Annotated in this window: 48 protein-coding genes and 2 tRNA genes; 26 read left to right on the forward strand and 24 right to left on the reverse strand. The window is 70.2% G+C overall.

Annotated features, from left to right (window positions below; genetic code table 11):
* The first annotated feature begins 184 nt into the window (after positions 1–184).
* Together ABD256_RS38650 and ABD256_RS38655 are read left to right on the forward strand one after the other, a co-directional pair.
* A complete protein-coding gene (locus ABD256_RS38650) occupies positions 185–1033 on the forward strand; it encodes an alpha/beta hydrolase (RefSeq protein WP_344430384.1) in 849 nt (282 codons plus the stop codon).
* A gap of 40 nt (positions 1034–1073) precedes the next feature.
* A complete protein-coding gene (locus tag ABD256_RS38655; protein ID WP_344430385.1) occupies positions 1074–2111 on the forward strand; it encodes a helix-turn-helix transcriptional regulator in 1038 nt (345 codons plus the stop codon).
* Positions 2112–2196: 85 nt separating this feature from the next.
* On the opposite strand, the gene ABD256_RS38660 is transcribed toward ABD256_RS38655, so the two are convergent.
* The 6 genes from ABD256_RS38660 to ABD256_RS38685 all read right to left on the reverse strand — a co-directional run bounded on the left by ABD256_RS38660 (position 2197) and on the right by ABD256_RS38685 (position 6777).
* Entirely contained in the window at positions 2197–3033 is an 837-nt protein-coding gene (locus tag ABD256_RS38660; RefSeq protein WP_344430387.1) for a carbohydrate ABC transporter permease, read from the reverse strand.
* Entirely contained in the window at positions 3033–3950 is a 918-nt protein-coding gene (locus ABD256_RS38665; RefSeq protein WP_344430389.1) for a carbohydrate ABC transporter permease, read from the reverse strand. The genes ABD256_RS38660 and ABD256_RS38665 overlap by 1 nt, the downstream gene beginning before the upstream one ends.
* Before the next feature lie 4 nt (positions 3951–3954).
* Positions 3955–5223 (reverse strand): extracellular solute-binding protein, encoded by a 1269-nt coding sequence (locus ABD256_RS38670; protein ID WP_344430390.1) that lies wholly within the window; start codon positions 5221–5223, stop codon positions 3955–3957.
* Positions 5224–5302: 79 nt separating this feature from the next.
* On the reverse strand, positions 5303–5923 hold the full coding sequence (locus ABD256_RS38675; protein ID WP_344430391.1) for a response regulator transcription factor: 621 nt from the start codon (positions 5921–5923) through the stop codon (positions 5303–5305).
* 228 nt (positions 5924–6151) lie between these two features.
* Complete coding sequence (locus ABD256_RS38680; RefSeq protein WP_344430393.1) at positions 6152–6451, reverse strand: WXG100 family type VII secretion target; 300 nt, start codon at positions 6449–6451, stop codon at positions 6152–6154.
* A 32-nt stretch (positions 6452–6483) separates the two neighbouring features.
* Positions 6484–6777: a WXG100 family type VII secretion target gene (locus ABD256_RS38685; RefSeq protein ID WP_344430395.1), complete on the reverse strand. Its 294-nt coding sequence runs from the start codon at positions 6775–6777 to the stop codon at positions 6484–6486.
* Between the two features lie 275 nt (positions 6778–7052).
* On the opposite strand from ABD256_RS38685, the gene ABD256_RS38690 reads away from it, so the two are divergent.
* The 8 genes from ABD256_RS38690 to ABD256_RS38725 all read left to right on the forward strand — a co-directional run bounded on the left by ABD256_RS38690 (position 7053) and on the right by ABD256_RS38725 (position 13935).
* The gene (locus ABD256_RS38690) at positions 7053–8225 is read left to right on the forward strand and encodes a coiled-coil domain-containing protein (protein ID WP_344430397.1); all 1173 of its coding nucleotides are present in this window, start codon (positions 7053–7055) and stop codon (positions 8223–8225) included.
* Positions 8226–8336: 111 nt separating this feature from the next.
* Complete coding sequence (locus ABD256_RS38695; RefSeq protein ID WP_344430399.1) at positions 8337–8786, forward strand: universal stress protein; 450 nt, start codon at positions 8337–8339, stop codon at positions 8784–8786.
* Between the two features lie 4 nt (positions 8787–8790).
* Positions 8791–9972: an adenylate/guanylate cyclase domain-containing protein gene (locus ABD256_RS38700; protein WP_344430465.1), complete on the forward strand. Its 1182-nt coding sequence runs from the start codon at positions 8791–8793 to the stop codon at positions 9970–9972.
* A gap of 196 nt (positions 9973–10168) precedes the next feature.
* Positions 10169–11173 carry a hypothetical protein gene (locus ABD256_RS38705; protein WP_344430401.1) on the forward strand — a complete coding sequence of 335 codons (1005 nt, stop codon included), beginning with the start codon at positions 10169–10171 and terminating at the stop codon, positions 11171–11173.
* Positions 11173–11814, forward strand: coding sequence for a hypothetical protein (locus tag ABD256_RS38710; protein ID WP_344430403.1), 642 nt, complete (start codon positions 11173–11175; stop codon positions 11812–11814). The genes ABD256_RS38705 and ABD256_RS38710 overlap by 1 nt, the downstream gene beginning before the upstream one ends.
* Before the next feature lie 70 nt (positions 11815–11884).
* Positions 11885–12601, forward strand: a complete 717-nt coding sequence (locus ABD256_RS38715; RefSeq protein WP_344430405.1) for an HD domain-containing protein — start codon at positions 11885–11887, stop codon at positions 12599–12601.
* A 165-nt stretch (positions 12602–12766) separates the two neighbouring features.
* Positions 12767–13393: a DUF4190 domain-containing protein gene (locus ABD256_RS38720; protein ID WP_344430407.1), complete on the forward strand. Its 627-nt coding sequence runs from the start codon at positions 12767–12769 to the stop codon at positions 13391–13393.
* 149 nt (positions 13394–13542) lie between these two features.
* Complete coding sequence (locus ABD256_RS38725; RefSeq protein WP_344430410.1) at positions 13543–13935, forward strand: DUF6221 family protein; 393 nt, start codon at positions 13543–13545, stop codon at positions 13933–13935.
* On the opposite strand, the gene ABD256_RS38730 is transcribed toward ABD256_RS38725, so the two are convergent.
* Positions 13916–14806: a LysR family transcriptional regulator gene (locus ABD256_RS38730; RefSeq protein ID WP_344430412.1), complete on the reverse strand. Its 891-nt coding sequence runs from the start codon at positions 14804–14806 to the stop codon at positions 13916–13918. The two genes, ABD256_RS38725 and ABD256_RS38730, sit on opposite strands and share 20 nt — an antisense overlap.
* Positions 14807–14906: 100 nt before the next feature.
* On the opposite strand from ABD256_RS38730, the gene ABD256_RS38735 reads away from it, so the two are divergent.
* From ABD256_RS38735 to ABD256_RS38755, 5 genes are all read left to right on the forward strand, one after another.
* Entirely contained in the window at positions 14907–16139 is a 1233-nt protein-coding gene (locus ABD256_RS38735; RefSeq protein ID WP_344430414.1) for an MFS transporter, read from the forward strand.
* Between the two features lie 107 nt (positions 16140–16246).
* Entirely contained in the window at positions 16247–16537 is a 291-nt protein-coding gene (locus tag ABD256_RS38740) for a hypothetical protein (protein ID WP_344430416.1), read from the forward strand.
* Positions 16538–16721: 184 nt separating this feature from the next.
* Positions 16722–17030, forward strand: a complete 309-nt coding sequence (locus tag ABD256_RS38745; protein ID WP_344430418.1) for a hypothetical protein — start codon at positions 16722–16724, stop codon at positions 17028–17030.
* Positions 17030–18715, forward strand: coding sequence for an alpha/beta hydrolase (locus tag ABD256_RS38750; protein WP_344430420.1), 1686 nt, complete (start codon positions 17030–17032; stop codon positions 18713–18715). The genes ABD256_RS38745 and ABD256_RS38750 overlap by 1 nt, the downstream gene beginning before the upstream one ends.
* A 114-nt stretch (positions 18716–18829) precedes the next feature.
* Positions 18830–19294 (forward strand): LppA family lipoprotein, encoded by a 465-nt coding sequence (locus ABD256_RS38755; protein WP_344430422.1) that lies wholly within the window; start codon positions 18830–18832, stop codon positions 19292–19294.
* A 109-nt stretch (positions 19295–19403) separates the two neighbouring features.
* On the opposite strand, the gene ABD256_RS38760 is transcribed toward ABD256_RS38755, so the two are convergent.
* The 3 genes from ABD256_RS38760 to ABD256_RS44565 are packed head-to-tail and all read right to left on the reverse strand — an operon-like array spanning position 19404 to position 21827.
* Positions 19404–20648, reverse strand: coding sequence for an aldehyde dehydrogenase family protein (locus ABD256_RS38760; protein WP_344430467.1), 1245 nt, complete (start codon positions 20646–20648; stop codon positions 19404–19406).
* A 56-nt stretch (positions 20649–20704) separates the two neighbouring features.
* Entirely contained in the window at positions 20705–21424 is a 720-nt protein-coding gene (locus ABD256_RS38765) for a M50 family metallopeptidase (RefSeq protein ID WP_425546594.1), read from the reverse strand.
* Positions 21425–21449: 25 nt separating this feature from the next.
* The gene (locus ABD256_RS44565; RefSeq protein WP_425546595.1) at positions 21450–21827 is read right to left on the reverse strand and encodes a hypothetical protein; all 378 of its coding nucleotides are present in this window, start codon (positions 21825–21827) and stop codon (positions 21450–21452) included.
* A 320-nt stretch (positions 21828–22147) separates the two neighbouring features.
* On the opposite strand from ABD256_RS44565, the gene ABD256_RS38775 reads away from it, so the two are divergent.
* From ABD256_RS38775 to ABD256_RS38785, 3 genes are all read left to right on the forward strand, one after another.
* Positions 22148–22963, forward strand: coding sequence for a ribosomal RNA small subunit methyltransferase A (locus ABD256_RS38775; protein ID WP_344430425.1), 816 nt, complete (start codon positions 22148–22150; stop codon positions 22961–22963).
* Positions 22964–22988: 25 nt separating this feature from the next.
* Positions 22989–24320 (forward strand): amidohydrolase, encoded by a 1332-nt coding sequence (locus ABD256_RS38780; protein WP_344430427.1) that lies wholly within the window; start codon positions 22989–22991, stop codon positions 24318–24320.
* A 67-nt stretch (positions 24321–24387) separates the two neighbouring features.
* Positions 24388–25296, forward strand: coding sequence for a S1C family serine protease (locus ABD256_RS38785; protein WP_344430428.1), 909 nt, complete (start codon positions 24388–24390; stop codon positions 25294–25296).
* Between the two features lie 9 nt (positions 25297–25305).
* Here ABD256_RS38785 and ABD256_RS38790 read toward each other — a convergent pair whose 3' ends face one another.
* Entirely contained in the window at positions 25306–26832 is a 1527-nt protein-coding gene (locus ABD256_RS38790; RefSeq protein ID WP_344430430.1) for a helicase HerA-like domain-containing protein, read from the reverse strand.
* 102 nt (positions 26833–26934) lie between these two features.
* Between ABD256_RS38790 and orn the strand changes: the two genes are divergently transcribed.
* Positions 26935–27543 carry an oligoribonuclease gene (gene orn / locus ABD256_RS38795; RefSeq protein ID WP_344430431.1) on the forward strand — a complete coding sequence of 203 codons (609 nt, stop codon included), beginning with the start codon at positions 26935–26937 and terminating at the stop codon, positions 27541–27543.
* Positions 27544–27613: 70 nt separating this feature from the next.
* Positions 27614–27689, forward strand: a tRNA-His gene (locus ABD256_RS38800).
* Positions 27690–27898: 209 nt separating this feature from the next.
* Here the strand turns inward: ABD256_RS38800 and ABD256_RS38805 are convergent.
* Positions 27899–29119 carry a L,D-transpeptidase gene (locus tag ABD256_RS38805; protein WP_344430432.1) on the reverse strand — a complete coding sequence of 407 codons (1221 nt, stop codon included), beginning with the start codon at positions 29117–29119 and terminating at the stop codon, positions 27899–27901.
* Positions 29120–29283: 164 nt separating this feature from the next.
* Between ABD256_RS38805 and ABD256_RS38810 the strand changes: the two genes are divergently transcribed.
* Positions 29284–29356 (forward strand) — tRNA-Lys (locus tag ABD256_RS38810).
* A 72-nt stretch (positions 29357–29428) separates the two neighbouring features.
* Here the strand turns inward: ABD256_RS38810 and ABD256_RS38815 are convergent.
* From ABD256_RS38815 to ABD256_RS38830, 4 genes are all read right to left on the reverse strand, one after another.
* Positions 29429–29602 carry a hypothetical protein gene (locus ABD256_RS38815; RefSeq protein WP_344430434.1) on the reverse strand — a complete coding sequence of 58 codons (174 nt, stop codon included), beginning with the start codon at positions 29600–29602 and terminating at the stop codon, positions 29429–29431.
* Positions 29603–29900: 298 nt separating this feature from the next.
* Positions 29901–31100, reverse strand: coding sequence for a cytochrome P450 (locus ABD256_RS38820; RefSeq protein ID WP_344430436.1), 1200 nt, complete (start codon positions 31098–31100; stop codon positions 29901–29903).
* Positions 31048–31770, reverse strand: coding sequence for a tRNA-dependent cyclodipeptide synthase (locus tag ABD256_RS38825; protein ID WP_344430438.1), 723 nt, complete (start codon positions 31768–31770; stop codon positions 31048–31050). The genes ABD256_RS38820 and ABD256_RS38825 overlap by 53 nt, the downstream gene beginning before the upstream one ends.
* 471 nt (positions 31771–32241) lie before the next feature.
* Positions 32242–33012: a class I SAM-dependent methyltransferase gene (locus tag ABD256_RS38830; protein ID WP_344430439.1), complete on the reverse strand. Its 771-nt coding sequence runs from the start codon at positions 33010–33012 to the stop codon at positions 32242–32244.
* A 122-nt stretch (positions 33013–33134) separates the two neighbouring features.
* On the opposite strand from ABD256_RS38830, the gene ABD256_RS38835 reads away from it, so the two are divergent.
* On the forward strand, positions 33135–33851 hold the full coding sequence (locus tag ABD256_RS38835; RefSeq protein WP_344430441.1) for a tRNA-dependent cyclodipeptide synthase: 717 nt from the start codon (positions 33135–33137) through the stop codon (positions 33849–33851).
* Positions 33848–35071, forward strand: coding sequence for a cytochrome P450 (locus tag ABD256_RS38840; RefSeq protein WP_344430443.1), 1224 nt, complete (start codon positions 33848–33850; stop codon positions 35069–35071). The genes ABD256_RS38835 and ABD256_RS38840 overlap by 4 nt, the downstream gene beginning before the upstream one ends.
* Before the next feature lie 233 nt (positions 35072–35304).
* Here the strand turns inward: ABD256_RS38840 and ABD256_RS38845 are convergent, their stop codons facing one another.
* From ABD256_RS38845 to ABD256_RS38870, 6 genes are read right to left on the reverse strand one after another with little or no spacing between them, the layout of a single operon-like run.
* On the reverse strand, positions 35305–36831 hold the full coding sequence (locus ABD256_RS38845; RefSeq protein WP_344430445.1) for an ArnT family glycosyltransferase: 1527 nt from the start codon (positions 36829–36831) through the stop codon (positions 35305–35307).
* An 8-nt stretch (positions 36832–36839) separates the two neighbouring features.
* Positions 36840–38633 (reverse strand): fatty acyl-AMP ligase, encoded by a 1794-nt coding sequence (locus ABD256_RS38850; protein ID WP_344430447.1) that lies wholly within the window; start codon positions 38631–38633, stop codon positions 36840–36842.
* Positions 38634–38663: 30 nt separating this feature from the next.
* Complete coding sequence (locus ABD256_RS38855; RefSeq protein ID WP_344430449.1) at positions 38664–39680, reverse strand: alpha/beta hydrolase; 1017 nt, start codon at positions 39678–39680, stop codon at positions 38664–38666.
* 7 nt (positions 39681–39687) lie between these two features.
* The gene (locus ABD256_RS38860) at positions 39688–46050 is read right to left on the reverse strand and encodes an SDR family NAD(P)-dependent oxidoreductase (protein WP_344430451.1); all 6363 of its coding nucleotides are present in this window, start codon (positions 46048–46050) and stop codon (positions 39688–39690) included.
* Complete coding sequence (locus tag ABD256_RS38865) at positions 46050–47174, reverse strand: fatty acid desaturase family protein (RefSeq protein ID WP_344430453.1); 1125 nt, start codon at positions 47172–47174, stop codon at positions 46050–46052. The genes ABD256_RS38860 and ABD256_RS38865 overlap by 1 nt, the downstream gene beginning before the upstream one ends.
* Before the next feature lie 30 nt (positions 47175–47204).
* The gene (locus ABD256_RS38870) at positions 47205–48317 is read right to left on the reverse strand and encodes a ferredoxin reductase (RefSeq protein ID WP_344430455.1); all 1113 of its coding nucleotides are present in this window, start codon (positions 48315–48317) and stop codon (positions 47205–47207) included.
* Between the two features lie 539 nt (positions 48318–48856).
* Between ABD256_RS38870 and ABD256_RS38875 the strand changes: the two genes are divergently transcribed.
* Complete coding sequence (locus tag ABD256_RS38875; protein WP_344430457.1) at positions 48857–50467, forward strand: acyl-CoA carboxylase subunit beta; 1611 nt, start codon at positions 48857–48859, stop codon at positions 50465–50467.
* A 50-nt stretch (positions 50468–50517) separates the two neighbouring features.
* Entirely contained in the window at positions 50518–51918 is a 1401-nt protein-coding gene (locus ABD256_RS38880; protein WP_344430458.1) for an MFS transporter, read from the forward strand.
* Positions 51919–51935: 17 nt separating this feature from the next.
* Here the strand turns inward: ABD256_RS38880 and ABD256_RS38885 are convergent, their stop codons facing one another.
* A complete protein-coding gene (locus ABD256_RS38885; protein ID WP_344430460.1) occupies positions 51936–52577 on the reverse strand; it encodes a TetR/AcrR family transcriptional regulator in 642 nt (213 codons plus the stop codon).
* 133 nt (positions 52578–52710) lie between these two features.
* Here ABD256_RS38885 and ABD256_RS38890 point away from each other — a divergent pair, with 133 nt between their 5' ends.
* Complete coding sequence (locus ABD256_RS38890) at positions 52711–54174, forward strand: alpha/beta fold hydrolase (protein ID WP_344430461.1); 1464 nt, start codon at positions 52711–52713, stop codon at positions 54172–54174.
* On the opposite strand, the gene ABD256_RS44570 is transcribed toward ABD256_RS38890, so the two are convergent.
* Positions 54123–54485: an HNH endonuclease signature motif containing protein gene (locus tag ABD256_RS44570; RefSeq protein ID WP_425546596.1), complete on the reverse strand. Its 363-nt coding sequence runs from the start codon at positions 54483–54485 to the stop codon at positions 54123–54125. The genes ABD256_RS38890 and ABD256_RS44570 overlap by 52 nt on opposite strands.
* Positions 54486–54505: the final 20 nt, after the last annotated feature.

Consider the following 54505-nt stretch of genomic DNA (forward strand, 5'->3'; position numbering starts at 1 on the left):
ACCAACGACGCGACCCGCACCGCGAGGCGACAGTTCCCCACGGCGCGCCGCAGGCGCGCTTGAAACCCGCACCGCGCCCACCAAACACGCGAGCGCCCACCAAACACGCGACCGCCACCAAACCCGCGCCCCCCCCCAAATTTAGGGATCTCCGAAAAACCCCAAACAACCGACCATAGACGACATGACTCCAACCTTCGTCTTCGTCCACGGCTCCAACGGCAACGCCAGAACCTGGACGTCGATCCAACGAGAACTAGCCCTACTGGGCCACCGCACCCTCGCCGTCGATCTCCCCGGCCACGGCTCCGGAGCCGGTTTCACCGGCGCATACCAAGCGCCACAAGACATCGCGGCCTTCGCCAGCGCACCGTCGACCATGGCGACGGTGACCCACGCGGACCTCGTCGCACACGTGATCGCCGTGGTCCGACGCGTTCGCGAACACGGCCCGGTGGTCCTCGTCGGCGCCAGCCGCGGGGGTCTGGTGCTGACCGCGGTCGGCAACGCGGTGCCCGAGCTGCTCGACCGGCTCGTCTACATCTCGGCGTGGTGCTGCGTGGACCGGACGGTGCCCGAATACCTGGCGATGCCCGAGTTCGCCGCGACCGAACTGGGCGGCTTCGGGTCGCTCATGGTCGGCGATCCCGCCGCGCTCGGCGTCACCAGGTGGAACTGGCGCAGCGCGGACGCCGATGTGCTCGCCGCGATGAAGAAGGCGCTCCTCGCCGACGGCACCGACCAGCAGTTCCTCGCGATGCTCAACGGGTTCGAGCCGGACGAGATCACCGACTTCGGCACCGACGTCATCGACGCGGGCACCTGGGGGCGGATCCCGCACACCTACCTGCGGCTGACCGAGGACCAGGCGATGCCGCCCGCGATGCAGGACCTGCTGATCAAGCAGGCCGACGCGCACACCCCGGACAACCCGTTCGAGGTGCACTCCCTGCCGTGCAGCCACGCCGGTTTCGGCTTCCCCCGCCACGCGTCCGAGGTCGCCGCCATCCTCGCGGGGTCCGTACGGGGGTGATCCATTGCCGCCGGAGCGGCTGCGGAGAAGACTCGGGCAGGTGACCCGATCCGGCGAACGGTCGCTGCGCGAGCTGCCCGCGGCGGCCAGGCAGGGCGCGGACGGCCTCGGCGAGCTGCTCTCCCGAGCGATCGCGCCCGTGGTGGCGCACGACGCGCTGCGCCTGGTGGGCACGAGCCCGGCGGCGCTGTTCGGCGCGGGGTCGTTCAGCTTCTGGCACGGCTACGACCCCGCGCTCGGGCTGGCCCTGCTGCACAGCGCCTACGCGGGCGACTACCCGCTGACGCTGCCCGAACTCACCAAGCGGCCGGTCCCCGCCGGAGTCCTCGGCACCGGTGACGGCCGTCGCGACCTCACCGCCCGGCGACTGCTGGCCGAGCACGGGGTCGGCAGCGCGCTGACGCTCGCCCTGCGGGACGCCAAGGGCGTGTGGGGCGCGCTCGAACTGGTGCGGGCGGAGGGCGGCAGCCCGTTCGACCACGACGACGTGTCCGGTGCGGCACGGCTGACGCGGCCGTTGCTGACCGTGCTGCGCGAGCACGTCACCTCGGGTCCGCTGATCCCGGCGGTGCCGAGGCTCGCGCCGGGGGTGCTCGTGGTCGGCGCCGATCACCGGGTGCGGGCCGCGACACCGCAGGTTTCGTGGTGGCGCAAGCAGTTGCGGGACCACCAGACCGCGCCGGACTTCACCGGCGCCGCCTACTGCGCCGGGCTGTCGCTGCAGACGCGCAGGCACGCCGCCGACCCGCGCACCGGCCCGCCGCTGATCTGCGGGCCGCCCGCGAGCCACGGCCGGTGGGTCGCCTGCCACGGCCAGCCGCTGGACGGCAGCGGGGACGTCGCGATCGTCGTGCAGGCCGCCACCGCGGAGCAGCTTCTCCCGTCGTTCTGCGCCTGGTACGGCATCACCGCGCGCGAACACCAGGTCATCGCGCAGCTCCACGAGGCAGGGGCGCCGAAGCAGATCGCGCGGTCGCTCGGGCTGTCCGTGCACACGGTCAACGACCACCTGAAGGCCGTGTTCCGCAAGACCGGCGCCGGTGGCCGCGACGAACTCGTCGCCGCCACCTCCGGCTGACCGCGACGTACCCAAGAGTGAGGATCCTCTTCGCCGCGCTCACGGCACACGGGCACACCTTCCCTTCGATCCCATCGGCCATCGGTCAGCGCAGCCCCAGCGGGCCGCCTCGCATGATGCCGCCGACCACCCGCCTGGCCAGTACCAGGAAGAGCGCGATCACCGGGACCACACCGATCGTGGCGCCGGTGAGCATCAGCGAGTAGTCCGTGTAGTAGCCACTGGCCAATTTGGACAGTGCGACCTGGACGGTCGGGCTCTCGTTCGGGTCCAGCACGATCAGCGGCCAGAAGAAGTCGTTCCACGCGGTCATGAACGACAGCATCGCCAGCACCACCGCCTGCGACCGGATGGCGGGCACCGCGACGTGCCAGAAGGTGCGCAGCATCGAGCAGCCGTCCACGCGCGCGGCGTCCACCAGTTCCAGCGGGACCGCTTCTTCGCAGGCCTGGCGCATCCAGAACACCGCGAACGCGTTGACCAGCGCGGGCACGATGACCGCTTCGAGCCTGCCGTACCAGCCGAAATCGCTGACCACGAGGTACAGCGGGATGACGCCGAGCTGCGATGGCACCATCGCGGTGCCGAGCACCACCAGGAACAGCGAGTTCCGGCCGGGGAACCGCAGCCGCGCGAACGCGAACCCGGCGAAGCTCGCGAGCACGACCGTCGACACCATCACGGTGGTGGAGACGATGAGCGAGTTGCCGAGCGCGAGCCAGAAGTCGGACTTGTCGAACACCGCCTTGACGTTCTCGAAGAGGTGCCCGCCGGGAACGAGCGGCGGCGTCTTCTCCCCGATCGCCGAACTGTCGCGTGAGGACACCACGAAAGACCAGTACAGCGGGAAAACCGAAGCCACCGTCACCGCGACGAGCAGCGCGTACACCACCGGCCCCGCCCCGCGGCGTGCGCGCGCCATCAGTCGCGCCCCGCGATCCGGCGGACGAGGGAGAAGTTCAGCAGCGCGCAGACCGCGCACACCACGAACAGCACCCACGAGATCGTCGCCGCGTACCCGGCGTCGAGCAACCCGATCCCCTTCTCGTACAAGTACATCGTGACGGTCTGGAACTGGCGCTCGTTGCCGCCGACCCCCTTCGTCCCCGAGCTGTCGAACAGCTGCGGTTCGGCGAACAGCTGCAGCCCGCCGATGGTGGCCACCACCACGGTGAAGATGATCGTGGGCCGGATCGAGGGCACGGTGACCGCCCAGAACGTGCGCCACCTCGACGCGCCGTCCAGCTCCGCGGCCTCGTACAGCTCCACCGGCACGGACCGCATCGCGGCGAGGTACAGCAGCGCGTTGTAGCCGGTCCAGCGCCACATCACGATCAGCGCGATCACGAGGTGCGAGGACCAGCGGTGCGACTCCCACGACACCGGGTCCGCGCCGAAGAGGCCGAGAACCCAGTTCACCACCCCGAAGTCGCGGCCGAAGAGCTGACCGAACACGAGCGCGACCGCCACCACCGACACCACGTTCGGCAGCATCATCACCGCGCGCCACGCGCTCGCCGCCCGCAGCGGCCGGTTGAGCAGCGCCGCGATCGCGAGCGCGGAGAACAGCTGCGGCACCGTGGACAGCAGGAAGATGCTGGCGGTGTTGAACAACGCGTTGTAGAAGTTGGGGTCGCCGAACAGCCTGGCGTAGTTCGCGAGCCCCACATACCCCTCGTCGCCGCCGATGAGCTGCCAGTGGTGCAGCGACATCCAGAGCAGGCGCACCAGCGGGTAGAGCCCGAACACCGCGAACAGCACGAAGAACGGCGCGATGAACAGGAACGGGGTTACCCGGGCGTCGAACCGCGCGCCGATCGCCCGCCAGCGCCCTGCCACGCGGTCAGTGCGCGGACACGGCGGCGCGGGCTTCGGTCACCGCCTGCTCCCATGCCTCGCCGATGCTCTGCTTGCCCTCCTCGACGCGCCCGAGCGCCTGCCCGAACGGCGGCCGCGCGTCGGCGTCGGCGAGACCGCGGTAGTTCGGCCGGACGTGGTCCGCCGCGGTCGCGAACAGCTTGCCGACGGGCGCGCCGCTGAAGTAGCCGTCCGTGTGCGCGAGCACCGAGGGGTCCGCGTACACCGCGGGCTCGCTCGGCAGGATGTTCTTGCGCTCGAACAGCTTCTTCTCCTGCTCGGGCGCGGTGAGCCAGCGCGCGAGGTCGTACGCCTCGCGCTGGTGCGCGCTCTGCGCCGGCACGGTGAGGTACGAGCCGCCCCAGTTGCCACCGCCGCCTGGCACGCTCGTCACGTCCCACTTCCCGGCCAGCCCGGTGCCGCCGGCCTCCTGGATCTGCGTCAGCATCCACGCGGGGCAGGTCATCGTCGCGAAGCTGCCCTGCTTGATCGCGACGTTCCACGGCTGCGTGAACGTGGTGACCTTCGCGGTGCGGCCCTGCGCGCCGATCCCGCCCGCGAGTTCGAACGCGTGCTTGACGGCCGGGTTGCGGTCGGCGATGAAGGAGTCGTCGGCCCTGGCGAAGTAGTTCTCGTCGGACTGGTTCAGCATCGCGGTGTAGATGGTGCCCGCGGAGTCCGCGAAGGCGACCTTGGGCGACTTCTCGCTGAACCTCGCCGAAACGCCGGCGAAGGCTTCCCAGGTCGGCCAGAGCTTCGCGACCTCTTCGCGGTCGGTCGGCAGCCCGGCGGCGGCGAAGAGGTCCTTGCGGTAGCACATCGCGAGGCTGCCCATGTCGGTGCCGAGCCCGAGCACCCGCTTCCCGGCGAGCCCCTGGTCCCACTTCCACGGCGCCCACTGGCCGCGCAGGTCGTTCGCGCCGAGCGTCGCCAGGTCGGTGAACTTGTCCGGGGTCTGGCGGAACCGGGGCATGTACTGCTCTTCGATCGCGACCACGTCGGCGGCGCCCCTGCTCGCGGCGAGCTGGGTGACCAGTCCTTTGTGGTGGGCGTCGAAATCGGTCACCCTCGGTTCGATCTTGATCCCGGGGTGCTGCGCCTCGTACTCGGCGTACAGCGACTCGTAGCCGAATTCGCCGAAGGTCGCGACGCTGAGCTTGATCTGGTCCTGTCCCGACGCCGAACACCCGCCGAGCACGAGCACCGCCACGGCGGAAGCGGCGAGAGCGGTCTGGCACGGTCGGGTGAATCGCATCGAGTTCCCCTACGTCGTCGGCTTTCCTCAGCCCCCGTGCCGATCTTGCCGCACCGCGCCTTCGCGGGCCACGGCCGGGTCAGATCATCCCGGCGCGCAGCGCGTAGGCCACCGCGTGCGGGCGGTTGCGCAGCTTGAGCCTGCTGGTCAGCGCGTAGATCACGTTCTTCACGGTGCGCTCGGAGTAGCAGAGCTTGTCGGCGATCTCGGCGGTGTCCCAGCCGTCGGCCATCAGCCGCAGCACGTCGACCTCGCGCGCGCTCAGGCCGGACGGGTCGATCCCGCGCGGGGCGAGCACCTCGCGCTGGAGCCGCTGGACGTGCTTGAGCAGCTCACCGAGCAGGTCGCTCGGCATCACGCCACCGCCCTCGGCGGCCGCGACGACGCTGGAGACGAGGCGGTCACCGGTGGCCGCCGCCCTCGGCAGCACCGCGACCACGCGGCACTCGACCGCGGTGAGCAGGTCCGACTCCTTGAGCTCGGAGGTCACCAGCACCTTCGGCACCACCGCGCCGGTGCCGCCGCGCAGCAGCGCGACCGTCTCCGAGGTGACCTTGTCGATCGCCACCACGAGCACGTCGGTGTCGCCCAGCTCGGACTGGGGCACCACGAGCATCTCCGGCCTCGACTTGAGGTAGCTGGTGATCCCGGCCAGCGTGATCGGGTCCGACGCCTGCACCGCGACTCGCACGCGTTCCATCTGGTACCTCCCGCACTCAATGTCACCAGCACCGTCTGGCGACAAGTGTGCGAGGGCTGACTTCACGATGTCTCTACGGGGCCTCCAGATCGCCACCGAAGCCGTGAAGTCGCCGGGTTTTCCCAGGTCGTGAATGAGGTTGGAGATTCACAGTTCACTCGAATGGAGTAGTGCGGTGCCGGCGGGCGGCCTCCCTGAACCGTCGCCCGCCGCCACCGCGCCACCCGCTCAGCCGCCGTCGCCTGCCCACATCGTGACGCCGGTGCTCTCCGCCTGCTGGCATCCCGCCGAGATCTCCGACAGCGCCTCCTGCGCCCGGCGGAGGCACTCCGGCATCCCGGCCGCCGCGGCGTCCCAGCTCGCCTTGCTCTCCTCGTACGCCGCGCGCGCCTCGCCGCTCCACTCCCCCATGCCCGCGCGCGCCTCGCGATCGAGGTCGGCGAGGATCGCGCGAATCTCGTCGGTGACGCTCGCGACCGAATCCCGCACCTGCTCGGCCATCGGGAAGCGGAGTCGATCGGCCGGCACCGCGATCTTCCTTTCGGGACGGGACGAAACGGTCAGCACGAGGACACGCCGCACGGGTCCGAGGTGACCACCGGGCCCGTCGAGCCCCTGCCGAGCACCGCCACCATGTGGTCGAGCTCGGCGACGACGATCTCGGCCTGCCGCTCCCATTCGTCCATCGCCTTGCCGAACTTCGGCGCGGCCCTCCCCCTCCAGGTGCTCCGCAGCGCAGCCAGCTCCGCGCCGACCGCGCCCAGCCTCGCGGCCGCCGTCGCCGAGGCCGCTTCGAACCGGTCGCACGCCGTCCGCGTCCCCGGCGTAGCCGACACGCCGTCGTCGAGCGCCATCGCGGGCCTCCTGCCGTGGTGCGTGTTTCGATCGAACCGACTCGCGAATTCTTGCCCGGTGGCGATACCGCGAAAAGCGCTCGGCGCCGTTCCTGCCCGAACCGCCCCCGAACGTTGCTCGATCTCCCCGCCAGCACGTCAAGACGTTTCGGTGACCACCCGTGACCGCACACTCACCCGGTCGTGGGAGCTAGCACGCGATGTTCCCGGCGAGGTCGACAGGATGGTCACGATGCAGACATGACCGTGCCGGACCGAACGGCTAGGCTTTCGGCATGAGCCTTGGCGACGAACGGGAGCTAGTACCGCTGGGCGCCGGCTTCGACCTGACGAAGCGCGGCTACAACCGGGGGCAGGTCGACGAGCATCTGGAGCGGTTGGACGCCGACCTGAAGCTCCTCACCGCCGACCGCGACGCCGCGATCGCGCAGGCGGGCGACCTGGCGAGGCAGCTCGAACTCTCCCGCACCGAAATCGACGACCTCCGCGGCCAGGTCGACCGGCTGGCCCAGCCGCCGACGAGCCTCGAAGGCCTTTCCGAGCGGCTGCAGCGCATGCTGCGGCTCGCGCAGGACGAAGCGGCCGACACGCGCGCCCGCGCCGAAGCCGAGGCCGGGCACATCCGCGCCAAGGCGGAGACCGACGCCAGCGCCATGCGCGCGCGGTACGAGCAGCTCCTGACCGAACTGGACGCGCGCCGCAAGGAGATGGAAGCCGAGCACCGCAAGGTGCTGGAGACCGCGCGCGCCGAGGCCGAGGCGATCACCACCGCGGCCAAGGAGGAGCGCGACCGGCTCGACCGCGAGTCCGAGCAGCGCCGCACGCAGGTCGAGGAAGACTTCGAGATCGCGATGGCGTCCCGGCGGACCGAGGCCATGCGCATCCTCGCCGAGCAGGAGGCCACCAGCAAGGCGGAAGCCGAGCGCCGGGTCCGCGAGGCCACCGAAGAGGCCGCGGCGATCCGGAAGAAGGTCGCCGAGGAGCAGGCCACCGCCACCGACGAGATCGAACGCAGGCGCCGCGAGTCCGTCGCCGACGCGAACCGGCGCAAGCAGGAGTCGACGACCGAGGCCAACGCGCGCATCGCGGAGGCGTCCGACGAGGCGCACCGGCGGGTTCGCGAAGCCACCGAGGAGTCGAACCGCCGGATCAACCAGGCCGCCGAACGCGTCGAAGCGCTGCGTTCGCTGCGCTCGGCGATCGCCGAGCAGATCGCCTCGGCACGCGGCGTGCTGGCCGAAGCGACGGCGGCGCTCGGCGACGCCGCGCCCGCCGTCGAACCGCTGCCGCAGGAGAAGACCGGTGTCACCGCGGTGCAGCCGCAGCAGGCACCGGCCAAGGCCAAGACGGCGCCGAAGACGGCCCAGAAGACCCCGTCGCCGTCGCCGGGTCAGCGCTCGGGGAACCGGTCCAACGGCACCTCGGCATCGAAACCGACTGGCGAGTAACCTCTAGCTCCAACCGGGTCGCAGGCGACCACGCGCGGGCGCGGACCACCGGTTCCCCGCCCGCGTGAACTCCTGCGACCACCAGGTCAGACACCTTGCTGGAGGATTTCGATGGCCGCCTACCAGACCGTCGTCGTAGGGACCGATGGGTCGGAGTCGTCGTTCGCCGCGGTGGACAGGGCCGCGAGTGTCGCGAGCGACTCCGGTGCCACGCTCGTGATCGTCTGCGCGTACTACCCGGCGAGCAAGCACGACGTCGAGAAGGCGCAGGACGTGCTCCGCGACGAGGCGTACCAGGTCGTCGGCTCGGCGCCGGCCGAAGACACCCTGCAGAGCGCGCGCGACCGCGCCGTGAAGGCGGGCGCGAGCAAGATCGAAACCGCGCCGGTGGTCGGCGCGCCGGTCGAGGCGCTGCGGGACACCGTCGTCGAGCGGTCGGCCGACCTGCTCGTCGTCGGCAACCGCGGGCTCAACACCCTCGCCGGGCGCATCCTCGGCTCGGTGCCGTCGGAGGTCGCCAGGAAGTCGGGCGTCGACGTGCTCATCGTGCACACCACCTGAGGTGCTGCCGGAAGACGCCGACACGAGCGCGCTCCAGCAGCGGCTCGAGCGGATCCTGCTCGGCGGGAAGCGCAAGTACACCCGGCTCGAAGTCGCGGCGAAGGCGGGCGTCCCCGAGGACCGCTCGCGGCGGCTGTGGCGCGCGCTGGGCTTCGCCACCGTCGGTGACGACGAAGTGGTCTTCACCGACGCCGACGTCGACGCCATGCGCATCGCCGACCAGCTCGTCCAGTCCGGGCTGGTGGAGCCCAGCGTCGAGGTGTCGGTGACGCGTGCGCTCGGGCAGCACCTGTCCCGGCTCGCCGAGTGGCAGGTGCACATGCTCTGGACGCTGATCACCGAGAACGCCGCCGACGGCGCGGACGAACGGCAGATCGCGCGGCTCGTCGACCGGGTGCTCCCCGAACTGGAGCAGGTGCAGAACTTCGTGTGGCGCCGCCACCTCGCCGCGTACGCGGGGCGTGCGCTGGCAGCGCCGGACGAAGACCTCGAAGCGCGCACGGAGGTGGTCGGGTTCGTCGACATGGTCGGGTACACGCGGCTGACCCGGCAGATCGACGACACCGAGCTGAGCGACGTGCTGGAGCGCTTCGAAGCGCTCGCGACCGAGGTGATCGCCGAGCACCGCGGCCGGGTGGTCAAGATGATCGGCGACGAGGTGCTCTTCGTCGCGGACTCGGCCGCCGACGGCGCCGAGATCGCGCTCGCGCTGACCGAGCGGACCGCCGAGGACGACGGGCTGCCCGCGGTGCGCGCCGGGCTGGCCTCCGGGCGCATCCTGAGCCGGTTCGGGGACGTCTACGGCTCCGTGGTGAACCTGGCGAGCAGGCTCACCTCCGTGGCGAGGCCCGGCACGATCCTGGTGGACAAGGAGCTCGCCGCCGAGCTCGACGGGGACGACCGGTTCGAGCTGCGGAGCAGGCGGCCGGTTTCGGTCCGCGGCTACCACCGGCTCCGGCCGTCGGCACTGCGCAGGGCGAGCGCGCGGCCGGCCGGGAAGTTCGCCAGTTCGCAACACCTCGCCGCGGAAATGCTCGGGCTCACCGATGACGCGGGGCCCGGAAATCCGGAAGACGTTCCCGGCGATGCCGCGGCGGCACCACAAGTTCCTGACGCAGAAGCGAAAACACCCAGCGGAGAAGAACGGTCACCCACGCCGTCCGGACGTCGGCGCCGACGCCGCTGAATGGGCCATCCCGGACGCGGCACCCAGCCGACGAATACTGTCCGGAGTCATTTTCGGGTAGGTACTTTCCCCCGAATTCCTTATTTTCACAGCAACCCCGAGGGCGTAAGGTAACTAGCCGCACTCAAACAGACACTCTGTGTATTGGATCATGTCGTGATGCCATGCCGAGGTGTCACGATCAGGAGGTGACCTGGTGACGGCGGATGCCAAGGGGCTCCGCAGTAACCCGCTCCAAGAGCTCTTCTGGACCAGAACGGGACTACTGCTCCTGATCCTGGTGGTGGTGTCGGGCGGCAGCCTCGCACTCGCCAGCGTCATGGACCCCGGTGGCGGCAAAACCCTCGTCACCTCACTCGGGACCGGCACGATGATCTCCGCGATAGTCGGCTTCGGCCAGACGCTGATCACCGCGACCGCGTCGCAGCGCGCCATGGTGTCCCCGGTGATCGAGGAGAGCAGGCGCGCACTGCGGGAGCTCAGCGACGAATACCGGTCCCTGAACAAGGAGTTCTTCCCCACCAACGTCTTCGAGGCGACCACCGACCCCGACCCCGCGTTCAACCACCTGCTGATGGAAGACCTCCACGCGACGAGGCAGGTCTTCTTCCGCGGGTTCTCCGGCCGGTACGCGGCGGCACGCCTGCTCGTTTCGCAGGCGGAATGGGAACTGCGCGCGGTGATCGCCGACCCCAAGGACGCGACCACGATCAGCGGCAGGGCGCGCTACCTGCTCCGCCGGGCCGGCGCGGAGGCCGACGCCGAAGCGATCTCCCGCCGGCTGCACGACGAGATCTGGATGGGGCTCGTCGGGCTCTACCTCGCGCGCAGCCGCTGCACCCGCGCCGACATCACGGTGGTCACCGACCCGCCGGTGGACCGGATGGAGATGTTCGACGAAAGCGTCTGGATCACGCTCTACAGCGACGTCGGCGGGGCTCCCCAGCTCTACCCGCGCACACTGCGATTTTCCGAAGGGTCGTTCATCTACAACATGGAACGCGCCGAATTCCTGCGCATCTGCCGCGCGCGGACCGCGCGCCACTTTCTCATCACACCGGACACCACGAGGGAGGAGTTCTCGGCGATCTTCCACAAGATCACCGGCGCAACCCTTTCGCCGAAGCAGTTCCAAGACCTGGAGGAGAGGTTCCACGGCTTTCGCCAGGAATTCTCTACCGCCGCCGAACTGGAGGGCTGATGCTCGTGCGCAGGCATACATCCGTTCTCGGCAGCCTCGCCGAGGACATCAGGCACACCGGCGCGCAACGGGAAAGGTGGCAACTCACCTACGCGCCCTTTCGGAACTGGGTCGACACCGCAGGCCTGAAGACACGGTTGCGCTCGCACCTCACCGATCTCTCCCCGAGCGAAGCGGCCGCGGTCGCCGGCAGGTCGCGCGAGACCACCACCCATTTCGCGTGGTGCCTCTACGTCGACCCGGACGCGGACTTCTCGTTCTGGCTGCACGAGTACAAACCGCAGAAGGACTGGCGTGCGGGATACGCCGATTCCGTGCACAACCACCGGTACCACTTCTGCACCGCACTGCTCAACGGCGGCTACCTGCACGAACGGTACGACGCCGAAATCGACCCCGGTGCCGGGCTCGTCACGTCGACCGTGCTGCAGCGCAGCGAACAGTGCGCGGCGGGCGAATCGGGCGTGCTGCTCGCGAGTGAATTCCACCGGATCCCGAAAGCGCTCGACGGGACCATGACGTTCTTGATCAAATCGCGGCCGGTATACGACTGGAGCCTTTCCTACGACCCGTCGACGGGGGTGAGTCATCGACACGTTCCGGTGGAGACCCGCTTGGGGGAGCTGACCCAGCGGATCTGACGGGCCGCCCCGGCCTGCGTTTACCATCTCTGCACCCGCCTGTGTCGCACGGCTGGGATCGGAGAGGTCGATGCATGCCCACCAGAATGTCCACGTAACCACGACTGAACACCAGGTCATCACCGCTTTTCCCACGGTGGGGAACGCGGCGTACTCCGCGGTAGAACGACGCGTACGGGATCTTTGCCTCCGGTACGCCGATCGGCTGCCCTTCCACGGTTGGCACCACGTCAATTTCGTCAGGTCGAAGGCGGCGGACTTCGCCGCGGTCAACGGCGCGGACGTGTCGGTGGTGAAGACCGCCGCACTGGTCCACGACGTGAACTACCTCATCCGGCGCAATTCGCCCGCATCGGCGGGACGCAGCCTCCGGATGGACGTGCTCGCCGAGGCCGGGGTGGACGCCGAAACCGCGAAGTGGATCGACGAAATCGTCGACGAAGCGGAAATGTGCACGCGCCACCGCGACATCTCGGTGGAGGCGCAGGCGCTCAGCGACGCCGACACGCTGTTCAAAGCGCTGCCCATCACGCCCGTCATGCTCGCGCACCGCTATCTCGAAGAGAACGGGCTGAGCCTGCGCGCGCTCGCCGACAAGATCGTCGGTGAGCAGACCGGGATCCACGACGACGGGTACTACTTCTACAACCCCGACGCCGCCGCAACCTATTCGCGGTGGGCGATGGCGAACCTGGAGCTGTGGCGGTGCATCCAGGAATCGGTGGCCGACCCGGTGGTCGAGGACCTGCTCGACGCCGTCGCCGCGGTGGACGCCGCGGCATCCTGACCGGTGGCCGCGAGCCGAAGGTAACGATTGGGTCGGCAGTACCCCAAGTGACGGTAACGGCGTCCGCACGCACAGCGAAAGGCTACGCGTGCGGTGCCGTCCCGCCCGGTATTCCCACCGGGCGGGAAATGGGGAGCGCCGCGCTTCACTCGCGAAAGGTCACCGATGAGCACGATTCCGCAGCATCCGCCACGCCAGGACGCGCCGGTCAGCCAGCCCAAGAACGGGCTCGGCACGGCCGGTTTCGTACTCGGCCTGGTGGGGTTGGTGTTCTCCTTCATCCCGATCGTCGGGGTCGTCGCCTGGCCGTTGGTGATCATCGGGTTGGTGCTCGCCTCGGTCGGTTTCTCCCGTACCCGCAAGGGAGCGGCGAGCAACCCGGGAATCGCGATCGCGGGTATCGTCCTTTCGCTGGCGGGTCTGGTCGTCTGCATCGTGTGGGCCGCCCTGTTCAAGAACGCGGTGGACGAGGTCGGTGCCAGCAGGCTGCAGTTCGGCAAGGATGTCCAAGGTGGACAGACCGTGGAATTCGTGGTGACCACGAACAAGCCGGTCACGGTCAAGGCCGGTGACATCCTCGACAGCAAGGACGAGGTCGTCCAGCCCGGCGCGGAATGGCGGCTGAAGGCCGGTTTCAAGGGCGGCTCCCACAGCTTCACCGTTTCCGGCACCCCCGTGCAGAGCGCCACCGACGCCACCACCACCTGCAAGATCGTCGTCGACGGCAAGACCCTGCGGGAAGCCAAGGGCGAGCTGGGGCTGCCCGCCCTGTGCTCGGTGTCGGTCGGCTGAGCCACCACGCACTGCCACGCGGTGGCCCCGCTTCCGCCCGGCCACCGCGTGGCGTAACGAAACACGCCACCGCCGCGTCTTCCCCTAAGGACGAGTCCGCCGTCACGGCTGCCGTGGAATCGGCCGTACCCGGCACGGGAGGACGTCGAATGGATGACCTGGTCGCGTTCCTGAACACGCGGATAACGGAACGCCAGACCCTCCTCATGCGCGCCGTCACCAAGCGGAAATCGGGCGAGGCGATCGTGCGCGAGGAAGGGAGCGTGCTCGTGGAAGCACGCATCCGCAGCCTCAACGGCGTCGAACTGGACGCGGTGCACCGCATGGTCGACGAGCTGGAGTCGGCGCGGCGGATCTGCCACGAGCACCGCACCACCGTCCACGAGCGGGTGCCCGGCTTCCCGGTGCACGGCGGCGACTACTGGTGCCAGACCTGCCACGTGCCCAGTGACGATCCAGGGGCGAACTGGTGCCTGACCCTGCGGCTGCTCGCCGCGCCGTACGCCGACCACCCGCAGTACGTCAGCTCCTGGCGGCCCTGAGCGAAGGCAGCAGGTCCAGCAGCGCGACCGCGGCCCGCGACGGCTCGCGATCGCGGGCGAGGACCACGAGCTGCTCCCTGCCGATCGCGGGCTCGGTCGGCACCCCGACCACCCGCTCCCCCGCCGTGCGCAGTGCCAGCGGCGGCAGCAGCGCCACGCCGAGCCCGTTGGCCACCAGCTCGACCTGATCGGTGATCACGTCGACCTCGCAGCAGATCCGGCGGCGCAGGCCCGCTTCGCGGCTCGCCGCGTCGATGCTCGCCCTCAGCGCCGAATCGGCCCGGTATTCGACGAAGTCGGCGTCACCGAGCTCGGCGATCCGCACCTTGCCGCGATGGGCCAGCGGATCGTTCGCGGCCACCGCCAGCACCAGCGACTCGGCGGCGAGCGGGTAGGCGCGCACCCGGTCGGCGTCCTGGCCGAGCGGCCGGTCGACGAAGGCGAGGTCGAGCTCGCCGGTGATCGTCGCGTGCACCAGCCCCCGCACGCTGCTGTGGCGTACCCGCAGCCCGACCGCGGGATGCCGCCGGTGGTAGCGGGTCAGCAACGCGGGCAGGTCCACCATGCCGAGCGTCTGGATCGCGCCGACGGTGAGCGTGCCGCGCAGCAGCCCGTGCACCCCGGCGACCGCGTCACGGCCCGCCTCGGCGGCCTCCACCGCGCGGCGGGCGTCGGGCAGCAGCGCGCGGCCAGCCTCTGTCAGCTCGACGCGGCGGGTGCTGCGGACGAACAGGTCCCCGCCCAGCTCGCGTTCCAGCGCCCTGATGGACGAGGACAGGCTCGACTGGGTCAGGTGCAGGTGCTGGGCGGCCTTCGTGAAGTGCCGCCGCTCGGCCACGGCGAGGAAATGGGTGAGCTGACGCAGCTCCATTCAGTGACTGTACCAATGAATGTCGGCGGAATTATGTGTTGGCATCACTGACCGGTGCTGATCCACACTGGCTGCGCAGCCGATCACGAAGGAGTCCTCCATGACAGTCACGGCGAATCCGGCCACGGCACGCGGGCTCCGGCCGTCCGCCGCGGTCGGAGCCGTGGGGTACGCGTTCGCCGCGACCATGACCGGCACCACCCTGCCCACCCCGCTTTACCCGCTCTACCAGCACGAACTCGGCTTCGACACGCTGCTCACCACGGTCGTCTACGCGGTGTACGCGGTCGGCGTCCTCGCCACGCTTCTCCTGCTCGGCAGGGCGTCCGACGTGGTGGGCCGCCGCCCGCTGCTGCTCGCCGCGATCGCCGTCTCGGCGGTCAGCGGGCTGGTGTTCCTGGCCGGGCCTTCGCTGCCCGTGCTGTTCGCGGGGCGGGTCCTGTCCGGGTTCTCCGCCGGGCTGGTCACCGCCGTGGCCACGGTGGCGATGGCCGAGCTCGCCGGGCCCGCGCACCGCGCGAAGGCCACCCTGGTCGCCACCGCGGTCAACATGCTCGGCCTCGGCTGCGGCCCGCTGCTGGCCGGTCTGCTCGCCGACCACGCGCCGTCGCCGCTGCACCTCCCGTTCGCGGTGCACCTCGTGCTGCTGGTGCCCGCAGCCGTGCTGGTGTGGCGGATCCCGGAAACCGTCACGCCGGGGCCGCTGCGCGCCGCGCTCCGCCCGCAGCGGCCCGCGGTGCCCGCCGTCGTCCGCGCCGCGTTCGTGCCGTCGGCGATCGCGGTGTTCGCCGCGTTCTCGGTGTTCGGGCTCCTGACCGCGGTCGCGCCCGCCTTCCTCACCACGGTCCTGCACCAGCCCGCGCACACCCTCGCCGGGCTGCTGGTGTTCGCGATGTTCGCCGGGTCGACGCTGAGCCAGCTCGCGTCGTACCGCTGGCGCGCCGGATCGGCGTTGCCGTCCGGCTGTCTGGTGCTGGTGCTCGGCCTCGCCGGGCTCGCCACCGCCGTCGGCACCGAATCCCTCCCCGTGCTCGCGGTGAGCGCGTTCGTGATCGGGGCCGGGCAGGGCCTGAGCTTCCGCGCGGGGATGGCCGCGATCACCGAGCACTGCCCAGCCGACCGGCGCGCCGAAACCGTCTCGGCGTTCACCGTGATCGCCTACATCGGCATCTCGGTGCCGGTGATCCTGGTCGGCGCCGCGTCCGCGCTGTTCGGGCTGCCCGCGGCGGCCATGACGTTCACCGGGGTGACCGCCGCGCTCGCACTGGGCGCGCTGTTCGCGATCCGCCGGCACGCGAAGCGACCGGGCTCCGCCGCCAGTCTGTCCACTTAGGACATACTGCCGCTACGGCATTCGGGCGTACCGCACCAGCTGCTTCCCGATTTTTCGCGATCACGATTAGTATTGAACGTTTCCCGGTCAACGGCCAGGAGGCGTTCGTGAGCACGACATGGCTGGTTTCGCTCCTGCTCCTCGCGTTCGTGCTCACCGGATGCTCGGCCGCGCTCGACCACGCCGCCAGGCACGAAGAGCAGGCGAGCCTGAGAATGGGCGGCTGCCGGCACTGCGGCGCGGCCTGGCACGGCAACCAGCGCTGCACGTCCTGCAAACGCGTGCTCGTCACCTGGAAGCGGCCGATGGCCAGCAAGCTCTTGCGGGGCGCGGGTTTCTGCGTCGGGATCGGCGCGGTCGCGGTGTACCTGCTGGACCTGCTGGCGTCGTTCCGCTGATCACGGGGACATGACAGGCGCCATGCGCGGCTGCCGTGAGTAGTCCTGCTCACGGCGGGTTGAGTAAGCCCCAGCGTGCGCGATTCGTAGTGCGGGTGTCACGATGGGGTGAACGGTCACGATGTGCCAGGTCATGGGCACGCACGATGACCAGACCCACTGTTACGAGCCGGGGAGGGCTTGAATGGGTTTCATCACCGCGCCGGAAGCGTTGAGAACGGCGGCGAAGGATGGCCACGCGGCGGTCGGCGCGCTACGCGGGGCAGACTGCGGCAAGCCGGTCGCCAAGATCGCAACTGCCTTACCGGGGGCGAAGTGCACGAGCAACGCCACCACGTTCTCCGACAGCTGGAGTCAGACCTACACCCAGTTCTGCGACGGGGCCGAACAACACGCGTCCGCGTTCGCGACCGCCGCGGACGCCTACGTCGCCGGTGATCACGCCGCGGCCGGGGCGATCCCGGGTGGCGACGCGCCGGGCGGTCCGGCCTGATGGTCACCATCGCCGACATCAAACAGTGGAAGCCCGAAGTGCTGCACGAGGTCGCCGACCTCATCCGGCAGCGCAGCCAGGTGCTGATCCATTCCGGTGACGACTACAACCGGCTCATGCCCATGGCCTCCTGGTCCGGCCCCGCCGCCGACGCCGCCCATGGCACGCACAAGCAACTCATGACCGTGCTGGAGTCACTGACCGTGGCTGTCACCGGTGTCGGCAAGGGGTTGGCGCAGGCATCCGATGCGATCCCGCCGCTGAAGGACGCGATCGAGTCAGCAGAAGAGCTGGGCCGCAAGTACGGCTTCACCGTCGGCGACGACGGCAACCTCACCGACACCTTCGCCGGTCAGGACCCCCCGCCGGAGATGCACCCCGAAGACCGTGCCCGAGCACATGATCAAGTTGTCGCCGACCTCCAGCAGGTCATCCGCACCGCCGAGGACATCGACAACGACCTGGACTCCCTGTTCTTCCGTGCCACCGCCGCCGAGGCCATCGACTTCCACCAAGGAACCGTCGCCTCGGCCGCCGCGCAAGGACTTCAGGAGATCGGCCTTACCCTGCCCGACCCGCCCGCGAACGGCACCCCCGCCCAGAACGCGGCATGGTGGGCCACCCTGTCGGGCGCGGGAAAGTCGTTCTACATCCAGGGAAATCCGGAGAGGGTCGGAGCCCTGGACGGCCTGCCAGGCGCCGATCGGGACACCGCGAACCGGGCCGTGCTGGGTCGCCAACAAGCGGATCTGCGGCGTCAGCGCGATGACCTTCAACACCGGCTGGACGGCATGAAGGAGTCCGATCCACGGCAAATGGACGAGTACCACGAGTTGGAGGACCAGCGCGACAAGATCGACGGCAAGCTGGCCGAGCTGGGCAAAGTCAAGGAGGTGATCGACAAACCCGGTGGCCGTCAGCTGCTCGTGCTCGACGGCAGCGGCGACCACGTCAAGGCCGCGGTCGCGTCCGGGAACGTCGACACCGCCCGCAACATCGCCACATTCACCGGCGGTTTCGGCTCGACCGTGCAAGGCGATCTCAACGATTACGACGACCAGATGGACCGGATCCGCAGGGACGCCAGCGAAATGGCGTGGCGATCGGGGAAAGAAGAAGAGTCCGCAGCTGTGACGTGGATGGGCTACGACGCCCCTCAATCCGCTGATGTGGTGACAACGGGCAAGGCTGAGGCCGGTGCGGGAAAACTGACGCCGTTCTTGCAGGGTCTGGACGCCGCCCGGGGCGACGACCCGGCGCGGCAGATCGCGATCGGGCATTCCTACGGTTCCACCACCACCGGGCTCGCGTTGCGCCACGCCGATGTCGACGCGGCGATCTTCGCCGGGTCCCCCGGAATCGACACACACAACCTCGGCGACCTGCACGTCCCACCCGGCCAGTCCTACGTGCTCAAGAACCACGATGATCCGGTCGCAAAGGCGGGTGTGTTCGGCGGGCCTCCCGAGACCATCGAGGGCATGCGGCGGCTGTCCACCGAGCACGTCGTACGGTCCGACGGACAGGAACTGGACAGCTCGACCGGGCATTCCAGCGTGAAGGAGTACCTGCGGCCGGGCACCACCAGCCAGCACAACATCTCCGCCGTCGTCGCCGGCATCCCAGACCAGCGCGACTTCGACACCACATCCACCGAACTCCCGTACACACCCGGACTGAAGTAGAAACCCACCATGCCCCCACACCACACTCGCCGAGCACCCTCACCAATCGTCGCCCTTGCTGGCGCCTTCGCCGTGGCGGGGTTGCTGGCCGGGTGCGGCGGGGAAGGACCCAGCGTGTCCGACGCCTACCGCGAGCTCATGCAACGACCCGACATCGAACAAGCCCAGGAGATCTACACCACCATGCTCACCACCATCCGCGAAAGGCTCACCGCTGAGCTCGGCCGAGCCTGGAAACAAGGCGATGACCTGAGCGGCTCCGGATGCGGCAACGGCTACCCCGGGCTCGACGCCGACGGCGAGATACGCCGCCTGCCCCGATGGGACTCGCCGGGGAATCTGCCCGACGCGCAGTGGCCGCGCGCGCAGGAACTCGTCGGGCAGATCGCCGCGACCTACGGCTTCAACCCCGCCCCCAAGGTCTTCAAGGACGCCCCCAGCAACCACGACGTGGTCTACCGCAAATCCGACGGCGCGCTGCTGAACTTCGGCACCGGCAAAAACACCTCAGTACGGGTCGATACCGGCTGCCACCTCACCGTCGAAGCGCACCGCCGCGGCAGCCCCAGCAAGCCCTAGCACGGACGGCTGCACACCAAGCCGTGCGACACAGAGTTCGGTTGACCCGCAAGAGTGTCCGCAGGAACACCCTGACGTTCCATCTAGTCCCGATCGGCTCCCCTGCAGGTCAACGCCTGTCCGGCACCACCGCGTACTGGCGCACGTAGAGATCGGTGTAGGTCACCGGGCCGCGCGGGCCGGGGACGCGATCGAGGTTGATCCCGGTCTCCGGCACGGCGAGCAGCTTGAAGCCGTCTAGCAGGCGCGTCGGCGCGTTCCAGAAGACGCCGGTGCCGGTGTAGCCGTCGAGGAAGGCTTCGGCCGCGGTCTCGTCCTCGGTCGCGATCCCGGCGGCGAGCCCGGAGGTCTGTTCGTTCGCGATCCGGACGGCCTCGGGCAGGCCGTCGACGACGGCGACGGTGACAGTGGCTTCGCGCTCGGAGTCCAGCGCCCATTCGTAGCCGATGGGGTGCTCGTGGGGCGCGAGGGACGGGGTCACGCCGCGGCCGTCGAGCGCCTCGGCGATCACCGGCCACAGGGTGTCGTGCACGGCCGAGTGCACCAGCAGCAGGTTCAGGCGGTTGCACACGCCGAGCCGGTCCAGGCTCGCCGACACCAGCGCGCCGACCTTCTCGGAGTCCGCGCCCTCGTCGATGTAGAGCACGCCACCGCCGTCGGCGTGGGCGAGCGTGCGCACCCCGTGCCGTGCGGCCGCCAGGGCGAGCGAACGCGTGCTGTCACCGCTGCCGCGCAGGATCACCAGCGGCACCAGCTCCGGCAGGCTCACCAGCGCGGCGGCGGCCTCGCGCTCCACGCGGGGCACGAGCTGCACGACGTCGGGCTCGATCCCGGCTTCGGCGAGCGCGGGCGCGATCACCACTTCGAGCAGGCGCTGCGCGGAGCCGAGCGCGGCCGAACCGGTGCGCAGCACGCCACCGTTGCGCGATTTCACGAGCTGGGAGGCGACATCCACGGTGACATTGGGCCGCGCCTCGTAGTTCGCCCCGATCACGCCGACCGGGCGCCGCCGCTCGACCAGGCGCAGCCCGTCGTCCAAAGTGGACACCGGGACGCTGCGCTCCTGGTGCGGCGCGCCGGCGAGCAGCCGCAGTTGATCCGCCATGCCGGTGAGGCGCTCCTCGGTGATGGTCAGCCGGTCCAGCAGACCGGCGCTCATCCCCTCCGCGCGCGCCTTCGCGACATCCGCTTCGTTCGCTTCGAGTACCGCGGCGCGCCCGTCGAGCAGCCGGTTCGCCATGGCGAGCAGCGCGGAGTCGATCCGCTCCTCGGGCGCTGCCGCCAGCGATGGCGCGGCCGCCTTCGCCGCGCGAGCGCACTCCTCGACCGCCTTCGCCACCTCGTCGGCCACCATCTCACCCTTCGTCAGCGCGGAACACCAGGTCACCAGTGTGCCGCACCGCGCAGGAGCTACTTGACCGCGGGCTCGACGAGCAGCAGCCCGCCGAGCACCAGGCAGCCGGCGACGAGCAGGAACAGGATCGACACCCACAGCAGCGCGGGCACGCCGGTGAGCCGGGCCAGCTGGTCGGCGTCCGAGTCGCGCGCGGCGCCCTGGCGGCGCTTGACCTGCAGCTCGAACACCGGCCGCACACCGCCGAACAGGAAGAACCAGGTCAGCAGGTAGACCAGCCACGACTGCAGGCCGGGCGGGGCCACCAGCCCGATCAGGGCCAGCAGACCGGCCGCGACCAGCACCGACAGCACGCCGTAGGCGTTGCGGACCATCACCAGCACCCCGAGCAGCAGCACCGCCGCGATCACCAGCAGCGCGCTGGTCCGGTTCGCGGCCAGCAGCCCGGCGAACGCGAGCCCGAGCAGCGCCGGAGCCGGGTAGCCCGCCAACGAGGTGAGCACCATGCCCGGCCCGCTCGGCCTGCCCCGCGAGACCGTGACCCCCGAGGTGTCCGAGTGCAGCCGGATGCCCTGCAGCCGCCGCCCGGCCAGCAGCGCCACCAGCGCGTGCCCGGCCTCGTGCACGATGGTGATCCCGTTGCGCGCCAGCCGCCACGGCGACCCGGACAGCACCAGCAGCAGCGCGACACCGCCGGTGATCAGCGGTACCGGCCCCGCCGGATCGGGTTGCGCGGTGAACAGCCCGGACAGTCCATCGGTGTTCGGCAGCTCCACCCCGCCACCTCACCACACGACGGGTCTACCGCGTGTTTGGCCCTGTGCTTCCCCTTCCTTCCCCGAGGCCGACCGTGGCCGCCGGAACGCCGTACCGGTGGCGCATCTCGTCGGCGAGCCTGCGCTCGTCACGGGGGAACACGTCCGGATGGCCCGCCCCGCGCACCAGGATCAGCTGCGCCGAGAACGGCCCGATCCCCCGGCAGCTCGCACGGCTTCTCCAGCGCGTCCACCGCGCTCGGCTCGCGGAGCACCCCCGGTAGCGCGCCACCCTCGTCGGCCGCGTCCGCACGCGCGGCGGGCGTGAATCCTCGAGGAACCGCACGGAAGCGGAGTGGTCGAACGACCCGGCGACCGGCACCTCGGTGCGCACGATCTCGGCCAAGACGGTGTTGGTGTGCACGGGAATGCTCCCCCTCGCTGCTCGCGAACTCCTGACTCGGCGACGCTAGCGCGGGGCACCGACAAAACCGGATCGGGAAAAGCGATTGCCACGACTGCTAGCTTCGCGGCATGGGAACTTTGTGCTTCCGCTGCACGGTGTTCGCCCGGTTTCGCACCGGTCGCGCCTGAACGCAGCGGCCACCTCGCACCCTTCGCCTGGTTAGCACCGGCGTAGTCACCCGCCTCCGGTCTCTTCACCGGTAGGCGCTCCCTTCCACGGCATGTGCGCCGCTGCGTCATGAGTCTTCTCCTTTCCTCCTCATGACGTGGAGCTTTCCCATGCCCTCGAAAGGGTCCCGCCGCAATCCCTCCGGCGTGCACTTCCTCGCCGACCGCCGCATCGTCGACGGCCTCATCGAATCCTGTCCCGTCGGTGACGGCGACCTCGTGCTCGAACTGGGCGCGGGCCAAGGCGCCATCACGGTCCCGTTGACCAGAACGGGCGCCGAGGTGATCGCGGTGGAACGCGATCCCGAGTTCGTCCGCCGCCTGCGCGCCAGGACCGACGGCGCCGCGCGGCTCCGCGTCGTCACCGCGGACATCCGCACGTTTCCCCTTCCCGCGCAACGCTTTTCGGTGATCGCGAGCATTCCGTACGCGATCTCCACGACGGTGCTTCGCCGCCTGCTCACCCCGCACCGCACCGCGCTCGACCGGGCCGCGCTGGTGGTCGAATGGGGGTTCGCGAAACGGGTCAGCGCGGCCGTCCCGCGCACCGCCGAACTGGCGTGGTGGGCAGCGAGGTTCACCATCCGGCTGCGGAACCGGGTACCGGCCAGGTGCTTCTCCCCCGCGCCGCGCGTCGACTCCGCGCACCTGGTGGTCGAACGCGCCGCGACCGGCGGCAGGCGCTTCGACCGTGCACTGTGGACACTCCTGGACGCCTCGTACCGGGCGCCGTCGGCACCGCTGCGCCAGTCGGCGGGGCGGGTGCTGCCCTACCGCAATCCCCATCGCGTGCTGCGGGCCGCGGGCCTCGACCCGGACGCCCGCGCGGACACCGTGCGGCCGGGGGGGTGGGCGGATCTGGCCCGCCGCCTCGCCGTCGACGACACCATTGCGTGGCCGCCACTTCCGAAGGCGATACGCGAATGACGGTGCCGGTGCCTACGATGCGGCGGTGACCTCCGAACCCACCACGCCGGACGACTCGTACCTCCGCGCGCTCACCGAGTCGACGGCGGCCGCGGTCGCCGCCGCCGAACCGCTCACCTCACCGCACGCCGGGGCGGACGCCGAGACGGCCCAGCAGGTCTCCGCCACCGTCGACGAATGCGCGGCGGCACTCGTCGCGCTCAGCCGTGACCTGCACGCGCATCCCGAGGAAGGGTTCGCCGAGCACCGTTCGGTGAACGCGCTGGCCGAACTGCTGCGCGCGCACGGGCAGCAGGCCGAAGTCGGCATCGGCGGTCTCGACACCGCGCTGGTGGCGGGCACGCCGGACAACGGCGGCCCGCACGTCGGGATCCTGGCCGAGTACGACGCGCTGCCGGGGATCGGGCACGGCTGCGGCCACAACATCATCTGCACCACCGCCGCGGGCGGGTTCCTCGGCGCGGCCGCGGTCGCCGAACGCCTCGGCGGCCGGGTCTCGCTGATCGGCACCCCGGCCGAGGAAGGCGGTGGCGGTAAGGAAACCCTCGCACGGGCGGGCGTGTTCGACGACGTCGACGTGGTGCTCATGCTCCACCCGTTCAGCCACGACGTCGCGATGCACCCGTTCCTCGGGCGGCGCCAGCTCGAAATGGTCTTCCACGGTGTCGGCGCGCACGCGGCGGCTCAGCCGTTCATGGGCCGCAACGCGCTCGACGCCGCCGTCGCCGCCTACCAGGGCGTGGCCGCGCTCCGGCAGCAACTGCCCTCCAGCGATCGGGTGCACGGCGTGTTCACCGACGGCGGAGCGAGGCCGAACGTGATCCCGGAGCGCGCCGCGCTGCTGTTCTACGTGCGCTCGGCGCATCCGGACACGTTGCGCGACCTCGCCGAGCGGATGACCAGGATCGCCGAGGGCGCGGCCGCGATGCACGGCTGCGGCGTGGAGCTGACCTGGGACGGGCTGCCCGCGTACCTGCCGATCCGGTTCAACACCGCGCTCGCCGCGCGCTGGGCGGAAAGCCAGGCCGCGCGGGGCCGGACGGCGCTGCCGCCCGGCATCGTGCCGGAGTTCCTCACCGGGTCGACCGACCTGGGGAACCTGTCCTACCGGATGCCCGCGATGCACCCGATGATCAAGGTCTCCGCGGATACCGTTGCCCTGCACACCAAGGAGTTCGCCGCCGCGGCCGGGTCGGCCGACGGTGACCTCGCGGTGGTGGACGGCGCGATGGGGATCGGCCGCACCGCCGCCGACTACCTCGCCGACGCCGAACTGCGGGTCGCGGTGCACGCGGAGTTCGAGGCCGCGGGTGGTGCCATCGACGTGCCGTCGTTCTTCTCGGCGGGCTCTCAGTAGATTCTTCTCAGCGTTTTCGCGGGGATATCCACAGCCTGTTCACAAGCGCGGGCACGACCGTGGAGTCATGACCGAGAACGAGTTCCGGCAGGGCCCCGCCGGTGGGTACCAGCCGCACCAGCAGCCCTATCCCTACTCGAACCCGCTCTTCCAGCCCCCGCCGCCGAAGAAGAAGGGCAGCAGGCTCGCGCTGATCATCGGCTCCACCACGCTCGCCGCCGCGCTCGTCGGCGGCGTCACGGGCGCGGCCGTCGCCGGGCTGGACAGCAGTGCGAGCGCGACGACGAGCGTCAGCGCGCAACCCACCGCCGCGCAGAGCACGGACGCCACGAGCGCCGCGGCGAAGGTGCTCCCGAGCGTCGTCCAGGTGACCACCCGGACCAGCCAGGGCGAACTGCTCGGTTCCGGGGTGATCATCAGCGCCGACGGCAGGATCATCACGAACGCGCACGTCGTCGCTGGTGCCGAGGGCCCGGTGACGGTCACGCTCTCGGACGGGAAGCAGTACCAGGCGACCGTGCTCGGCTCCGACGCGAAGGCCGATATCGCGGTGCTCCAGGCACAGGGCGCGAGCGGGCTGACCGCCGCGCGGCTCGGCGATTCGAGCACGGTGAAGGTCGGCCAGGAGGTGCTCGCGATCGGCTCGCCCGGCGGGCTGCAGAACACCGTCACCGAGGGCATCGTCAGCGCGACGAACCGCAGGCTCTCGGATTTCGCCCAGCGGCAAACCGATCCGCGGGCCCGCCAGACGAGCGACGAATCGAGCGCCGCGCCGAGCTACACCGCGATCCAGACCGATGCGGCGATCAACCACGGCAACTCCGGCGGCGCGCTCGTCACCACGGCCGGCCAGGTGATCGGCATCAACTCGGCGCTCTACAACCCCGCGCGGAGCGAGGACGCGGGCAACATCGGCATCGGGTTCGCGATCCCGGTCAACGACGCGAAGGCCATCGCGGACCGGATCACCGGCTGAGCGCGGCGGTCACCGCCGCCGGTTGCCGAACAGGCCCCTGGTGACCTCCCGGCCCAGCGCGCTCGCCGCGGACCGCATGAACGACTTCAGCGCCGGGTTCTTCATCGCCTGCTCGACGAACCCCGGCCCGTCGGCCTCCTGCTTCGGCTGCGGCGCCGCTGTTTCTTCAGGCGGCGGCGCCTGGCCCGCGTTCACCTTCGCCGCCAGCTTCTCGTACGCCGACTCGCGGTCGATCGTCTCGGCGTACTTCCCGTTCAGCTCCGACGACTGCGCCGAGGCGACCACGGCGTCGTCCCCGATCGACCCCATCTTCGACCGCGGCGCGCGGAGCCTCGTCCACGCCACCGGCGTCGGCGCACCCCGCTCCGAAAGCACCGTCACGATCGCCTCGCCGATCCCCAGCGAAGTCAGGGCCTGGTCCAGCTCGTAGTGCTTCGTCGTCGGATACGTCTTGACGGTCTTCGCCAGCGCCTTCTGGTCCTCCGGCGTGAACGCGCGGATCGCGTGCTGCACGCGCGCGCCGAGCTGCGAAAGCACGCTGTTCGGCACGTCGGTCGGCAGTTGCGTGCAGAAGAACACCCCGACGCCCTTCGACCGGATCAGCTTCACCGTCTGCTCGATCCGCTCCAGGAACGCCTTCGAGGCGTCGCTGAACAGCAGGTGCGCCTCATCGAAGAAGAACACCAGCTTCGGCTTGTCGAGGTCGCCCGCCTCCGGCAGCTCCTCGAACAGCTCCGCCAGCAGCCACATCAGGAACGTCGAGAACAACGCGGGCTTCGACTGCAGGTTGTCCAGCTCCAGCAGGCTGACCACGCCCTTGCCGTCGACCTCGCGCATCAGGTCCGCGACGTCGAGCTCGGGCTCACCGAAGAAGTCCTCGCCACCCTGAGCCTCCAAATTGGACAGCGCGCGGAGGATCACGCCCGCGGTCGCCGCCGAGACGCCACCGATCCCCTTCAGGTCGGCCTTGCCCTCGTCGCTGGTCAGGTGGGTGATGACCGAGCGGAGGTCCTTCGTGTCCAGCAGCGCCAGCCCGCGCTGGTCGGCCCAGTGGAAGATCAGGCCGAGCGTCGACTCCTGCGTTTCGTTCAGCCCCAGCACCTTCGACAACAGCACCGGCCCGAAACTCGTGATCGTCGCCCTGATCGGCACGCCCTTGCCGCCGGTGCCGAGTGAGAGGAACTGCGCCGGGAACGCCGACGGCTGCCAGTCGTCCCCGAGTTCCTCGGCGCGCTTGGCCAGCTTGTCGCCCGCCTCCCCCGCGGCCGCCAGTCCCGAAAGGTCACCCTTCACGTCGGCCAGCACCACCGGCACGCCCGCCGCCGACAACTGCTCCGAGATCAGCTGCAGCGTCTTCGTCTTCCCGGTGCCCGTCGCGCCCGCCACCAGGCCGTGCCGGTTCAGCGTCGCCAACGGCAGGCGCACCGCGGCACTCGCGTCCGCGACACCGTCGATCACCACGGCACCCAGCTCGACCGCCGCACCTTCACTGACATAGCCGGCCGCGATTTCCGCCGCCGGAGACCCTTCAGCCACTGCACGCTCCGCTCACTCGAAGGACACCCGCCGCCGCGAAGCGTAAGTGACAATTCCGCAGGTTGCCCGCCTTCACTCGCCGTGTCGGGTTAGGGTTTGCCGGTGACCGACCGCCTAGTCTGGATCGACTGCGAGATGACGGGGCTCGACCTCGCCAAAGACGCGCTGATCGAAATCGCCGTGCTGGTAACCGACGCCGAGCTGAACATCCTCGGTGCCGGCCTCGACCTCGTCATCCACGCCGACGACGAAAAACTCGCCAGCATGCCCGACATCGTCCGCGAGATGCACGCCAAATCCGGGCTCACCGAAGAGGTACGGCGCTCCACCGTCACCCTCGCCGAGGCCGAGGAGCAGGTCCTCGCCTACGTGCGCGAACACATCCCCGAGCCGAACACCGCACCGCTCGCGGGCAACTCGATCGCCACCGACCGCGGCTTCATCACGCGCGACATGCCCGCGCTCGACGCCCACCTGCACTACCGCATGGTCGACGTCTCGTCCGTCAAGGAGCTCATCCGGCGCTGGTACCCGCGCATCTACTACGCCAAGCCCGAAAAGGGCCTCGCGCACCGGGCGCTCGCGGACATCAAGGAGTCCATCGGCGAACTCGCCTACTACCGGCGCACCGCCTTCGTCGCGCCGCCAGGGCCCAGCACCGACCAGGCCAAGGCCGTCGCCGCTGACGTGCTCAAACCCCCGAATCCATAACCCGATAGCAGCCCGTTGAACGGGCACGCTACGATTAGCCAGCCGAGCTGATCTCCGGGTCACTCGCATGGTGGGTGTAGCTCAGTTGGTAGAGCACCTGGTTGTGGTCCAGGAAGTCGCGGGTTCAAGTCCCGTCACTCACCCCATCGGCCCCACCCTGCTCAGTCTTCGACTTTCGCCGCGGGGTGGGGTTTCGTCATTTCTCCCAGGGGCCGAGTCCGGACCCCCGCGGTGCGTGCTCGTCACCTTGACGAGCGCCCCGCGTTGGCCTTGGACCAGCGAATGGCGGCACTCCCGGCGCTGGGGCGGCGGGTTGAGGTGCCTGCTTCGCGAGAGGTGGGCTTGGGTCTGGAAGTCAGGAAGCGGTCCAGGCTGGCCAGTTTAGTTGCCAGACGCTCCAGCCGTCGGTGGGCTGCAGCGCGGCGCCACCGCTGTTGGCGACGGTGATCAGGTCACCCTTCTTCGAGGTGTCCATGAGCCACTTGGCGTTGTCCGTCGAGAGGTTGATGCAGCCGTGGCTGACGTTGCGCTTGCCCTGCGAGCCGACCGACCACGGCGCGGAGTGGTAGAAGATGCCGCTGTTCGACATGCGGACCGCGTACTTCACGAACGTGCGGTAACCGGCCTTGCTGTCCGTGGCGACCCCGTACGTGCTCGAGTCCATTGTGTACCCGACGTGCTCGCTCATCACCGTGTAAGTGCCTGCCGGAGTGGCGCTCGAACGCTTGCCCATCGAAATGGGCATGGTGCGGGCCTCCTGGTCGTTCACCGACACCTTCATCTGGAAGGTGCCGCCGTCGGCCACCGCCACCAGCTTGTCGCCGATCGTGACGTTCGCCGCGCGGTCCTCCTTGCCGAACAACCCCTTGCCGAGGTCGCGGCCGTAGATCCCGGCCTGCACCGACACCTTCGTGCCCGGCTTCCAGTAGTCCTTCGGACGCCAGATCACCGAGCTGTCCCCGAACCAGCGGAACGCGCCCTCGGTCTTCGGCTCGGTGGTGATCTTCAGCGCTTTCTCCGCCGCCGCGCGGTCGGCGATCTTCGTGCCGAAGGTGAAGATCAGCGGCAGCCCGACGCCGACGGTCTCCCCCTCCTCGACGTTGAGCGACACCGTGGTCTGCTTCGCGGGCTTCCCGACGGTGGTGAACGTCGAGGTCGCGTTCTTCGGCACGCCGTCGGTCCCGGTCGCGGACGCCGTGACCGTGTAGCTCTTGCCGTAGCCGAGCGGCTCCTCGGACTCCCACCCCGAACCGTCCGGCTTCGCCTTGCCCGCCACCGGCGTGCCGTCAGCACCGGTGACCTTGACCGCGTCGACCTTGCCATCCGCCACGGTGACCGACACCGGCTCACCCGGCGGCACCCCGACCGCTCCCGGTGCGGGCGCCAACGTGAGCACCGCGGGCTTCGGCGGCGCACTGCTGGGCGGCTGGGCCTGGCCCTCGTGCCCTGGCTGAGCCGGCTGCGTCGCACCCCCGCTGCTGCAAGCCGCCGCCACCAGCCCGGCGGCGAGCGCGACAACCAGCACCTTGACGCGCCCCGCTACCGTCAGTGACCCAGCGCTACCCCGATCACGCATCCGAACCGTCCGTTTCGTGTGAAGACTCCCCAGTGTCCGGCTACAGTGTGCCTCACGGCACCCCGCGCGCGGGCGCGATCCCCGCAAGACACCCCCCGGTGAACGCCCCCCGGGAAGCCTGCTATTGTTTCTCCATCGCCGAGGGAAACCGACGCGGAAAACACGCGCCATTAGCTCAATTGGCAGAGCAGCTGGCTCTTAACCAGCGGGTTCGGGGTTCGAGTCCCTGATGGCGCACTCTCAAACCCCAGGTCATTGGTTTCAATGACCTGGGGTTTTGCGGTTTCTGGAACCAGTTCTTCCGTTTTCTCATCGTCCACAATGGTCGGAGACGTGCCCGAGCTGTCGCGGCGCCGGCCGTGGGATGACCTTGGCGGTGGGCTCAGCCGCGGCGAGCGCGACCTCGGGCAGCACGGTGGTGTAGGTGTCCATGGTCACGGGGATCGACGGGTGCCGCCGCGGTATGCGCTGCACGACCTTCATGTCCGCTCCGGCCCACGGTCGAGGTCGTACCGGAACAGTTCCCGACAACACGACGTCGCCGCTCGGCTCGGCGTCCCGGTAAAAGCTGCCCGAGCCGGTCCATGTTGACCACGGGCAGCGATTGCCCGCGCGGGGTCACCTGCCGCGTGAGGTAGGCGTCGGGCTTCGTTCGTCGCCATGCGCGAAACACCGGAACCGCGGCGGGGAAGGACTGCGCATCCAGCAGCCGATGCGGCATCAGCAAAACGAGAGCACAGCTCGGGCTCGAGCCCACCTCCGGCACCAGTCTTACCGGTGTTCACCAGGTGACGGGTATCTGGGTTGGGCGGGTGAAGGTGATGTCGTTGCGCCAGGGGATTTCTTTGGCGTTGATCGCGAGGTAGAGGGTGGGGAGGTGTTCGAAGAGGGTTTGCAGTGCGGTGGAGATGTACATGCGGGCGAGTTGGGAGCCGAGGCAGTAGTGCGGTCCGGCGCCGAAGGTGGCTTCGGCGGTTTCCTTGCGGGCGATGCGGAACTTTTCCGGGTTCCGCACGTGGCTGGTGTCCCAGGTGGCTGCCTGCATGGAGGCGGCGACCCCGTCGCCTGCTTTGATCAGGGTGTCGTGCAGCTCCACGTCCTCGGTGGCCACGATGGGGAAGCCGAGGACTCCGTTGTGGTAGTAGCGCAGGACTTCTTCGGCTGCTTTCGGCCAGAGTCCGGGGTCGGCCAGGCAGCGGTCGAGCTGGTTGCGGTGTTCCATGAGGATCAGCGCGCCCTCGGCGGTCGGGGCGATGACCGCGTCGGTGCCGGTGAACAGCAGCACGAACACCGTGCCGATCATCTCGTCCTCGCTGATCTCGCCTGCTTGCCTCGCGGCGATCAGCGCGCCGATCGGATCGTCGTGGTGGGGCGAGGCGGTGCGGACGGTGAGGATGCGGGTGACGAGCTGGCGGATGTTCGCGGTTTCCTCGGCGACCTCGTCGGGCCCGGAGGTCAGGGAGGCCATCGAGCGGAAGATCCGTTCGTGCTCGGCCCACAGCTCTTCGGGGACGCCCAGGACCTGCCGCATCACCTGGAACTGCAGGGGTTGTGCGTAGGCGGCGACCAGATCGGCCGGGTTGGGGCCCTCGGTCATGGCCTCGAGCAACCGGGTGGCCTCTGTGGTGACGTGGTCGCGGTAGTCGGTGACGGTGCGGCGGGTGAAGAACCGGGACACGACGCGTTTGACGCGGGTGTGATCGGGCGGGTCGAGGTGGAACAGGCCCCGTTCCACGGTGGTGATGTCCTGGCCCGCCACGCGTGGTGAGTTCGCGTCGAGGTGGCGGGAGAACCGGCCGTCGGCGAAGACCTTGGCGATGTCATCGCGGCGGGTGAGCATCCAGATGCGGTCACCGGAGGGCAGCCGGACCGGGCACACCGGGGCGTGCTTCTGCGCCCAGCGGATCAGTGGCGGGAGGCCGCCGAGTTCACCGAGCGGGAACGGGTACCGCAGCGGCAGGGTCGGCTCGGCGGCGTTCATGATCGTTTTCCTCCCGGTCGGTGACGACGGCGTAGCCCTGCCCCGGTGCGGGCCGCACCGGGGCACCGGGGCGCAGGAACGGGTCCAGCAGCTCCATTTCCTTGTGGTAGACGAACATCGTGGACTCGACCTGGTACACCTCGGGCCCGTCGAGGACCAGGGGCAGCTCGGCCAGCGCGTAGCCGACCGCGAGGTCGATCCGCTCGTCGGTGATCTCCGGCTCGGAGTCCATCCGGTCGATCGCGGCGCGGGCGGTCGACCGGCAGGCGCCCCGTACCGCGGGGTTGTGTTCGTAGGCCTCGTGCACCCGGGCCAGACCGCGCTGGTACTCGGGCCGGCTGTGCAGCTGGGTCCAGGTCAGGACGTGCTTCTCCGGTTCAGGTTCCCCTGCCGCGGTCAAGGCGCGCAGGGCCGGGTTGCGTAGCTTGTTGATCGTGCGGCGGGTGCGGCGCACCGCCTCGCTGACCGGGAACCCGGCCGCGACCAGCGTGTGCGCGGCCTGATAGCCCGGCACGAAGACGTCGACCTTGCCGAAGGCCTGGCGGGCCCAGGTGGTCAGGGCCTCGATGTAACGCGGCTTGTATCGCCCGTTCCACGGGCTCAAGCCAATCGTGACGTGCTCGGCGCCGGGCAGGAAGTACCTCTCGTCAAGCGGATCGAGGGTGAACACGGTGACTGCACGCTCCTCCTGCTACACGGTCGCGATGCCGATCACCGTGCGCGCCGCGTCCAAATAGGACTTTGGCCGGATGGCGTCGGCTTTTGGGCAGCAAATGCACGGCCAGCACGAGGTCGAAATTCCCGTCGACCACTGTTTCCGCGTCCTGGCCGCCATTACATATCCCCACGCCGAACCGAACCGAAACCCGGGTGAAGATCAACCGAGGTATGTTGACCCTATTAGCGCACCGCCACAAAGCACAGCGTGACCTCTGGCGAACGCCGGTAACACAGGTAGCCGAATCGTCTTTGACACACAATTCGATGTCGAACAACAGGGGCGCCTCACGCGACCGTAGAACAACCGTCCTGTGATTAAGCCTCTACGATCCGCACGCCCGCGACGCGCGCCTTCCACGCTCGCTTGGAGCCCGTCACCACAGCTACACCACTTTAGGTAACTCTCTTGTTACTTTATGTTTCAGTCGTGGCGGACCGGGTCACTCTTCACTGCGTGCAGGATCACAGCTTGGGGCGCGGCGAGGTAGGCCGCCCAGTAGTCGGAGCCGTGCCGTTCGATGCCGTCGGCGGAGACGGTGGGGTGGGTCCACGACAGGTGGGCGAATCCGGCTGTGGTGGCCGCGTGCTGGTAGGCGTGGCTCGACCACCAGCGGGCGGTGACGTCGAACGCGTCTCCGCTGGGAAGCTGGGCGTGCAGGGTGACGGGGGCGCCTTCGCGGTCCTCGGGCTGGGTGAGGGTGAAGCCGTAGCCGGCGTAGTAGTCGCGGCCGCGTCCGTAGCCGGGGTTGAGCGTCATCGCGATCAGGCGGCCGCCGGGGGCGAGTGCGCGGTGGGCGGTGGTGAAGAACCCGGCCAGTTCGTCGTGAGTCGTGGCGTAGCAGAGCACGTAGACCGAGAAGACCAGATCGAACCGGTCGGCCAGCTCGGGATCCCCGTCCGGGCCGGGGTGGGTGGCGTCGTGCTGCCGGTAGCTCACCGGCGGCGGGGTCCGCGGGTGGGCGCGGGCGGTGTCGAGCATGCCCTCGGAGACGTCGATGCCGAGGACCCGGGTGGCGCCCCAGGCGGCGAGGCGACGGGTGTAGAGGCCCGAGCCGCAGCCGAGGTCGAGCACACGCAGACCGGCGACGTCGCCGACAGCCTGGCGTATCGAGTGGTGCTCAAGGTGTTCGCGGAAGGGCAGTTCCACCGCGGAGCGCTCGTAGGTGTCACCCAACGCGTCGAATTCGGCCATGCCGCTCGTCTCCCGTCCGGTCCCCGGATCCGGTGCTGCGTCGGTTCGACGGTAGCGCCCCCGCTCCGGTCGCGCCTACCGCCGCGCAGGCGTGCCCTCATGCCAGCGAAAGGAGAACCCGCATGTCTCAGGAGTTCCATGTCTCGCCCTACACCGAGCGCTGTGCCCGGGTCTGGGATCAGGCCGAACACGCGGTGATCGGCTTGTCGGTGTGGAACAGCTACTTCTCGCCCCGCCGGGTCGAGGCTCTGATCGGCTGGGCCGCGCGCGCGTTCACCGCGATCGACGTGGTCATCCCCAGCTACGAATCGGCCTACACCCTCGTCGCCGCCGGAATCCCGCCCCTGCAGGCGGTGCGCCGGGCCCGGCGGGCGGTGGTCAAGTTGCGGGTACCCGCCCGGCGCGCACTCGCCAGCGCCGGTCCGGGTGAGCAGCACCTGCACACCACCACCAGTCTGTGCGGCCGTCGCCGCTACCGGTACCTGCTGCGCACCGCCCGCGCGGGCTACCAGCGCGAGCCGGCGCTGCGCGCCGCGTGCCACGCCGTCGCCGAGCAAGCCCTGCGCTCGGTGCCCGGCGACGTGGCCGAGCGCACCCCGCCGACCGCGGACCAGCTGGCGATCGCCGCCCGCTACGCACTCGCCGAACTGCCGCTGCTCGCCGACGCACCCGGCATCTTCGGGAAGTCCTCCTCCCTGGTGCTCTACCACCGCCACATCCCGTTGGCCGACCCGCTGCTCTCCGGCGCCACCGACGCCATCGGCCTGTGCCCCCACCAGGGCTTCGCGATCGCCACTCCCGCCACCGAATCGCCACGCACGGAAGGCACCCCGCGATGAACACCACGCCCGTGCGCGACACCGAACTGCCACTGCGCTACCCGTTCCCGCGTGGCCCGCTGGGCACGCCACCCCCGCTGGTGCACTGGGCCCGCAAGCACCACCCGGTGTGCCCGGTGCTGCTGCCCTCCGGCGTCCGCGCCTGGATGATCACCCGCAAAGACGACATCGCGGCCGTGCTGGCCGACCGGCGCTTCTCCCGCGACCTCGCGTTCGCGGGCGCGCCCCGCCTCGTCGGGGAAGACTTCACCGCCGTCCCCGGATCGATCTTCAACCTCGACCCACCCGAGCACACCCGCATCCGCCGGATCGTCGCGCCCTACTACACCCGCACCGCCACCGAACGCTACGTCCCGGTCGTCACCGGCCTGGTCGACGACGCCCTCGACACACTGGCCGCCGCACCGAACCCCGCCGATCTCGTCGACACGTTCGCCGCACCACTGCCCCCGGCGATCGCCTGCGCCCTGCTGCACGTCGACCCCGACCTCCGCGCCGCGTTCGTGGACAACTTCGCCATCCAGACCACCTTCGTCGACAACCCGGCCACCATGACCGACGCGACCACCGCCATCGCCGGATTCACCAGCCAGATCATCGACTCCCGGCGCCACGACCCACCCGAGCACCGCGACGACCCCATCGGCGCGCTGCTCACCGCCCACGAGCACGGCACCATCAGTGCCGACGAACTGCACGGCACCGCCTCCTACCTCATGGTCACCGGCGTCGAATCGCTCGTCTCCCCCATGGCAACCGGCCCGCTCACCCTGCTGCTGCACGGAAACCAGCTACGCGACTGCCGGAAGAACCCCGAACTGTGGCCCCGCGCGGCCGAAGAAGTCCTTCGCTACCACCACAACGGTGTCCTCGGCCTCCCCCGCATCGCCCTCGAAGACGTGGACCTGCACGGCATCACCATCCACCGAGGGGACGCGGTCTGCGCCACCATGCTCGGCGCCACCTGGGACCCCGGCCACTACCACAACCCCGCCAAATTCGACATCCACCGCGACGAAAACGCCGACCCCACCTTCGGCGCCGGCCCGCACTACTGCATCGGCGCCAACCAAGCCCGCATGATCCTCACCATCGCCTACCAACGCCTGTTCCAACGATTCCCCACCCTCGAACTCGCCGTGCCCGACTACGAAATCCCCTTCGACACCGACTCCATGTTCATCCGCCCCACCACCCTCCCCGTCACCTGGCAAACCTGACCGCCGAACTCGTGGTTGAGCTGCACGGCCCCGAGCTGAACCGTGACGGCACGTCCGGCCGCCGCTGCCCGGAAATCCCGAATGTCCGGTGCTGATCACCAGCGAGCGGACACTTGGCCAGTCGTCCTACGGCCGTATGCGACACACCCCTGTCGGTTCGTTCGAGCAGCGCCTCGCGCGACGCCAGCCGGTCATGTGAGGTCGCGTGTTTCGGAACGCACCACCTCCACGGGTCACGGCCGGTGCATCCGATCCCAGAGTGCGGGCCACGGGGCCAGCGGGCGGGTGCACACCCAGACCGGCACGCCCTCGTTGGCGATGGGCACGCCGACGCCAAGCCGCACCACGCCCGCCTGCCTGACCTCCCCGAAGAACCGGCCGAGCCCGCTCGCCTCCCCGCCGACGTAGAGCACCTGCTTCGTGGTGTCCGGTGGCGCGCCCGCGTACCAGTATCCGCGTTCGGGCCCGTACGCCGGTGGCAGCCCGCGTTCCGGCCCGTAGACGTCCAGCGCGCCGGCCTGCCAGTAGGAGTCGCCCATCACGACGGTGTCCGCACGCGTCCGCGGCGGCAGTTCGCGATAGGCCGCCGCCGCGGTGTCCACGAGTTCCGGCCAGCCGTAGCTGCCGCCGGAAACGTGGTCCAGCATGGTGATCCCGGTGAACCCGGTCGCGGGCCGCACGGGCAGTGCGAGGTAGACCGCCAGCGGGACGGCGAGCAGGTACACCGGCCAGGTGGGCACCCAGCGCCACCAGCGCGCGGGAGGCCGCCGTTCGATCCGGACCGCGGCGGCCGCGAACAGGACCGCGTACAGCCCGGCCAGGTAGTAGTACCGGTCCGCGGTGACCAGGAAGAACGCGGTGGCCAGTACGGTGGCCCAGCCGAAGAGCCGGTAGGCGCGCAGCTCCGGCGCGCGCAGCAACTGGAACAACCCGTGGCAGGCAAGGAAAGCACCGGGCAGGAGCCCGGCCATCAGCACCGCCAGCGGAACGGTCGCGAGCGCTCCCCCGAGCAGCCGGTCGTTCTGCTCGGTGACCACCGACTGCATCAGCAGATACGGCCAGCCGTGCCGCGCCTGCCAGATCAGGGTCGGCGTGGTGGCCAGCACGGTGACCGCGCCGCCCGCCCACAGCGCGGGCCGGGCGGGCAGCGTTCTCGGCCCGGCGATGAGCGCGCCCGCGACCAGCGCGAGCCACAGCACGAAGATCAGGAACTTGCCCTGCATGGCGACCGCGGTGGCCAGCCCGGCGAAGAGCAGCAGCCGATCGGACCTGGTCCGCACCCAGCGCGCCACCAGCCAGCTGACCAGCACCCAGCAGAACGGGTCCACAGTGGACGTGGCGAGCACGTGCCCGGAGGCGAGCAGCTGCCAGGACAGCGCGTAGGCGCCCGCGGTCAGGACCTGCGCCCTGGTGCCGCCGCCGAACTCCCTGACGATCAGCGCCGCCAGCACCACCCCGGCCGAGGTGAGCAGCAGGGGCAGCAGCCGCAGGCCGAGCACCGATCCGGGGAACACCGCGTCGGCCAGCCTGGCCAGTTCGGGCAGCAGCCACGGATTGTCCGCGTACCCCCATGCCGGGTGGTGCTTCGCCGAGGCGAGGAAGTACAGCTCGTCCCCGAAGTAGCCGAACTTGGCGCTGACCGCCAGCAGCACCACGCCGACGGCGGCCGCGATGCCCGATACCGGGAGCCGCGCGAACGGCGGGGTCGTCGGGTCCGATGTGGACGTTGTCGCGGTTTCGGTGCCGCCGGCGGAGTCCATGATCGGATTCAGCCGAGGGTGCCGAACGAACCGTCCACGTACCGCGTGCGGCAGCCGGATCGCCGGATCTTGCCGCTGGAGGTGCGGGACAGCTCACCGGGTTCGACCACCAGTACGTCGCGCAGGGCGAGTCCGTGGTGCGCGGAGACGGCTGCCCTGACCGCGGCCGCCACCTCGGCCCGGTCCAGTTCTTCCGACGGCACCTGCCTGGCCCGCTCGGCCACCACCACGGCCTGTTCGCCGTGCTCTCCCGGCACGGAGAATGCGGCGGCGGCATGGCGCCGGATCGCCGGATGTGCCTGTTCCACGGTGTGTTCGACGTCCTGCGGGTAGTGGTTGCGCCCGTCCACGATGATCAGGTCCTTGATCCGGCCGGTGATGAACAGGTCGCCGCCGACCACCACGCCGAGGTCACCGGTGCGCAGCCAGCCCGGCCGCCCGGGATGGGGTTCGACCGCACGACCGTCCTCATCGGACAGCCTTGCCTCGAACACGTGCGCCGATTCTTCTTCCCTTCGCCAGTATCCCGTGCCCACGTTCGGCCCGCTGGACCAGATCTCGCCGACCCGCCCGTCGGGCAGGACGGTCGCGGTGCGCGGGTCGGCGATCCTCAGCCGCTGCCCGACCGGCTGCCCTGCGGACACCAGCGTGGAGCTCGACTCGGCGCCCTGCGCCACTTCGACGGCGCGGCCCGCGGCCAAGCTGACCCGGTCGAAGCCCTGCCGCCGGGGCGGGGCGCCGGCCGGGGACACCGAGACCATCACCACGGCCTCGGCCAGCCCGTAGGTGTGGCGGTGCATCCTCGGTTCGGCGCCGCAGCGGGCGAACGCACTGTAGAAGGTGTCCAGCGTGGACGGAACTACCGGTTCGCTGCCGTCGCCGAAGGTGACGACGTGGTCGAGGCGCAGCGACTCCTTGTCCTGTTCCTTGGTGCGCGCGGCGACGTAGCCGTAGGCGAAGTTGGGCGCGGCGGTGATCGCGGCACCGTCCACCGTGGACAGCACCTGGAGCCACCTGGTCGGCTGAGCCAGGAACGCGATCGGATCCATCAGCACGGCGGGAAAGCCTCCCGCGATCGGGGAGGCGATGCCGACCACCAGCCCCATGTCGTGGAACAGCGGCAGCCAGCTCACCACCGTGCTGCGGCCCCGTTCGCCCTGGTACGCCTCGACGCCCTGCCTGGCGTTGGCCATCACGTTGCCGTGCGTGATCATCACCCCGGCCGGGTTCCGCGTCGAACCCGAGGTGTACTGCAGGTACGCGAGGTCGTCCGCCGCCAGCCGTGGTGGTTCGTAGTCCTTTTCGGACAGCAGGGGAAGCACGTCGACGGCGAGCAACCTCGGCACGGACATCTCGTGTTCGGTGAGGAAGCCCTCCACCGCGTCCGCGTGGTCGCGGGTGGTCAGCACGAGCGTCGGCGCGCAGTCGGTGAGCACCGTGACGAGACGTTCCGCGTGGCCCGGCAACGGGTTCGGCTCGTACATGGGCACCGCGACCAGCCCGGCGCGCAGCACGCCGAGGAAGGCGGCCACGTAGTCCACCGACTGCGGGACCAGCACGGCCGCGCGATCTCCCCGGTTCGCGTGCCGCTGGCACCACGCCGCGACGGCGTCGACCCGGTCGTTCAGCTCACGCCAGGTCATCGAGGTGATGGCTCCGGCCTGACTGGTCCGGTAGTCGACGAAGGCGACCGCGCGCTCGTCGCCCTGCAGCGCGGCCCATCGCGCCAGCGCCGACGGCAGTGACTCGTCCAGGGTGTGCGCGGAACCGTGGCTCCGCTGCTGTTCCGGGGTCGTCGTCATGAGCTTCCTCCCTCGATTCGGTGCTGGGTCTCAGATGCCCATGCCGCTGGCCAGGATCGGCCAGGAGCGGTGCAGGGCGAACTGCCAGTACGGCCAGGTGTGCGTGCCGGCGCCGTACCAGTCGACCGTGACCGGAACCCCGTTCTGCGTGAGCTTGTCGGTGAAGCCCCGGGAATTCGACAACGCGACGCTTTCGAGCAGCCCGCCCGCGGCCGGTGGACCCGCGGGATCGTCCAGCGGCCCGGTGTCGCCGTTGCCCGCGGAGACGTACAGCTTGGTACCGCGCAGCTTGTCCGTCTTGAAGGCCGGATCGTGGTCCTCCCACCGCGCCCGCTGCGACCACGGATCGCCCCACAGCACACCCCAGATGGGGAATCCCTGCGCGATCATGTTGAGCTGGGTGACCTCGGGGATACCGGGGGCCAGCACGTCGACCGCGCCGCTGTACGAAGCGGCGGCGCCGAACCTGCCCGGATACCGGGTGGCGTACTCCATGGCGCCGTAGCCGCCCATCGACAGGCCGGCGACGGAACTCTTCGCGCCCGTGCCGTATCCCCGTTGCAGGATCTGCCAGACCTCGGTCATGTGGAACGCCCGCCAGTCCGGCTTGGCGGACAGGCCGTAGTTCCACCATTCGCTGTACATGCCGATCTTGCCCGCGCTCGGCATGACGACGATCGCCGGTTTGTCCTCGGTGAACTTCGCGACATCGGTGTACCTGGTCCAGGACTCGTAGTCCTCGACAGCGCAGCACCCGTGCAGCAGCCACAGCGCGGGCCAGGTCTGCGACGAACCCCTCATCCAGCCCTTCGGCAGCAGCAACCGCACCTTCGCGTTCGCGCCCAGCGCCGGTGACTGGATCTCGAGGTCGAGGGTGCGCGTGTCGATCTGCTTCTCCGCGACCACCTTGGCGCCGTCGTCGGCGACCGCGGCCTGCTTCGGAGACGGGGACGGCGCCGCGGTGGCCGCGCCGATCGACATGAGCGCACCTGCCGCCAGCGCGACGACCGCCGCGACGATCGGCACGGGTCTGCGAGTTCGGGTCATTTCGTTCTCATCTCCTCGGGCCTGGAAGCAGTGCGGAAAGCCGGTCCGCGATCACCGCGACGTGGGGCGGGTCGATCACGCTGATGTGGTCGCCGTGCACCCGCACGATTTCGAGCGCCGGGCAGAACTCGTCCCAGCCGAGTGCGTCGTCGGTGCGCAGGTAGCGGGGGTCGAGCGTGGTGGTCAGCGGATGCGGGTCCTTGGCGCGGAACAGCAGCACCGGGCCGGGATAGCCAGCCGGGGTGTAGTTTTCCGCGATCCTCGCGTCCAGATAGGACGTTTGCTGGTGTTCGAGCACCGCCTTGCCCATGCCCGCGACCCGTTCGGCCAGCCGCCCCAGCACGACCTCGTTCCGTTCGTCCTCCCCGAGCGCGGCGAGTTCGTGGCGGGGCAGCCCGAGGTCGACCTGGTAGGTCTGCTCGATGTAGTCGATGAACCGGTGCAGCCTCGCCTGGAGCACCTCGTCCGGGGAGTGCTCGGCCGAGCGCAGGGGAAGGATGGTGTCGATCAGGGTGAGCAGTTCGATCTCGGCGCCGGCTCCGGTGAGCTGCCGCGCCACCTCGAAGGCGAGCAGGCCGCCGAAGGACCAGCCGCCGAGCCGGTACGGCCCGTGCGGCTGGTGTTCGCGGATCAGCTCCACGTACCGCGCGGCCTTGTCCGGCACGGAATCCAGCTCGTCGAGGCGTTCCATGCCGTAGCAGGTCACGTCGGCGTCCAGCAGCCGGACCAGCGGCCGGTACACCGCGGTCGGGCTGCCCGCCGCGTGGAAGAGGAACAGCGCCGGGCTGGTCCCGTCGCCGCGCAGCAGGCGCACCGGCCCGTCGCCGTGCCCTTCCAGTTCGGCGCGCACCACGTTCGCCATCCCGGCGATGGTGGGCACCGAGAACAGGTCCGTCGTCGTGACTTCGCGGCCAAGCTCCGCCGAAACGGCGGCGCGCAATCGTTCGCCGTCCCCGGTTTCGGGGAACGGCACGTCCACCGAGAACTCGTGGTCGCCGAGAACCTGGCGCCAGCGCAACGCCATCCAGCGCTCGGCCAGGTCACGGGTGCCCGGTCCGCCCAGCCGCCTGCCCGGTGCCGGTACGGCCGCGCCTGCCGGGCGGAATCCGCCCGCGAGGTGCTCGGACAGGTCGTCCAGGCTCGCCCCGCGCAGCAGCAGGGGCAGCGGGACGGTCGACCCGAAGTCGCGCTCGATGGTCGCGCGTGCGCGCATGGCCAGCAGCGAGTCCAGCCCGAGGGAAGTCAGCGGGGCTCGCGGGTCGAGAAGGGTCGCGTCCAGCCCCATCATCTCGGCGACCACGGACAGGAGGTGGCCGCGGACGACGGCGTGCGCCCGGTCCGGGTCGTCGGCGGCGAGCGCGCGCAGGGCGTCGACGCCGGACCACGGCCCGGGACCGGCGGGCGATCGGGTGGCCAGTTCCGCGAAGAACGGCCGTTCGGCCAGGCGGGGGAACAGGTCCAGGACGGCCCCGATGTCCAGCCGCGTGATGGCCGTGGCCCCGCGGGCGGAGGCGAGCACGGCCGCGAGCGCGGTCAGCCCCTCCTCGGGTGGCATCGGTTCGAGGATCGGGTTGTGGCTGTCCGCGGCGCCGCCGACTTCGGCCCACGCTCCCCATTGGATCGTGGTGGCGGGCAGCCCGTGGCCACGCCGCCACGCGGTGAACGCGTCGAGCCAGGCGTTGGCGGTCGCGTAGGCGGCTTGGCCGGGTGAACCGAACAGGGCGGCGGCCGAGGAATACGCCAGCCACCAATCCGGGTGCAGGCCCGCGCACGCCTCGTGCAAGCGGAGCGCGCCCTCGGTCTTGGCCCGCCACGCCGTGGCCACCTCGTCCGCGCCCATCGACAGCACCGCGCCGTCGGCGAGCACCCCGGCGGCGTGCAGGGCACCTCGCAGGGGCGTGCCGTCGGCGGTGGCGGCGCGCACCATCAGCTCGGCGACCCCTGGTTCGGCGATGTCGCCGGTCACCACCTCGATCTGCGTGCCGGATTCCCGGATGCCGTCGATGGCCGCCCTCGCCGTCGCGGATGGTTCCCGTCGCCCGGACAGCACGATCCTGGTGGCGCCGCGTTCGGCGAGCCATCGGGCCGCGGCGAGCCCGAGACCGCCGAGGCCACCGGTGATCAGGTACGCGCCGTCGCGCACCACCGGCGGCGCTTCGTCCGAAGTGGACAGCGCGGCCCTGGTCAGTGTCCTGGTGAACCGGTGGCCGTCCCGCCACGCCGACTCGTCCTCGGCCTGGTCCGCAACCAGTTCCCGGACCAGATCGGCGGTGCGGCCGAAATCGACCCAGCTCGCCCGCAGCTCCGGGTGTTCGAAGGCCAGCACGCGGATCAGCCCGCGCACCGCGGCGAGACCGGGGTGCCCGGTCTCGCCGGGGTGCACCACCGCGGCACCCCTTGTGGCCAGCCACAACCGGGGCGGGGTGCGGTCGAGGCCGGTCAGGGTGCGCACGATCTCGGCGACGGCGAGGGTCAGCTCGCGTGCGTCGCCGAGACCGGCGGGTGAGGCGGGGATTCCGGGAAGCAGCACCACGCCGCCGATACCGTCGTGGATCACCAGCTCATCGCGCCGCGTCAGCGGGACGGGCAGCACGCCGTGCCCCAGCTCACCGAGCCGACCCGCGATCGCGGTCAGCTCGCGCCGGGTGTCCTTGTCGTCCGCGTGCAGCACAACCCAATCCCGGCACCCAGTGACCACAGTGGACACCAGCTCGCGCGGTACCCATTCGGCCTGGTAGGCAAGTCTTTCGGGGGTGAACGGCACATCGCGGCGGTTCAGCGGGATCACGGTGACGCGATCGAACTCGGCCAGCACGGTTTCGTCGCGGTCGAGCACCCGGACGGAGCCGGTCCGCTCACCCGCCGAGCCGGGGTGCATCGAGACGGTGGCTTTGGCGGCGCGGCGGAGATCGCCGTACAGCCGTACTCCGGCGAACCGGGTGGCCAGCCACACGCCATCACCCGCGGCGGCGGCCACCGCGCGCACGCACGCGTCACCCAGCACCGGCGGCAGCACGAAACCGGAACCGGCCGCGCCACGGGGAAACTCGATGTCGACGGTCAGATCGGCGGGCTCCACACGGGACGATGGGAGCCGCGTGGTGGTCGCCGCGGTGGCTTCCGCGTGCAGTGCCCAGCCGCCGCCCGAGCGGGCGAACACCGACAGCCGCACAACCTGCCCCCGCTCGGGGACCGCGGACACCGACACCTCGGTGCGCCCGGCCAAGGGCAGGATCCGGTGCAGCACGACCTCGCGCAGTTCCAGCTCTTTCCGCCGGGGCAGGAGTTCCTTCGCCGCGGCCAGCATCAGCTCGGCGAAACCGGCGCCGGGCAGGACCGGGACGCCGTGCGCGGTGCACTCCGCCAGCCAGGGATGCGGGGTGGTGCCGACCTCGCCCCGCCACAGGGACCGGTCGGTCTCCGGTAGCTCGACCCGGTCACCGAGGAAAGGGTGCCCGCGCCGCGCGGTCGCGGCGCCCGGTGCCACCCAGTACCGCTTGTGCTGCCACACCAGGGGCGGAAGATCGATCACCACCCGCTCCGGGTACCGCCGCGACAGCACGTCCGGATGCCCGAGCGCGTGCGTCTCGGCGAGCGCGGCGGCGAATCCGTCCGTGGTGCCGTCCGGATCGCGGTGCAGGGTCGCGATCGTCGCGAGATCGGTGTACCCGAGCGAATCGGCCGTCTGCTCGACCGCCGCGCTCGCGATCGGGTGCGGTGAGATCTCCACGAAGGCGCGGTGGCCGTCGCGCATCGCGCAGGCGAGTGCCTGGGTGAAGCGCACCGGCCTGCGCAGGTTCGCGGCCCAGTACCCGATGTCGAAGGCGGGCCGCTGCCGGGGATCGTCCAGCACCGTGGAGTACCAGGTCGTGCTCGATTCCCCGGGGGGCAGCGGCTCCAGGGCTTCGCGGAATTCCGCCAGCTTCCGTTCCACCGCAACCGAATGACCCGCCCCGTGGACCGGCAGCACTTTGCTCAGCCTGCCGAGGTCGTGCACGTGCGCCGCGAGCCCGGCGACCTGGTCCGCGGGACCGCTGATCGTGCACTGCGACGGCGAGGCGTGCACGGCGACGGTCACCTCGGGGAACCGCGGACCGAGTTCGGCCAGCTCCGCCGGGGACAGTTCCACCACGGCCATCGCGCCGGCGCCTTCGGCTTCCAGGTCTTCCAGCAACGCGGCCCGGTGCACCATCACCCGCACACCGTCCGCTGTGGACAGTGCGCCCACCGCGACCGCCGCCGCCACCTCGCCCATCGAGTGACCGATGACGGCCGAGGGGCGCACCCCGTGGGCCCGCCACAGTCCGGCGAGCGCGACCTGGATGCCGAAGAGGGCGAGCTGCCGGGTGCCCAGGGTGTCGTCGCTCCCCTCGCCGTCGAGCAGCGACGACAGCGGGGCGCCTGCGATCTCCGCGAACACGCCGTCCAGATCCCGCACGGCATCGGCGAACGCGGGCTCCTCGGCCAGTAGCCGCCTGCCCATCGCGGGCCACCCGGAGCCGTAGCCGGTGAACACGAACACCGGTTCGGTGATCCCGTCGATCGCCTTGGCCTGGACGTGCTGGCGCTCGGCGAAGGCGCGCAACCGCGCCCGCAGCTCGTCGTGGTCCCCGGCGGGGATGGCGACGCGTGCCCGCGCCGGATCTTCGCCGTGCACCAGCGCCGACGCGAGATCGGTCAGGTCAACGCCGTCGTCGAGCCAGTCCGCGAGCGCGCGGGCGCGGGACCGCAGACGCTCGGGTGAGGCCGCCGACAGCGCGACGACTTCCTTGCGGGAACCCGGAAAGCGGCGGGAATGCCCGGCGCGCGGCCACTCCTCCAGCACCACGTGCGCGTTGGTGCCGCCGAAGCCGAACGACGACACCCCGGCACGGGCGAGGCCGGGATACCGGGGCCACTCGGTGGTGCCCGTGACGACGCCGAGCCGCCCCGCCGCGAAGTCGATGTGCGGGTTGGGAGTGGTGAAGTTCAAGCTCTTCGGGATCTGCGAGCGCCACAGCGCGGAGACGACCTTGATGAGCCCGGCGATACCAGCCGCGCCTTCGAGGTGACCGAGGTTGCTCTTGACCGAGCCGAGCAGCAGCGGACGGTCTTCGGCCCGCCCCGCGCCGAGCACCGCGGCCAGCGCGCCCGCCTCGATCGGATCGCCGAGCAGCGTTCCGGTGCCGTGCGCCTCGACGTAGTCGACGGTGCGCGGATGCACGCCGGCCTTCGCGTAGACCCTGGCGAGAAGCCGTTGCTGGGCAACGGGGTTCGGGGCCGTGATCCCGTTGGAACGGCCGTCGGAGTTGACCCCGCTGCCGCGGATGACAGCCAGGATCCGGTCGCCCGACCGGCGCGCGTCGCCGAGCCGCTTGAGGACCACGACGCCGCAGCCCTCGCCACGGGTGATGCCGTCCGCGCCGGCGTCGAACGGCTTGCAGCGCCCGTCCTCCGCCAGTGCGTTCACCATCCGGAAGTTCGCCGTGATGACCGGGGACAGCAACAGGTTGACACCGCCGACCACCGCCGTGGCGGCTTCACCGGAGGCGAGCGCGCCGATGGCCTGGTGCACCGCGACCAGCGAGGAGGAGCACGCCGTGTCGACGGTGACGCTGGGGCCGTGCGCACCCAGCGCGTAGGACACCCGGTTGGCCACGATCGAGGCCGCGGCGCCGGTGCTCGACCAGGCGTCGACCTGGCCGAGGTCGGTCATCGTCAGCTGCGCGTACTCGGTCGAGGACAGGCCGACGAACACGCCGCAGTCGGTGCCGCGCAACGATTCCGGCGGGATTCCCGCGGCCGACAGCGCCTCCCAGGTCACTTCGAGCAGCAGCCGCTGCTGCGGGTCCATCAGCTCCGCCTCGCGCGGGGCGATCCCGAAGAACTCGGCGTCGAAGCCGGCGACATCGTCGAGGAACCCGCCGTGCCGTGGCACGTCGTAGCCTTCCGCCTCGGCCGAGAACTGCTCCCAGCGCCCGGCCGGGACCTCGCCGACGGCCGAGCGGCCCTCCGCGAGCATCGACCAGTACTCGTCCACAGTGGACGCTCCGGGGAACCGGCAGGCCATCCCGACGATCGCCACCGGCTCACCGGGGTCGGGCGCCTCGACACCGGTAGCGGTGTCCGGGACTTCGGTACCGGTGGCCAGCACCCTTGCCAGCTCGGTGATCGTGGGCGCGGTCCAGACCAGCGTGCTCGGCAGGTCGCGGCCGAGCAGCGCGCCGATCTCCGCGGCCAGCGTGGTCGCGGCGCGGGAGGACACGCCGAACTGCTGCAACGGGTGGCCGAACTCGTGCTCGGCGACCGTCCTGCCCAGCAGCGCGGACAACCGGGCGGCGAGCCAGTCGCGCCACTGCCCTTCTCCCTCCGGCGCGTTCCCTGCTTTCATCACGCGACCCTCGCGGCCTCGGGCGCCACCCGCTGCCCGCGGCGCCCGGCCGGTGCGGTCTTGCGCGACGGCGGCAGCGCGAGGCGGAAGATCTTCTTCCACACGCTGCCGACCTGCCGGGACAGCGGGCCGGTGTTGTACCGCAGCCCGTAGCGATCGCTGATCTCCCTGACCCTCGGCGCGATCTCCTGGTAGCGGCGCGCCGGGATGTCCGGGAACAGGTGGTGTTCGATCTGGAAGCTCAGGTTGCCCGCCACGAGGTGGAACAGCTTCCCGCCCTCGATGTTGCTCGAACCGAGCATCTGCCGGTAGTACCACTGCCCGCGCGTCTCTTCCTCGCACTCCTGCTCGGTGAAGTCCGCGACCCCCTCCGGGAAGTGCCCGCAGAAGATGATGCTGAACGCCCACAGGTTGCGCACCAGGTTCGCGGTCGCGTTCCCGGTCAGCGTCGCCAGCGCGCCGGGACCGCTCAGCACCGGGAACAGCACGTAGTCCTTGAGCGCCTGCTTGACGCCCTTGTGCCACATCCGGCGGCGAAGGCCCTTGGTCTCCGCCCAGCTCTTCCGCCCGGTCCGGAGCTTCTCGATCTCCAGGTCGTGCAGCATCACACCCCACTCGAAGGCGAGCATCAGCACGAACGCGTACACGGGGTTGCCGAGGTAGTACGGCCGCCACCGCTGCGCGTCGATCATGCGCAGCAGGCCGTAGCCGATGTCGCGGTCCTTGCCGAGGATGTTCGTGAACGTGTGGTGCACGTAGTTGTGGGTGTGCCGCCACTGCTCGGCCGGGCAGACGGTGTCCCACTCGAACATCTTCGAGTTCAGCGCGGGATCGCCCATCCAGTCGTACTGGCCGTGCATGACGTTGTGGCCGATCTCCATGTTGTCCAGGATCTTCGAGATCGACAGCGCCGCCGTGCCCGCGAGCCAGGCGGGCGGGAACCAGCCTGCCCACAGCAGCGCCCGTCCGGCGACCTCGAACCGCTGCTGCGCGGTGACGACGCGCCGGATGTAGGCCGCGTCCTGCTCCCCCAGGTCACCGGCCAGCTCCCGCCGCAGCGCGTCGAGTTCCCTGCCGAGTGCCGCGAACTGCTCGGGGGTGAGCCGCGGAATGCGGGTCGCCATTGACCCTCTCCCTTCCCAGTTTTCGTCCGGTCAGATGTCCACTTCGACGTCGCCGCACGGCGCTGTCACGCACAGCTGGATCCACGCGCCGGTCTCGGTGGTGAGCGCGCCGTCGAGCACGTTGCGGACCGAGCCGCTCGTCTTGACGCTCGAACAGGAGTGGCACACCCCCATCCGGCAGCCGAACTGCGGGCTCAGGCCAGCCCCCTCGGCCTGTTCGAGCACCGTGCGCCCGTCGTTCGGCGTGGTGATCCCGCTGCGCGTGAACCGCAGTTCGCCGCCCGCGTCCCGGACGTCCGCACCGATCGCGGCGGCGGTGAACCGCTCGGCCAGCAACCGGTCTTCGATGCCCTCCTCCACCCACATCGCGCGGACCGCGTCCAGCAGCGGACCCGGTCCGCACACGTAGGTCATCGCGTCCGCGTACCCGGGGGCCACTTCGAGCAGGTGCTCCCGGCGGAACCGGCCGTCCAGCCTGCCCGCGCCCGGTTCCGCGGTGCACGAGAACACCACGTCGAGGCGGGAGCTCGCGGCGGCGGCGAGTTCGGCCCGGTACACGACATCGCCCGCGGCGCGGGTGTAGTGCAGGAACGTGATCCGGCCCGGATAGCACCGGTCGGTCAGCGTGCGCACCAGCGACATCACCGGGGTGATCCCGCTGCCGCCGCTGATCAGCAGGACGTGCTCCGGCAGCACCTCCGGCAGCACGAACTCGCCCTCCGCCTGGGAAAGCGCCACCATCAGGCCGGGTCGCGCCGCTTCCTTGAGGTACCGCGAAACCGTGCCCGCCGGGTTCACCTTCGCGGTGATCTCGATGGTGCCGTCCGCGCGGTCGGCCGAACTGGCCACCGAGAAGCAGCGGGTGCGGCGGACGCCGTCGATCTCCACCGCGAGCCGCACGTGCTGCCCGGCGCGAGCGCCCCGCCAGTTCGCGTTGGGCCGCAGGGTCAGGGTGACGCTGTCCGCGGTGTGGTGCGCGACCCCGGCGACCACGGCCCGCACCTCCCGCACCGACCACATCGGGTTGACCAGCCCGAGGTACCGGTCCACCCCGTGCGGCACGGTCAGCGCGCTGACCACCCGCGAGTCCAGCACCCGGCGCACGTGCCGCCAGCCCGCTCGCGCGAAGCTCGGATTTCGCACCACAGTCAGGCTCCAGGTCGACGGGCAAACGGTGCTGGGGTTATTTTCTGACAAATCGTGTCCGCTGTTTGCCGGCGGACGCGGCGCAGTTAATCGAGCGCTTATGCCGAAAATAAGGATTGGTGCGTGCGTGACGGGTTGTCAAGCGCGTCCTCATGACAAACCGGACAGGAACGGGGAAGCCTCATCCGCGTGAGCAAAAGTGCGGCGGCATTTTAGCATCTCAGGCAGTGGTGGCCGCCGAAGCACCGTCCGAATACGGTTTCACTGGATCGAATGTTGACGGCGTAACAACTTTCCCCGACCGCGCGGCATCAGGCGAGCCGATTCTTGTTACCCGCATGAGCATGACCGGAAGGCGCGTTGCGGATGCCCCGAGCAGATTTTCCCGGCGGCGCACAGACTTGACTTTTCCGCTTTTCCCGTGCGAGTTTCATGAGCGGGCCCGACAGTTCTCCCTGAGCCCGGAGCCCGGTATTGCCCGCCGGGCCCGTTCCGGCCCACTCTGCTTCCCGGTCCGCACACGGAGGTGACAGGACGTGTCCCTGGAGACCGATCGGCCGGCCGCGGGCGGCGCACCGGGCATCCCCGGCACGGCCGAGCGGATCTACGATCTCACCGCCCGCCGCGACGAAGTGGAGCGGATCGCGGAGAAGCGCGCGCTGGACCGGCAGCACGCCAAGGGCAAGCTGACCGCACGCGAACGGATCGAACTGCTCGCCGACCCCGGGTCCTTTGTGGAGCTCGACCAGTTCGCGAGGCACCGCTGCGCGGAGTTCGGCATGGACGCCAGCAGGCCGTACGGGGACGGGGTGGTGACCGGGCACGCGACCGTGGACGGTCGCCAGATCTGCCTGTTCTCCCAGGACTTCAGCGTGTTCGGCGGCAGCATGGGAGAGGTCTTCGGCGAAAAGGTGCTGAAGGTGATGGACCTGGCGATGACCATCGGCTGCCCGATCGTCGGTATCAACGACTCCGGTGGCGCGCGCATCCAGGAGGGCGTGGTCTCCCTCGCCCACTACGCGGAACTGGGGCGTCGCAACGCACACGCGTCCGGCGTGATCCCGCAGATCTCGATGATCATGGGGCCGTGCGCGGGCGGGGCGGTGTACTCCCCCGCCATCACCGACTTCACCGTGATGGTCGACGAAACCTCGCACATGTTCGTCACCGGGCCGGACGTGGTGCGCGCGGTGACCGGTGCGCGGGTCACCGCGGCGGATCTCGGCGGGCCGGCCACCAGCAGCGAGGTCTCCGGCAACGCCCACCACCGCGCGACCGACGAGCACGACGCGATCGACTGGGTGCAGACCCTGCTCGGCTTCCTGCCGTCGAACAACCTCGACCCCGCCCCGGAGTTCGGCGACACCTCCAGCCCCGGCCTGACCGCCGCCGATCTCGAACTCGACCGGCTCATCCCGGACTCGGGCAACCAGACCTACGACATGACCGACCTGATCGCGCGGATCGTGGACGACGGCGAGTTCACCGAAATCCACAGCGCCTTCGCACCCAACATGATCTGCGCGTTCGCCAGGATCGAAGGCCGTACCGCCGGCATCGTGGCGAACCAGCCGCGCCACCACGCCGGGGTGATCGACATCGACGCTTCGGAGAAGGCGGCCAGGTTCGTCCGGTTCTGCGACGCCTTCTCCATCCCGCTGCTCACCCTGGCCGACGTCCCCGGCTACCTGCCCGGCCTGGCGCAGGAGCGGGCGGGCATCATCCGACGGGGCGCGAAGCTGATCTACGCCTATTCCGAGGCGACCGTGCCGATGGTGACGCTGGTGACCAGGAAGGCTTACGGCGGCGGGTACGCGGTGATGGGTTCGAAGCACCTCGGTGCCGACTTCAACCTCGCCTGGCCCACCGCGGAGATCGCGGTGATGGGCGCCGAGGGCGCGGTCCGCGTACTGCACCGGCGCGAACTGGCCGCGTTGCCGGAGAGCGAGCGCGGCGCGGCCGAACACCGGCTGACCGAGGAGTACCGCCAGCGGCACGCCGGCCCGTACCTCGCGGCCGAACGCGGTTACGTCGACATGGTCATCCAGCCGTCGCGGACCCGGCTCGAAATCGCACGGGCGTTCCGGAGCCTGCGGAACAAGAAGCAGACCCTGCCGGCCAAGAAGCACGGCAACATCCCGCTGTGAAGCCGCGTCCTTTCCCCGATGAGGCCGATGATGTCCGTTGTGGACGACCGATGTCGACGGTAGCCACCGCGAGCCGGGTGCGGCGGACCGGTCCGGTACTGGCGGTGGTCGCGCTCATCGCGTTCGTGACCACATTGGACAACACGATCATCGCGGCCGCGGCGCCGTCGATCGGCAGGGAACTCGGCCTGAGCCTGGCGACCCTGCAGTGGATCAGCATCGCGTACATCCTTCCCTACGCCGGTTTGCTGCTCACCGCAGGCGCGCTGCTCGACCGCTTCGGCCGGCGACGCCTGCTGCTGGCGGGCTGCGCCCTTTTCGCCGCGGGCGCGGTGCTCGGCGGCGTCGCGAGATCCGCCGAGTTGCTGCTCATCGCGCGGGTGGCGCAAGGGGTCGCTGCCGCGTTCCTGGTGCCGGGAACCCTCAGCCTGGTCCGGACCGCGCTGCCTGCCGACCGGCGCGCGGTCGCGGTGACGATCTGGACCGCCGCGCTGGCCACTGCCCTCGCACTCGGGCCGTGGCTGGGCGGCGCGCTGGCCCAGTACCTGCACTGGAGCTGGATCTTCCTGAGCAATCTTCCGTTCGTGGCCGCGGCCGCGATCGTGCTGGCGAGCCGGACACCGCCGGAGGAGACCCGGCACGGGGCGCGGGTGCGCCTGCTCGGCGCGGTACTGGTGACCCTGAGCCTGGTCCTGCTGATGGCCTCGGTGCTGACGTCGGCCGGAACCGCGATCGCGCTGGCACTGGGTGCGGCGGGCGCACTGGGGCTGGTCGCCTCCGCGCTGGTCGAACGCCGCGCGGACACACCACTGATTCCCGCACGGCTGCTCGGAAGCCGGGGTTTCGCCGGAGCGAACGCGCTGGTCCTGTTGTGGGGACTCGGTATCAGCGGCGTGGTGTTCTTCACCCCGTTGGTACATCAGGAGTTTCTCGGCGCGAGTCCGGCCGCCGCGGGCGTGCCGCTGGTACTGGTGGCGGCCGCGGTCATCGGCACCACCCCGTTCGTGCCCGCGGTCACCCGTGCGCTGGGACCGCACCGCACGGTGTTCCTCGGTCTTGCCGTGCTCGCCGCCGGGCTGGTCGCGCTGGCGATCGCGAACGACCAGCACGCCGTCGGCCCCCGGGTGCCGGGGCTGCTCTTGGCCGGCGCGGGTTCGGCGTTCACCACGCCCATCACCACCTACGCGCTCGAACTCGTCGACGCGGAGGACGCGGGCATCGCGTCCGGCGTGCTCGCCGCCTCGCGGGAACTGGCCAGCGCGTTCGGGGTGGCCTTCATCGGGCTGGTGCTCACGCTGGTCCAGCAGGACCTTGTGCTGTCCGGTGTGGACAGAGGCCCCGCGCTGGCCGCGGGATACACCGCCGGTCTCGTCGTCGCCGCGGCGTTGCAGGCGGTGGGCGCGGTGCTCGCGCTCGTAGTGCTGCGGCCACCCGGAACACGGCAGAGCTGACCGGAGCGGCCGTCGTGCTACGGAGCCAGCAGGCTGTCCAGTTCGGCTTCGTACAGGCGGACCGGGTCGAAGTCCATTCCGGTGAAGTGCCCGGCGAGTTCGAGTGAAAGCACGCCGTGCAGGCGGGTCCAGACCGACAGGGCGCGGTGCACGGTGGCGGCGGTCGCGTCCTGCTCCCCGTCGATCAGCCGGTGCCCGGCCAGGTGCTCGTCGAACGCGGTGTCCGGCGCGTTCTTCGCATGCGGGCGGCAGGCGTCGAGCAGCGTGCCCATGATCTGCGAGGTGATCGCGGCGGTGTCCTGCGGGGCGTGATAGCCGGGCACGGGCGTGCCGTAGAGCAGGTGGTACCGATGGGGTTCCGCGAGCGCCCAGCCGCGCAGCGCGTGGCCGAGACCGGCGAGGCCGCCGTCCTCCGCGCCTGCGGCGAGCGCGTCGGCGAGGCTGCGGTAGGCGTCCCGGATCAGCTCGGTGATCAGGTCGTCGCGGCTGGCGTAGTAGCGGTACAGCGCGGGACCGCTCATCCCGAGCTGCTTGGCGATCGCCTTCAGCGACAGCGCCGACGCACCCGCCGTGGCGATCTGCTCCCACGCGTGCTCCTTGATCTCCGCGCGCAGCTGGGTCCGGTAGCGCTCACGGGGCGATGTTCCGGCGCCTGCCATGACACCACTCCTTCCGTTACAAGGGCTAACCAACGGTAGCGCCTGTCAGAGCATCCGGCCGCGAGCCTTGACGGCGTGGCAGGCTCATGCCAATGTGTTATATAGGATAACTAAAATGACTTGGAGTAACATCATGAGACGATCTTCCCGAAGAGGGCGATGGGTGCTCGCGATCGCACTGGCCACGGTCGCGGCCGGTGCCGTGCCCGCGACGGCGGCACCGGCACCGGCACCGGCACCCCGGATCGACTGGCAGGCGTGCACCGATCCCGACTTCGCCGGTATGCGGTGCGGCACGATGCAGGTCCCGGTGGACTGGTCGCAACCGCACGGTTCGCAGCTCACCCTCGCGATGACCCTCAGACCGGCGAGCGACCCGGCGCACCGCGTCGGCACCCTGCTGCTCAACAACGGGCTCGGCCGGTCGTCCATCGAGCAGCTCGGGTTCGCGATGCGGAGGCTGCCGCAGTTCGGCGGCGCGCTCACCGAGCGGTTCGACGTCCTCGCCGTCGACCCTCGCGGCGTCGGCCACAGCACACCCGTCACCTGCGCGGAACCGCTGAAGCCCGCCGGCCTGAGCTACTTCCCCGATGACCGGAACGCCTTCGCCGAACTCGTCGCCCACAACCGCAAGCTCGGGCAGAACTGCTTGCGCCGCAACGGTTCCCTCGTGGCGAAGATGGACCAGTCGAGCACCGCGCGCGACTTCGACGCCGTGCGCGCCGCACTCGGCGAGCGGCAGCTCAACTGGTACGGGATCCAGTACAGCGATCTGCTCGGCCGCACCTACGCCAAGCTGTTCCCCGGCCGGTTGCGAACCATGGTCCTGGACACCGCCGTCGACGACACGGTGTCCCCTGCCGCCTGGTCACTTCAGGAAGCGGGAGCCGCCGAAGACTCCTTCAACCGCTTCGCCGCCTGGTGCACGAACGCGCCCGACTGCGTCCTAAAAGGACACGACGTGGCTGCCGAATACGACGCGCTCGTCGACGGCGCGAACCGCACCCCCATCCCCGCTGGCACCACCCGCGCCCCGCTGACCGGTGAGGACATCCAGGCGGCCACTCAGGACCGCCTCACCCTCGCCGAGGTCGCCTGGCCGGTGCTCGCCAAGACGATCGCGAAGGCCCAAGCCGGTGACGCCAGCTCGTTCGCGGGTCCCGCCGACAAGACGACCGACGTGGTGCAGGAACGCGCGCAGGCCTGCGCGGACACCCCGAGGCAGATCCACTCCCACCGCCAGCTTGCGCAGGTGCAGCGGCAGCTCGCCGAAAAGTCGCCGCACCTGGGCGGCGCGGTGTCCTCCGCGCTCGCGATGGCGGGTTGCATCGGCTGGCCGACCCCGCCACGGCCGGTACACGCCGGTGACCCCGTGCAGGGCTCGCCGCCCGCGCTGGTCCTGCAGTCGACGCACCAGTCCTACGCGCCGCATTCGGCGGGCTACGCCATGGCGCGCCAGCTACCCGGCAGCGTCGTGCTCAGCCGCGAAGGCGACGACTACAGCATGTTCATGGTCTCGCAGTGCATCCGGGACGCGGCCAACCGCTACCTGACCGACCGCACCCTGCCCGCCCCCGGCATCGTCTGCACGGACTGACCTGGTGTTCTTCGGTGTAGCTGCGGCCGTTCGGGGTGGTGACGGTCAGGGTGCCGGTGCCGTTGGTGGTGAAGGAAGGTCCAGCCCGGTTCGCCGCGCAGCACGTGGTGGACCCGGCACAGCGGCCGGAGATTCACTTTGTCAGTGCCGCCGCCGTCTTTCCAAGCCTGTGCGTGGTCGAGGTCGGTGTACTGGGCAGGCCGATTGCACCCCGGCATACTGCACGTCCGATGCGTGACGTGGAGGTACTTCCGCATCGCACTCGGCGGCCGGTAGTTTTCCCGACCGAGGTCGACGGGCAGGCCGGTCATGGGTTCGTCGATGATCCGGT

This window comes from Amycolatopsis minnesotensis, from assembly GCF_039529815.1.
Taxonomy (GTDB): domain Bacteria; phylum Actinomycetota; class Actinomycetes; order Mycobacteriales; family Pseudonocardiaceae; genus Amycolatopsis; species Amycolatopsis minnesotensis.

Excerpts from the sequence above, each read along its gene's own strand:
- ABD256_RS38715 (WP_344430405.1), top strand. The coding sequence starts at position 11,885 with ATGCATGCCCACCAGAATGTCCACGTAACCACGACTGAACACCAGGTC.
- ABD256_RS38650 (WP_344430384.1), top strand. The coding sequence starts at position 185 with ATGACTCCAACCTTCGTCTTCGTCCACGGCTCCAACGGCAACGCCAGA.
- ABD256_RS38720 (WP_344430407.1), top strand. The coding sequence starts at position 12,767 with ATGAGCACGATTCCGCAGCATCCGCCACGCCAGGACGCGCCGGTCAGC.
- ABD256_RS38660 (WP_344430387.1), bottom strand. The coding sequence starts at position 3,033 with ATGGCGCGCGCACGCCGCGGGGCGGGGCCGGTGGTGTACGCGCTGCTC.
- ABD256_RS38675 (WP_344430391.1), bottom strand. The coding sequence starts at position 5,923 with ATGGAACGCGTGCGAGTCGCGGTGCAGGCGTCGGACCCGATCACGCTG.
- ABD256_RS38690 (WP_344430397.1), top strand. The coding sequence starts at position 7,053 with ATGAGCCTTGGCGACGAACGGGAGCTAGTACCGCTGGGCGCCGGCTTC.
- ABD256_RS38860 (WP_344430451.1), bottom strand. The coding sequence starts at position 46,050 with ATGAAAGCAGGGAACGCGCCGGAGGGAGAAGGGCAGTGGCGCGACTGG.
- ABD256_RS38725 (WP_344430410.1), top strand. The coding sequence starts at position 13,543 with ATGGATGACCTGGTCGCGTTCCTGAACACGCGGATAACGGAACGCCAG.
- ABD256_RS38805 (WP_344430432.1), bottom strand. The coding sequence starts at position 29,119 with ATGCGTGATCGGGGTAGCGCTGGGTCACTGACGGTAGCGGGGCGCGTC.
- ABD256_RS38820 (WP_344430436.1), bottom strand. The coding sequence starts at position 31,100 with ATGAACGCCGCCGAGCCGACCCTGCCGCTGCGGTACCCGTTCCCGCTC.
- ABD256_RS38735 (WP_344430414.1), top strand. The coding sequence starts at position 14,907 with ATGACAGTCACGGCGAATCCGGCCACGGCACGCGGGCTCCGGCCGTCC.
- ABD256_RS38885 (WP_344430460.1), bottom strand. The coding sequence starts at position 52,577 with ATGGCAGGCGCCGGAACATCGCCCCGTGAGCGCTACCGGACCCAGCTG.
- ABD256_RS38890 (WP_344430461.1), top strand. The coding sequence starts at position 52,711 with ATGAGACGATCTTCCCGAAGAGGGCGATGGGTGCTCGCGATCGCACTG.
- ABD256_RS38745 (WP_344430418.1), top strand. The coding sequence starts at position 16,722 with ATGGGTTTCATCACCGCGCCGGAAGCGTTGAGAACGGCGGCGAAGGAT.
- ABD256_RS38850 (WP_344430447.1), bottom strand. The coding sequence starts at position 38,633 with ATGACGACGACCCCGGAACAGCAGCGGAGCCACGGTTCCGCGCACACC.
- ABD256_RS38880 (WP_344430458.1), top strand. The coding sequence starts at position 50,518 with ATGTCGACGGTAGCCACCGCGAGCCGGGTGCGGCGGACCGGTCCGGTA.
- ABD256_RS38775 (WP_344430425.1), top strand. The coding sequence starts at position 22,148 with ATGCCCTCGAAAGGGTCCCGCCGCAATCCCTCCGGCGTGCACTTCCTC.
- ABD256_RS38785 (WP_344430428.1), top strand. The coding sequence starts at position 24,388 with ATGACCGAGAACGAGTTCCGGCAGGGCCCCGCCGGTGGGTACCAGCCG.
- ABD256_RS38865 (WP_344430453.1), bottom strand. The coding sequence starts at position 47,174 with ATGGCGACCCGCATTCCGCGGCTCACCCCCGAGCAGTTCGCGGCACTC.
- ABD256_RS38835 (WP_344430441.1), top strand. The coding sequence starts at position 33,135 with ATGTCTCAGGAGTTCCATGTCTCGCCCTACACCGAGCGCTGTGCCCGG.
- ABD256_RS44570 (WP_425546596.1), bottom strand. The coding sequence starts at position 54,485 with ATGACCGGCCTGCCCGTCGACCTCGGTCGGGAAAACTACCGGCCGCCG.
- ABD256_RS38670 (WP_344430390.1), bottom strand. The coding sequence starts at position 5,223 with ATGCGATTCACCCGACCGTGCCAGACCGCTCTCGCCGCTTCCGCCGTG.
- ABD256_RS38760 (WP_344430467.1), bottom strand. The coding sequence starts at position 20,648 with ATGGTGGCCGACGAGGTGGCGAAGGCGGTCGAGGAGTGCGCTCGCGCG.
- ABD256_RS38830 (WP_344430439.1), bottom strand. The coding sequence starts at position 33,012 with ATGGCCGAATTCGACGCGTTGGGTGACACCTACGAGCGCTCCGCGGTG.
- ABD256_RS38695 (WP_344430399.1), top strand. The coding sequence starts at position 8,337 with ATGGCCGCCTACCAGACCGTCGTCGTAGGGACCGATGGGTCGGAGTCG.
- ABD256_RS38685 (WP_344430395.1), bottom strand. The coding sequence starts at position 6,777 with ATGGCGCTCGACGACGGCGTGTCGGCTACGCCGGGGACGCGGACGGCG.
- ABD256_RS38840 (WP_344430443.1), top strand. The coding sequence starts at position 33,848 with ATGAACACCACGCCCGTGCGCGACACCGAACTGCCACTGCGCTACCCG.
- ABD256_RS38730 (WP_344430412.1), bottom strand. The coding sequence starts at position 14,806 with ATGGAGCTGCGTCAGCTCACCCATTTCCTCGCCGTGGCCGAGCGGCGG.
- ABD256_RS38855 (WP_344430449.1), bottom strand. The coding sequence starts at position 39,680 with ATGACCCGAACTCGCAGACCCGTGCCGATCGTCGCGGCGGTCGTCGCG.
- ABD256_RS38845 (WP_344430445.1), bottom strand. The coding sequence starts at position 36,831 with ATGGACTCCGCCGGCGGCACCGAAACCGCGACAACGTCCACATCGGAC.
- ABD256_RS38750 (WP_344430420.1), top strand. The coding sequence starts at position 17,030 with ATGGTCACCATCGCCGACATCAAACAGTGGAAGCCCGAAGTGCTGCAC.
- ABD256_RS38815 (WP_344430434.1), bottom strand. The coding sequence starts at position 29,602 with ATGAAGGTCGTGCAGCGCATACCGCGGCGGCACCCGTCGATCCCCGTG.
- ABD256_RS38710 (WP_344430403.1), top strand. The coding sequence starts at position 11,173 with ATGCTCGTGCGCAGGCATACATCCGTTCTCGGCAGCCTCGCCGAGGAC.